Consider the following 57671-nt stretch of genomic DNA (forward strand, 5'->3'; position numbering starts at 1 on the left):
ATTCATCATCAGCTTTTGACTCGACGTTGAGGCGCACTACCGGCTCGGTGTTTGAGCTGCGCAGGTTAAAACGCCACTCCGGATATTCAATACTGATGCCGTCGGTGGTGTCCACGTTGACGGCATCCGGTTCATAGCGCTCACGGATGCGCGCAATTGCCGCCGTCGCATTCTCCAGCTTGCGGTTAATTTCCCCGGACGCCGGGAACGCCGCCTGCCGGTCCGCCACCAACGCCTTCAGCGGGCTGTTCTTCAGACACAGCAGCTCCGCCACCAGCAGCCACGGGATCATCCCACTGTCGCAGTAGGCGAAGTCGCGGAAATAATGGTGTGCACTCATTTCCCCGCCGTAAATCGCATCTTCCTGACGCATCCGCTCTTTAATAAATGCATGCCCGGTCTTCGACATCACAGGAGTGCCGCCGCTACGGGTTACCATATCCACCGTATTCCACGTCAGGCGCGGGTCGTGAATGATACGGGCGCCAGGCTGCTTCTGCAGGAACGCTTCCGCCAGCAGGCCAACAATATAATACCCTTCGATAAATTCTGCATCGTTATCAAACATAAAGCAGCGGTCGAAGTCGCCGTCAAAGGCGATACCCATGTCCGCGCCGTGCTCGCGCACCGCATCCGCGGTGTCCTGGCGACACTCCGGCAGCAGCGGGTTCGGAATACCATTCGGGAAGTTGCCATCCGCCTGGTGATGCACCTTAATAAAAGTCACCGGCACGCCTGCAGCTATAAAACGTTTTTCTACTTCATCAATCACATGACCGGCGGCGCCATTGCCGGAGTTAACCACCAGCTTCAATGGGCGGGTGAAACTGGCGAGGTTCACGTAGCCCATCAGGTGATCCACGTACTCCTGCAGGACCGATATCTGACGCAGGGTGCCGCGACGGGACGCGTCCACCGGCGCAAACTGATTCTCTTCCGCCAGACGCTGGATATCGCGCAGCCCGGTGTCCCCGCTGATGGGCTTGGCATTTTCACGAACCAACTTCATGCCATTGTAGTTCATCGGGTTATGGCTGGCCGTCACCTCTATCCCGCCGTCCACGCCCAGGTGGAAGGTGGCGAAGTAAATCTCTTCGGTACCGCTCAGACCAATGTCCAGCACGTCGGTGCCGGCGTCCATCAGCCCGCGGGCCAGCGCCAGCTTCAGCGACTCGCTGGTGAGGCGCACATCGCCGCCCACGACGATCGTTTTTGGTTTCAGGAATTCGCCATAGGCTCGTCCAATGCGGTAGGCAATATCTTCGTTTAATTCCTCGCCCAGTTCGCCGCGAATATCGTAAGCTTTAAAACAGTTTAATTTTGCCATCTATTTAATCCTTAAATACAAATTAGCAACGACCATACTGGTCTTTAATACGGATAATGTCGTCTTCGCCCAGATAGGAGCCGGACTGGATCTCCAGCACTTCCAGCGGGATACGCCCCGGATTCTCGAGGCAGTGTTCGGCGCCGATAGGAATAAAGGTCGACTGATTTTCAGTCAGCAGGAACTGCTTGCCGTTGACCGTTATCTGCCCCGTCCCAGCGAGGATCACCCAGTGCTCGGCGCGGTGATGGTGCATCTGCATGGAGAATGCTCCTCCCGGCTTGACGGTGATACGGTTAACGTTAAAGCGCGGTGTCTGTACCACCACGTCACTGCGTCCCCACGGACGGTAAATTTCACGGTGACGTTTATATTCACTACGCTGGTTGTTCTTCAGGTATTCCACGACTTTTTTCACATCCTGAGCGCGGTTTTTATTCATTACCAGAACCGCGTCTTTGGTGCTGACAATCACCAGATCCTCCACGCCGATAGCCGCCACCAGCTTTTCATCACTGTTGATGTAACAATTCTGACTGTTGTGCACCCAGGCATCGCCGTTCAGCACGTTGCCAAGCTCATCTTTGGGGCTAACATCCCACAGGGCTGACCATGAGCCGACGTCGCTCCAGTCCGCGTCCAGCCCCACCACCACCGCATCGGCGGTCTTTTCCATTACCGCATAGTCAACGGATTCGTCGGGACAGGTGCTGAACACCTCATGCGGGATGCTGATAAAGTCGCTGCCGCTATCGGCCGCATTGACCGCAGCCGTGCAGACTTCGAGAATATCCGGGCGGAATTTTGCCAGCTCGGAGAGATACTTTTTCGCCCGGAACATAAACATACCGCTGTTCCAGTAATATTCCCCGGAGGCCAGATAGGCCTGCGCACGCTCCAGGTCCGGCTTCTCCACAAAGCGGGCGACCTGATAAGGCGTATGCTCCCCTTCCCCCAGCGCATCGCCGCGCTGGATATAGCCGTAGCCGGTTTCCGGGGTGTTCGGAACGATACCGAAGGTGACCAGATGTTCAGCCTGCGCATACTGCTCCGCAACGCTGATGGCGTCGTGGAAGACCTGCTGATTATTGATGATGTGGTCCGCTGCCAGGACAAGCATCAGCGGGTCATCGCCATTCTGCGTTGCCTGCAATGCTGCGAGGGCGATAGCCGGCGCCGTGTTGCGGCCTACCGGCTCAAGGATGATATTTTTCGACAGCTTATTGAGCTGTCTTAGCTGTTCAGCAACCAGAAAGCGATGCTCTTCATTGCAGATAACCATGGGCTCATGAATATCCAGGCCGGAGAGGCGTGAGATGGTTTCCTGCAACATGGAGTTCTGCCCGTACAGTCGGAGAAACTGCTTGGGATAGAGTTCACGGGACATTGGCCACAGGCGGCTACCGGTGCCACCCGCCATAATCACAGGAAGTAACATGATAAAATCCTTAATAAATATTAAATGTGACGTGATGGAAGTAATATCTTCTTTATTTGCAAACTCAATTAAAAGTGCAAATAAAGAAATACCACATAAACAAGACAGGAATAAACCACTACAGGTTCAATCAAAAAATTAAATACGATTTGATATTTTTGAATTAAAAAACAACCTGGCTCTTGCCAGGTTGTTTGTCATCTAATTAATCAATCCACTCGGTGTGGAACACACCTTCTTTATCGGTACGCTTATAGGTATGCGCGCCGAAATAGTCACGCTGAGCCTGAATCAGGTTAGCAGGCAAGACTGCGGAACGATAGCTGTCGTAGTATGCGATGGCCGCAGAGAACGTCGGAACCGGAATACCATTCTGAACTGCGTATGCAACAACATCGCGCAGGGCTTGCTGATAATCATCGGCGATCTGCTTGAAGTATGGAGCCAGCAGCAGGTTAGCAATACCGGCATTCTGCTCATAAGCATCCGTAATCTTTTGCAGGAACTGAGCACGAATGATACAGCCAGCACGGAAGATTTTCGCGATCTCACCGTAGTTCAGATCCCAGTGGTACTCATCAGAAGCCGCGCGCAGCTGGGAGAAGCCTTGAGCGTAAGAGACGATTTTGCCCAGATACAGAGCGCGGCGAACTTTCTCAACGAACTCCGCTTTATCGCCTGCACTCTTCGCCAGGGGTCCAGTAAGAACTTTCGAAGCAGCCACACGCTGATCTTTTAGAGAAGAGATGTAGCGTGCGAATACAGATTCAGTGATAAGTGACAGAGGTTCACCGAGGTCAAGAGAGCTCTGGCTGGTCCATTTACCGGTACCTTTGTTTGCCGCCTCATCGAGGATCACGTCGACCAGGTATTTACCCTCTTCATCTTTTTTGGTGAAGATGTCTTTAGTGATGTCAATGAGATAGCTGCTAAGCTCACCTTCATTCCATTCGGTAAAGGTTTGCGCCAGCTCTTCATTAGAGAGCGCCAGACCGCCTTTCAGTAAAGCGTAGGCTTCTGCAATAAGCTGCATATCACCGTATTCAATACCGTTGTGAACCATTTTGACATAATGACCAGCGCCATCGGCGCCGATATAGGTTACGCACGGCTCACCGTCTTCAGCGACAGCTGCAATCTGCTTGAGAATTGGAGCAACCAGTTCATAAGCTTCTTTCTGACCGCCAGGCATGATCGAAGGACCTTTAAGAGCCCCTTCTTCACCGCCGGACACGCCGGTCCCGATGAAGTTAAAACCTTCAGCAGAAAGCTCACGATTACGACGAATCGTATCCTGGAAGAAGGTATTACCACCATCGATGATGATGTCACCCTTGTCCAGGTAAGGCTTCAGAGAGTCGATGGCACTATCAGTGCCTGCGCCCGCCTTCACCATTAACAGGATACGGCGTGGAGTTTCGAGCGACTCAACAAACTCTTGCACTGTATAATGTGGGACCAGCTTCTTGCCGGGATTCTCGGCAATCACTTCTTCGGTCTTTTCACGGGAGCGGTTGAAAACGGAGACGGTATAACCGCGGCTCTCGATGTTGAGCGCAAGGTTACGCCCCATCACTGCCATACCGACAACCCCGATCTGTTGCTTGGACATTACATACTCCTGTCAGGTGTTATTGCTGCGAACAATCTCACAGCATGTGCAAACTATATTACCCTATTCAGTAAATTCAAGATAGATAGCAATACAATTATCAATACAGAATTAATTGGTAACATCTACTCTGAAAGTTGAATAAAAGCCCTAGCAAAGACATCCCAGAGCACAAGATTCATTATGTTAAACACAATAATTAGCTAAAAGCATAAGTACAAGGCAAATATAATCTTGTGAATATATGAGGCATGTCAACGATTGACAAAATTCTATTAGATTAACATCATGCTAAATCATTAACAGTTTTTAAAGCGGAAGCTATTACCTGATGCATGTCATAGTATTTATACTCTGCTAACCTTCCACCAAATACAACTTTGCCTTCTTGTTTTGCTAACTCTCTGTAGCGACGGAAAACATCCATATTTTTGTCATTATTAATCGGGTAATAAGGTTCAGAACCTACTGACCATTCAGCGGGAAATTCTTTAGTGATAACTGTATGTTCGGAATCAATGCCTTCGAAATGCTTATGTTCAATTATGCGAGTGTAGGGTATGTCATACTCAGTATAATTTACGACCGCAACACCTTGATGATTTTTTTCAGACAAACGCTCGCTTTCAAACCGCAGTGAACGATACTCTAGCGGACCAAAACAATAATCAAAATATTGATCTATAGGGCCAGTGTAAATAATTTTATTAGCCATGCTTGTATACTTTTCTTTTTCTGTAAAGAAATCAACACCAAGCTTTACCTCAATACCTACAAGCATATTTTCAATCAGCTTAGTATATCCACCAATAGGGATACCTTGAAAGCGGTCGCTGAAATAATTATTATCGAATGTGAAACGTACAGGGAGTCGATTAATTATGAATGAAGGGAGTTCCAGAGCACTGCGCCCCCACTGCTTTTCAGTATAACCTTTAATAAGAGTATTATAAATATCCTCGCCAACCAAGGAAATAGCTTTTTCTTCTAAGTTAGAGGCAGTACTACTGACCAATCCTTTTTTCTGCGAATCTATTACCTGCTTTGCTTCAGAAGGGGTTTTAACTCCCCATAATTGATAGAAAGTATTCATATTGAAAGGCAGGTTATAAAGTTTACCTCTATAATTGGCAATTGGAGAATTAATAAAATTATTAAAATCTGCAAACTGGTTAACATAATCCCAAATAGTTTTATCATTCGTATGAAAAATATGAGCACCGTATTTATGTACATGTATGCCATCACAATTTTCTGTATAAGCATTCCCTGCAATATGCTCTCTTTTTTCAATTATGAGTACTTTCTTTCCTTTTTTTGTTAACTCGTGCGCACAAACTGCACCAAAAAAGCCTGCACCTACAATCAAATAATCGTACACAATTCTCTCCTAAACATATCATTAATGATTAAATTAAGCTCGTTTTTTTAACATGCGCTGTTTGATGAAAACAAAAACAGAACCAAAAAAATCCCTAGTAAGAAAAACAATAATTGTGAAACATAGCAGCTGTATAAATAGCTGAATTAGCCATGAGTAATCATCAATTAAAAACAAGAAGATCACCTGTGCAATATAAACCACATTGAGGAATGAAAACTCAATTAATTTTAACTCAGTATAAATTATTTTTCGTGTATCTTTAAGTCTAAGATACCACATAATAAAGAAACCTAATGAGGCTCCAACCCCCGCATATGCTGGTCCATATAAAGGTATAAATATGAAATTAGCTCCTATTGATATCCCGGCCCCAATAAGACTAGTTAAAAAGACGCTTTTAGTTTTATAATTAGCTGTATATATAGTTCCTAAAAAGGAGGAAAAAGTTTGATATAAAACACCATAAATTAAGAAAGGCACCATTTGCCAAGCCATAAAATATTCAGAGCTTACAAGATAGCGAAAGATATCCTTATTCAAAACCAGAAGGATTGAGGCTAATAAAAATAAAAACTGGTAATAACTTCGGAACACTGAAGAATAATATTTAGCTCTATCCTTAGATTCAAATTCTTCAAAAGCTGATATTTGCCATGCTTGCTGGAAAACTGTTACAAATACGTTTATACACATCGGTATTTTACTAGCAACAGCAAATAAACCATTGGCAGATAGTCCGACAAAGGTAAGAACCACATATCTTGTGGAATTGTTCACTAGCCACCACATAGAATAATTAGGAATAAGAGGCAAAGAAAATCTTATTACCTTATGAATAACTTCTTTCTTTACCAACTTATAAGAAATAGTTATATCTCTGGCGTAGTAGATACAATATAAAGAAGAAAAGATATAAGATCCGATCAAAGAGATGAGATAACCATTAATACCTAATTTAAAATAAACTAAAAAAAGCCCATTAAGAACTAAAAGTGCGACAACTTGTAAAACACCGCTAAATGCAAATATCTTAGTTTTACCAACAGCTCGAAGATAGGTTGAAAACAGTACTTGAACTACTGCTACTAAAACTAAAAGATAGAAATATATTATTAGCTTAACATTCCAAATACTAAACATGGCAATTACTAAGCATATTATCAATAATACAATAAGAGTACAAATGCAAATAAATAAGGAAGTTGAAAATAATGAATTTGTCTCATCTTTATTTTGATTACTAATTATATAACGTAACAGTGCCTGTTCTATAGTTAAAGTTATAAAAGGCATCATTAGAGCTTGGGTGGAAGAAATAAGGTCTACAACACCATAATCTTGTGCCGTTAAATAGAATGTATAAAGCGGGACAAGTAAGATAACTACTAATTTGCTACCTAAATTCCCTAATGCAAATATGATTGAATTGTTTAGAAGCTTACTATATCTGTTCAAATCCCACACCTCACAAAGGAAGACAACCATATGGATGTCTTCCTTTAAGGTTATAAATGAAAATAAAGAAAGATAGATCTTTCTAATCATCAATGCAAATTAACGGTTACCGACTACTAACTTAATTAAAGGATCAAATGCCTTTTTTACATCAAAACAAAATGCCTTTTCAGAATTAGAAGCTTGGGAAGCATAATTTATAACATCATCCAATGTTGCAACAGTTGAATCAAGATACTTTATGTAGTTAGAATCAGAAAGCCAATCTTCATAGCTATACTTTACCTTACCATATGAATTATCAAATACTACCGCAGGAGTTTTAGTCACATACGCAAAAATCATACCATGCAATCTATCTGTAATAATCAGCTTTGCACCACGGAATTCATCAAATTTCTTACTTAACAAATTTTCTCTATTTGATTCAAATGTAAGGACATAATCCTCAACATAATTATCTGTGATTAATATATTATTATTCTTAGCAAAATGCTCCTTTATAGAATGAGCTAATGGTTTAGGCAAGACGCACTCAACATCACTTCTAAACATAATTAAGACATCATCTCCACGATTTGTTAGAGAAGACTCATCTTGAGATAAAACAATATCAGGAATATGGTGTACAGGAATTTCAAGTTCTCTTTTTAGGATATTGTAAGATTTAGATTCACGAACGAAAACAGTCAAATTCTTAGCTTCATTATAAATGCTTTTAATTTTCCTGAAACTTTCAATATTCTCATAATAGAAGGAGACTGGAAACTGAATTATTTTACATGGACAATCTTTTAATTTTTTAAGAAGTAGCTGACGAGGTAACTCATGCTCTGGATACAAATCACTTAGCGTTCCCCCTCCCTGAATAAAGATAATATCTTGAGGCTTTAATGTTCTAGCGAGTTCGTCAACAACAAATTCAACTTTTTCTTTTTCAATCTCAACATAGGCATAATCTGGTAAATATTTTAATATGAACTTCTTTTGCGCTAATGTTATTTCTTGATCCCCTGCATTAGGATGGTTGCTAACCCCTAATACATAAGCAATGTTTTTATTTCCATCAAATTTAGGCAATTTATAAAAGCGATGGGAAAAATCATTAACTTTCCCCTTCACTTTATTAATAATTTTAGTTTGTAAATTCATAATATTCTCAAAAATAGAAATTAACAATCACAGGATTAAACTTTATGGTCTATCGATTTTGGGGTTAAACACTATACCAGATATAAACCCTTTAATGATAATACATAATCTTTTTATCTTTTTATTTTTTGCTTTGAATAAAACCTGACAGAAATCTTTTAAAACATAATTAAAATAGAAAACATAATCTTTAGCTTTACCATGTTTCCGTACGTTGTAAAAATTATTTCTGTAAAGCAATCCATACCATGGCATTCTATTTAAATTGTCTTCTGTTGCAAGTGACAATGACTTAGCCATGACCCTTTTATGATAAACAACACTATTCGCGACATAATAGCAATTATATTTGTTACTAATTCGCCATGTATATTCTGTATCATCTCCCCATATAAACATTTCCTTAACTGGCAAACCAAACTCACCAACAATATCTTTTGATATTAGTACAGAAACAAAAGTAGCTTTATCAACTCCAACTATCCCCTTTGAAGCAAACTCAGGCCAACTGAAATAACCAGTGGAGTTCTTTTTCTTAGAAATCTCGGGAACATTCATGCAATCTTCATTATCACTAAGAACATGGCTGCATAAAAAACCCGGTGTTGCCGAATGATATTGTAAAGTATCGTTTGCTTTTAATAATTCTTCTAATGCTGAAGGACTAGCAATAGCATCATCATCCATAATCCAGACATAATCAATATTCAGTTTGTAGGCATAATTAATGCCAGCTGAGAAACCACCAGCCCCACCAGTATTTTTTTGCAAAGTTATAAATTGGATTTTGTCACTTGCAATACTTCTTAGATATTCCTCTGTACCATCTGTAGAATTATTATTCACAACAACAATATTTTTTAGCTCAATCGTTTGTTTTTCTAGTGAGTCAATAGCAATTTTTAATAGTTCAACTCTATTATATGTGACTAGAACTGCTGCTACACTATGTTTAATGACATTCATAAAAGCCCCAAGGTTTCAACAAACTAAGTTTTGATAAAAATTGGCAGTTCCAATTCTAATTAATCATCATGAATTTTTTTTGCTATCTTCAAAGTCTTTCCATTTTTGTTCCACATAGTGTTTAATTTCTTCTCTAAACCGTTCGGCAGAAAATTTTAAAGCATTTGCTCTACAATTTTCTGGTAATATTGAATCCCTTGACAACTCAAATTTAGAAATAGCTTCAACTAACGATTCAACATCTTGTTTGTAAAAGAATAATCCTGTAGGATCCTCTTTTTCAATTGAAATTATTGTTTCCAGAGCTCCCCCCTTACCATAAGCGATAACAGGAGTTCCACAAGCCTGTGCCTCAACAGGCGTGATTCCAAAATCTTCTTCTGCTGCAAATACGAATGCTTTTGCCTCACTCATATATTTCTGCATTACATCATTTGGTTGGTAGCCGAGTATTTCAATATTATTAGTTGCTTTTGATTTAATTTTATTCATCTCAGGACCATCACCAATAACAACAAGCCTTTTAGTCGGCATATGGCTGAAAGCTTCAACAATAAGGTCCATTCTTTTATATGGAACCATCCGTGAAGCAGTCATATAATAGTCTTGCTTGTTAGTTTGTAAAGCAAATCGCTCGACATCAACCGCAGGGTAAATTACATCAGCTTTTCGTCCATAGACTTTCTTGATCCTCCTGGCTATAAACTGCGAATTAGCGATAAAATGATCCACTCCATTCGCTGTTCTACAATCCCAAATACGAATTTTGTGTAAGAGCCATCGTGCGAGAGTAGCCTTTAGTCCCTTACTTAAACCAGCCTCTCGTAAATATTGGTGTTGAAGATCCCATGCATATCTTATAGGGCTATGCACATAACTTATGTGGAGCTGATCAGGCCCCGTCAAAATACCTTTAGCAACAGCATGGGAGCTTGAAAGAATAATGTCATGTTTAGAAACGTCTAACTGCTCAATTGCTAAGGGCATTAATGGTAAATAGGATTGGTATTTTTTTTTCGAAAAAGGTAGGTTTTGTATGAATGTAGTAGTAATTTCTTTGTTTTTAAAATGCAATTTATTTTCTTCAGAAAGAAAGTCGACAACAGAATAAAGCTCAGAATCAGGAAATAATTCAATAAATTCGGCGACTATTTTTTCTGATCCAGCATAAGTTACAAACCAGTCAGCAACAATGCCAATACTAAGATCTTGATGCATAGAGACATAAACCTCTTAACTTTCGGGGAAACTATGATTGATTATTTGAGAAGATGCAATATTTCCAATTGTATATATCAAATGACTATCTTATATATTATAGACAGTTATTAATAATATTAAATTGTTTTTGTAGCATAGATTTAATCATCATTTAAGAAGAATAATGATAAATTTCAATCCATTTAAACATTCTTGAAATATATATTCTACTTAATTGACTCAGATGCATTTTTTATAGCTTGCGAAACATTTTTCTCACTCAAGTTGCGGTTTAAGATACCAAAATTATGTTCTCTATTCTTTTTGTTGTTACCGTCATCAATCAAGTCATACCACCATATTCCTTTTATATAGTCGACCCTACTACCTTCCAAAATGTAATTTTTAGCGTAATCAGCAACATCTTTTTCTGTGAATACAGTGTAATTTTCTGAAGTAGGAAATCCAATTTCTGTAATATAAAAATCGATGAAATCCTTCCGTCCAGATAATTTCATGAATTCTTTATTTATTAATTCCAAGTATTTTATATTACGAATTGGCTGTGCTGCTCTTTTGCTACCATAAATATAAGGATGTAAAGACATTCCATCAATGTAATCCATCAAACCTAACTTGACAATTTTTCTCCCCCATGCAAGATCTAAATAATCCATTGGGTTTATTGAACCTGCAATCACTATAATACTTGGATCGACCTGTTTTATTGCCTTTGAAACCCTAGCTACCAACTTGACATATTGTACAGCTGATTCATCGCTGTTGGCATTCTTATTTTTTCTATTTGACCACTCATTCCAAATTTCAAATATTTTTACTTTCCCTTTAAAATGCTCAACCGTCCATATTGCATATCTTGTAAATTTATCGATATCTTCATCGGTTGTGGGTTTTTTGATTCCATATAATTTATTCCCATAATCAAGAATAACTATTGGTTCAACATCATATTGCTTGGCAATTGAAAGGATATTTTCAGTATTATTGACTGGTGCAGTGAAAACATTTTTTACTCGTTCTACATCACTCCATGGATAGTCAAGTCTTACTGCATTGATATGATATTTTTCTAACAAATGCAGAAAATCAATCGCTGAACCTGTAAAACCATTGGGGTGTGCTCCAACTCCAACATAGAAAGCATTAACGCTATAAATAGGCATTGAAAGTAGAAAGATAAAAATCTTAACGTAAATTCTCATACTTTCCTCACTAATAGTAACAATCTAAATTTTTATGAAACCAATTACGTTTTCGAGTTTTTTTCAGTACTTGCAGATTTGAATATCTCATCGTTATGAGCCATGCATATACCGATTAATACCCAATAATAAGGGCGCATGAAGCTTGACTCAATATTTAATATGATCATTGAAATCAAAAGAGAAAAATAAATTACAGTGCCTTTAAATTTTTTCCTTTTATTTGAAAATAGAAGTTTATAGTGCCAAATTAACCAAATAACTAAGGCTATCCATCCAGAGGTCGCAGCCATCTCTATATATAAGTTGATAGCAGGCATTCCTATTGGCTTAAGGTACCATGGCAGTGAATTATAGAATGGATATTGACTTACCGTGTTGAGAGTATATTCAGCATATGCTCCAATCCCTACCCCCCACCAATGATCTTTAGCAATTTGATAAGCCATTTCAACCCGATACCATCTATTACCTGCTCGATCAATAAGAGCCTCCCAAAAATTACCTGACATAAAAATATTTTTGAAAGTTATCGATATTAAGTCGTCATGCCCTTTTGAATAAAAATAAAGAGATAAATAAGCAATAACTAAGAAAAATATACTCAGTAAAATTTTGAGAGTTTTCTTCCTACCGTGAAGAGATATTACACACATTGAAACCACAAAAATCAGGAGCAAGTTTGCACTCTTAGTAGTATAAATCGCAAGTAAACATAAGAATACATCAAAAATAGTAGCTTTTGGTAATATAATCAGTTTGTTCTTATAAATAAACGAATTAATAAATATAACTACGTATGGTATCAACGCAATTGCAAAGTATGATGGCTCATAATATAAAAACTGTGCCCGCTCATGAATATGGCCAAAATATAGTAGAGCAGCAACAATTATTTGGAATCTATATGAATAAAATATTCCTTTTAGCGTAGATGCATAATCTTCCTCAGCTAATTTCTTGAAAACGCATGATATAAAAACAAAGTTAAAAAGTATCCACGCTAGATATCCTAATGATTTTCCCAATGCATAGCTATAAAATGTCGATGGAGCACAAGCCAAGAAAAAAAGAAAAACGTAATGAATATTATTATCAATTGTCTTTCTTTCTATTAGTTGTATAAGACCATATATCAGCAAAGGAATTAATGACAATCTAAATCCCATCACACTGAACACATCTATGCTTGTGCATAGAGAAAATAGGAACGCTATAACGACATTTTTTTTGAATACCATATATGCTACTTATTTTCTTTTATATTCAATAAATAAATTTTATTAAATAAAGATTAATAGAAGATTAACAATAAATAATGTCAACTCACAACAATAGTTACATCATGATATCAATATATACTATTGCAAAATTTCTAAGACTGCTTTTATTTTATGCACCGTACTTTCCCAAGTATATTGCTTTACGTGCTTTAATCCTTTTAACTTAAGCTCCTCACGTATATTACTGTCGGAAATTAATGTATGCATTGCGGCACTTATATCTTGCACATTTAAAGGATCAACTAATAGAGATGCTTCACCTGCGATTTCACTTAGAGATGTTGTATTTGATGCTATCGTCGGTGTCCCACAAGCCATAGCTTCAATTACAGGCAAACCAAAGCCTTCATAAATAGATGGCATAGCAAGCATCAACGCTCCACGATAATATGCAGGAAGTTCATCATCCCTTATAAACCCTGTGAAGACTATGTCATTTTCAAGATTTAGACTTTTAATAAACTCAGTGATCTCAACTGTTGGTTTTCCTGAAAAGAGTAATTTCAAACCACCTCTATTATTTACTAACGAGAAAGCCTCTATTAATCTCTTTTCATTTTTGTGCTCTTTGCGATTACTCACGCAAAAAATATAATTATAGCCTGGCAAAAAAGATCTTCCATCGGGTTTAAAGTTACCAGATACCCCATTACCTACTACAGTTACTTTATCTCCATCAATGCCGGCCCAATCAATAATTCTTCTCTTCGAAAACTCGGAAACAGTAAAGATAGCTAAAGATTTTTTACATGCCCTCTTTAAGACAAGTCTATAATACATTTTTTTCAAAAAACTAGAGTTATTATCAAGATCAATATGATTTAAATCATGTATTGTAATCACTGATCTTTTTATAAATAAATACGGCGCATTAAATCCCGGAGTAAAGTAAACATAATTATTTAAAAATAAATACCAAGGAGTTACAAGTATATCTATCGGACTAGTCGGTTTTATATTATTATCGATGTATTTATGAAATTTTATTCTAGATGTAATCTCAGTCGAAAAGCGTCCAATCCCATGACCACCCTCCCACCGCCGATCAAATATTATTTTTTTCATCCTATCTCCTTAATTATCCGATGATTTTTTTCCATTCATTAATAATTGTATTATTTTCGAAACGGTGAAAATTGAACTTAAAGGTTATATCCTTTTTTAAATAAGATGTAATGACATCTTTCAAATCGTCAACAGTATTAAACATAAATTCAGGATTTTCTTTTAAAAGTTCAGGTATTCCGCCCACCCTTTTACCAATAACCGGTACCCGTCTGCCTAAACTCTCAATTACAACCCTACCAAATGGCTCATTCCATTTAGACGGTACAATAAGTACATCAATGTTATCTAATAGTTGATTAGCAGGTATATTACCTTCAAAAGTACAAATTAATTTGCTTTTCTTGGCTAACGAACGTAGTTCATCTACATAATCATCGTCACCACTCCCAGCAATTTTAAATATAATATTTTTTTTATAGTCTGATGGAAGGTCAGCTATGGCTTCAATAACAAGGTCAATTCCTTTAGTTTTATGTATTCTACCCAAATAACCAATTGTGATGTTACCATTTTCAAGACCATTATGCTTTCGTTCATCTAAAACTTCATCAAGACACATGTTATATATAACGAAAGGTTTTGCATTTTTAAAATATCCATTTTTTAAGTGGGCTTCTAAAACAAATTCGCTAATCCCTATAATATCATCAACATATTTCGAGTTCTGTTTCTTTAAAATTGAAAAAGGCTTGCAAGTCGAACATATTTTATTACAATTATCTTCCTTAAACATGTTAGCATTCACACACATTAAAGAATAACTCCTTAATATATGCATCACTCTCACGCCATTCTTTTTTGCCACCTTCCATACACTGGAAGAGACATCCTCAATAGTACTAGTAATTAACACGTCAGGTTTAATTTGTTTGATTTTACTTGTTAAATCTTGACTTATTAAAAAATTATTAGAATCCAAAGAATGCCACACCATTTTTTTAAGTAAATTTATATTTTTGTTCTTAAAAGACCAGTAGACATTCCTGTAAGGGATTCTATTTATCTTTACGCCATTACAGAATTTGGTGCTAGGCTTGTCACTAATAGCTAATACTTCAACCTCATAACCTGCATCGGACAATTTTTCAGCGAGAAGCCGTGTTGATATTTCGCCGCCTCCAGCAACATCAGGGTAATATGCACGACATGCTATCAATACTTTTTTCATACTAGTTCCAATTGTGATATTTCATCAGTAAGCACCATCTTTCTTTAAAACAACTCCTATGGTTTTAAACAATATTGCAATATCATTCCACATAGACCAATTTTTCACATACCATGCGTCAAGATACACTCTTGTCTCATAGTCGACGTCGCTACGCCCACTAACTTGCCACAAACCGGTCATACCAGGCTTACTTAAGAGATAATAATCGACTTCTTCATTATACCGCTCAAGCTCTGCTGTAATAATAGGACGCGGTCCTACTAAGCTCATTTCACCTTTCAATACATTAAACAACTGAGGCAGTTCGTCTAGACTAGTTCTACGCAAAAAACCACCAATTTTGGTTATGCGGGGATCATTTTTCAATTTAAACGTTGCATTCCATTCTTCTCTAGCAGCAATATCTTTATTAAGCAAATCTTCAAGTACTTCTTTCGAATTTATTACCATTGACCGAAACTTTAAACACTTAAAAGGCTTTCCACCCTTGCCTATACGTTCATGGCCATAAATAGCAGGCCCCCCATCAAATTTAACTTTTCTGCTAATATAAATTAAAACAGGAGACAAAAGAATAATAATTAAAACTGCACCTACGATATCAAAGATACGCTTTAATATCCGTGAGGACCATTTAGCGAGGTTTTGCTGTACTCTAAAAATCATAACTTCATGGCTGAATATAAAGGACATATCAGTACTATCTAATGGCATTCCCCGTAATGTTGGGATAACGGAAACATAACGAAAGCCCTTTATCATGAAATTTCTAAGCCAAGCATTTCTTATATCACTTTGTGTTGATTCAACAGCTACAATAAACTGAGTTTTTGGGTCAATTGTTGACAGCCAATTGGTATTATTGGATGTTACTGGTACTGCATCAATATACTTACCGGCTAATACACCCTCATTACAATTTATAAAGCCAACTATATTTAGGCCTAAATTTCTCTCACTACTGATTGCTTTGTATGCCTCAACTGCATTGTTACCGCTTCCGATAATCCATGTTTCTCTTTGCCATAATCTGCATGAATCTAAAACTCGTTTTGTAAACATTCTACATGTAGGCAACAATACCAGAATTAATATCCAAGTTAGAACCCAGAGAAAACGAGAAAATGTCCAATTTGTAAACGCCATTACGGCGATTTCAATCGTAGCAAAAATAACTAAGGTTCTTAATATTTCCTTTAATTCAAACCAAAAGGTTTTACGATAAAAATAATGCCTTAGTCTAACGGAGTACCAGCCTATACAACAAAAAGCCAGAAGCCAGTGTAGCGCAATCCAACCGTCAGTTTCATTTGGCAATACTACCGTTTCATAATTACTCATTATGGTGGAAAGAATGGCCATTGCTATATATATTGAAACAGTAAAACTAATTAAATCGGATAGTGCCAGAGCTATACTGACAAGAGTATTTTTACCGAGGAGTGTCATGTATTCCTCACAATTTAGTGATAAACTCAATAAGAGTCAATTTTGATTTCTTAGTTATTTAAAGAATAAAGGCTTACCCGGACAATATTGTCCGGGTAAGAGACAAAGTTATTTTTCATCCGTATATGAATAGCCATAATGACTGTAGCCATATCCATAATAACTACTCGCCTTCTTAACGACACCGTTCAAAATACAACCCTTTGCAATTACTCCACTTTGCTCAAAGCGTTTGAAGCTAACTTCAAGTTCCTTAACTGTATTTTGCTCAAAACGAGCAACTAAAAGAGTCGTACCTGCATAATGCCCTATAATTGCAGCATCAGTAACGGCTAAAATTGGCGGCGTATCGAGAACAACTATATCATAATGACGACTTGCCCATTCAATCAATTCACCAAACCGTCTATGCATCAGAAGTTCAGCAGGATTCGGAGGTACTACCCCACGAGAGATAAAGTCAAACCCGCCCTGAGTAATAGTTTTGACAGCACGGACTATATCAATTTTTCCCGATAATATGTCACATAAACCATTATCATTTGAAATATTGAACAGCTTATGCGTATAACCTTTACGCATATCGGTATCAATTAGCAGAACTTTTTTGCCAGTTTGTGCAATCACAGCAGCAAGATTAGTACTAACAAAAGTTTTACCTGCATTAGGACTCGCACCAGAAATCATTAAAACATTATTCCTAGCTTCCATCATGGCAAAATGCAGACTTGTTCTCAACCCTCGAATCGCTTCGATTGCTAAATCGGCAGGATTTTCAACCGCAAGGAACCCTTGTATTTCACTTTGCTGTTTTTTCTTCCATCCTGACTGCAAAGCTTTTTTAGCAAAGACTTCTGATACAGGTATACTTGCGTATACATTAATGCCAGCATCCTCAAGCTGCTCAGGGCTTTCGATTCCACGACGTAAATATACTCTAAGGAAAACCATCCCAACAGAAACTACAAAACCTAAAATAATTCCAACTAACAGCACAATGACTTTTATAGGTTTTACTGGTTTTGTTTCAGTTACAGCTTCATCAATAATTCTTACATTACCTATAGCACTTGATTTAGCAATACTTAATTCTTGCTGACGATTCAAGAGCTGCATATATACCGCCTGGCCAGACTCAACATCCCTACTGAGTCTCAATATTTCCTGCTGGGTTTTCGGCATAGCAGATACTCGTTGATTAAGCTTACCCTTCTCATCCTGCAGGGTCTTTCTTTTTTCCATCAAGGCTTTATATGTAGGATGTTCTTTAGTATAAAGTTGAGAAATTTCGGACTCTCGAAAAGTCAGTTCATTAAGTTGATTATCAACATTGACTATTTGTTCTAAAACTGATTTAGCCTCTAAAGATAAATCGACTGAGTCTTTTTGACGTCTGTACTGATTTAATTTATCCTCAGCAATATCAAGCTCATTGCGTACTTTAGGAAGTTGAATATTTAAAAAATCTAAACTTTTGGCATCTTGTGCAGCCTGACGAGCTATATTTTGTGAAAGATAATTATGACTGATGCTATCTATAATTCTTCTTATCAGATCCGGATCATCCCCCATCAGAGATAAAGTTAACATTCCCGTATCTTTACCAAGATCCGCTACTGAAAAGGTATTCTGTAATTCAGTTATAGCTTTGAGCTTGGATATAAATGAGATTGTAAAGGTAGTTCCAGGCTCCGCATCTAATTTGTCAATCTTTAATGAAATACCATTGTCGTTAACTAGCTTTCCAACTTTCCCTGTAAATTTGTGCTCATCAAAATTAATTTCATAGTTGAGGTTATCAATTACAGTAAGTTTTATTTCTGGCACATCATCACTACGAGTTGGAAGGTATAGCCTTGTTATGTTAATAACGCCAGGCTTTTCACCTAAAAGTCTAGCCCAACCTCTTCCAAATACAGGGAAATAATCTTGTTTAACCTGTGCCTGTAGGTTAAGATCTGAAACTGTTTTACCTAAAATCATTCTTGATTGTAATAAAGCTATTTCGGGTGCGGATTGAGGCTGTCCACTTGGAAGTATTTGGCTTAGGTTACTAAGAATGGCATTACCTTGCTTTTGCTCAACTTGTACTAATGCATCAGCTTGATAAATAGGAGTTGCAAAAAGAGCATAAACCAAAGCGAATAATGTGAACAACGCTGTGACTGAAATAATTAACTTTCTATGATCAATAAGTTCACCGAATAAACGCCCTAAATCGATCTCATCCTTATCTTTGGCGATAGATTTGTTTATAACTGGAGACATGCAATTATTCCTGATTATTATGCGCTTAATTTTTCAACCCAGCGCAAGCCGGCTTGCTCGATCAGCTGATATACTAAAGAAAATGCTTCTTCACTTTTACGATATGGGTCGGGAATTTCTCTCTGATTCAGCCATTGGCCGAACAACATGGTTTTTCCACGTGATTCCGGGGAAATACGACCTATCTCCTCAATATGTATTTTTTCCATAACTAAGATTAAATCGTACTGTCTTCCTAGTGAAGCTGTAAATTGCCGCCCCTTATGCCCTTCAAGTGAAAGGCCATGCTCTTCTGCTATTTTAACTGCATTAACATCAGCCTCATGATTGACTAATGCCCCAGTTCCAGCTGAGTCTATTTTTTTGTTTGGCATTTCACGTCGCAAAAAACGCTCTCCAATAGGAGAACGGCAAATATTTCCAGTACATACGATTAGAATTGAATCAAACATTAGTTAGGCCATCTCTTTATATATCTTAATGTTTCAGTCATATCATGCACTCCGGTAATAGTTGGTACCAACCTTGAAATGACACGATTCCATCTGACAAGTGGTGCTGTTGTTACATAAACTATATCGTAAGGTTCAAGTTGGAATTCTGTACCTAATACCATAGCTGATGCATCTTGCGCATTAAGTTGATATATATTTGCAATTTTATTTTCTTTATTATTCTTCAATTGACGAATAACAAATATCCCAGTTGCATCGCTCAAATCCTGAGAAATACCTTCTGAATTACCTAATGCCTCAGCGAGAGTCATACCACTTCGATCCATCTTGAGAGTACTTTGCTTACCCACTTCACCCATAACAAAGACTTTAAGGTCGTCGTTGCGCGGAATGAATAAAATATCTCCCGGATATAAGAGATGATTTTGAGTTAGATCGCCTTTTTGCATTAATGCATGTAGGGATATTTTTGTATCTTTGCCATTGTGAGTAAGGACAACATTTCGCCAATCCGCATCTGCAGCTAGACCACCCGCAGCATTAATTGCATCCATTATAGTTAAAGGAATATTTGTAATGGCTTGCTTACCAGAATTTGTTACTTCACCGGTAACATAAACTTTTTGTGATCTAAAAGCAGCAATGCTGACATCGACCTGTGGGCTTTCAATATATGTAGTTAAGCGACTGGCAATTTCCTGGCGCACTTGACTTAACGTCTTACCCGCTACTTGAACTTTTCCAATATAAGGATAGAAAATCGTTCCGTCAGAATTCACCCAGTTGCCCGTATCACTCGCGCTACGATATTGGCCTGCAGGAGTTGTTAACTCAGGATGATCCCAAACCGTCACCATAAGCACGTCGCCCACGCCAATGCGGTACTCATAACTTTTCAGTAAATTGTCTAACTGTGGATTCGGACGAGCCATGACGGTTTCGGGACGAAGTTGATCAACTAAGCCCGGTGTCAATGGATAGACATTCACCAGTTTATCCAGGTCGTAATCGCTATCCGGCAACTCAACTACATTCTTACGAAGGCTATTCAACCCCTGGCCAGGCATGATTGTACAGCCCGATAAAAATCCTATTGCTAATGCCAATGCCGAAAATCTAACAATTTTTTTCTTCATAATGTCACATCATCAGTAAACCAAAAGTTTTCAACTCCTGAACAACAGCTCATTTCCAAAGCTGCGTAAAGGCTATAAATTGAATGGGATTTCTATCCCCGCGCTCGCACCCACATCATCACTATCGCTATGGTTAGCACCGGTATACCAAAGAGAGGTGTTCAGCCTTACCGACTTATACACATCCCCACTCCACCCCAATTGCACACCTTTCAATGTATCCGATCGAGGAAACGCCTTATTAATTGACTGATTTTCAGGGTTAACCTTCGCATATGCTAAACGAGCGCTCCAACGCTGATTATCCTCGGTCACCAGCTCGACTTTTCCTGCAAACAGTTGACCATCGCCCCCCATTGCATCGCCGAGTGAATATCCCTGTTGGTAGTAACCATCTTTGTAGATATGGTGCGTATAGCTATAGTTGGTTCGGCTCATATTCGTCCGGGTATCATGAGCTTCCATATACCAGTTGATAGCATCTTTACCCCAACCGTGATGCCCTTCGACGCCACCAAGGAACATATTCGCTGAAGGTAAGAAACCAGACTCGTCTTCACCAATCATCTGCCCATAGACACTAACCGGCCAGCCAAGTGTGGGTTCCAGCTTCAACTTAAAGTCAAATCCAGCCAGCTGGTTGCCGGGTTCATTGGGATCGTTTGCTGCTGTATTATCTTTGCCGGTCAGACCATCCCAAAAATTACTAAATGACTCCGGCCTCCCCTCCCCACCCCACTGCATAATGCGCGATCCGCCCAGTTCAAGGGACTGGAAAGGAGAAAACGTCAGACGCCCGCCGATAATTTTGGTATGCGGAACGGCGGTATATTGATTCATTTGACTGGCGGAAATCTGATACTGCCACGGGCCAATCCAGCGCAGCCACCAGGTTTCCGGTGCGGCCTGTTCAGCACGCTGCATTAAAACGCCGGTCATTGGCCGCATCGCATCACCGCGGATCAGGCTGCCTTCATAACCCGGCCCCCACCACTGCGGCATCTGACCAAATGAGAGCCACTGGTTCCAGAACTTAACCGCACCATAGGCGCCGTTAGCATTAAAACGTGAACCGTTGCTGATGCGCTCGTCACCTTCAACGTTACCCTGCAGGTGCACATCCCACCATTCGCCGCTGTTATTAAAGGCTAATGATAAAGAGCTATCCGCAGGCTGATTCTGACCAAAACCCTGCGGCGTTCCGGGCTTATCCGTTGAGGTGTAGCCGCTCACACGAAAATCCGCTTTTAAAGAGTCGAGGCGCTGGTTGATTCGCGCCAGAACAACCTGTTCGGAAGAGTAAGAGGGTTTTGCCTTCTTAAGGGCCCGGTTAATCTCTTCTTGGCTCAGCGGCCAGGTCGACAGGCTGAGATGAATAACGCCTCGATCGGAGAGCCACGCCAGATCGTTGCGCAGTTCGTTGTCATTCATCACTAACCCGGAGGCATAGGCAAGTGAGCTGGCAGAAGTAAGCAGCCCTAATGCGAGTGCGATTCGCGCAATTTTTATCATTGTACAAGATCCATTTAAAGCCCCGTTTCCGCAAGCTGGTGCGACAAGGGGAACACTGGTAGATGCAGCGCCCTCTGACGCCAACCTTTGCTATGTTTGGTCTACAGGTTTTGGCCCAAGAAAACCAAAGCATGCCGATCGGAACGCCACGCTAAAGCTAGTTTTCTACTCGCAGTCTACCTGCAGTACACAATGTATGCGAAATTGTTATTGAAGGCTATTCCATCGCACCTCATACCCGCAGTTTATCTGTCCGCTTCAAGATGAATACGTCCTGATTTGATGACAACTCGCTAGTATATACAGGTTGCGAAGAGAATCACCTGCATGGAGTCCACTTTAGGAATTTCTGTCGCATAAAATGAGATGTGATATAGAGAAAAGACCTGGCCGCAGGTACGCTACCGCCCTTGGCTTAACAGCTACCAATGCACTGCACTTCTTTCCCTGTAAATTCAATCGTAGATTCCGATAAGTCGGCGATTAATCCATCAAAGCAAACAATTTCGCGGCCATAAGTTTACGAGATTCTACCCTCAATTGGGAGCGTAATCTCACATTATCAGTTACGTAGCCAGCGCTACGAACCAATTGTCGATAACGCTATTGTTTTCTGCTCTTCACGTAAAAACAGAACCAGTACAAAGCAACTGAATAATCTCAACTTTATGATTTTATTGCTTTTTTACCACAAAAAGAGTGTTGACTTAGTTTCAAGTTAATTATAGTTAGTCAACTACAAAAATTGATAGTAAAAAGAAGTATGCCACGCTGTTGTTATCATTAATAAATTCGATATTTAGCCAGAAAACTTATTTAGGAAACATCCTGGCTGATTATCATTGTGCTCATTATTGCGCAGAATGCCCCATCACAAATTTATTTCATGGATATGAAATATCGCCGCTATTGACACTTTCATCATAAATTTCATATTGCATACAATGTGAACACGACATGATTCTTTCTGGATCCTACAATCTTCCGCATATGTTTGAGTCAGTAAAATCGCTTATGCAGATCGGCCCGGGTAAAAGGTTTTTCCAGTGGGCCAATCTTCACCGCAATCTCACTCAGCAGAGATTGCGTCGGCGCCTTCGCCCCCGTATTCAGCAGAAGCGCCGGGATAATCACCATGCTCGCCAGACTGCCAAAGGATAACCGCGCTGTATGAGTGGCGCGAACGCGTGACTGTTGCAGCAGAAAAATTGCGCTGCCTGCGGCTCCCAGCAGTAAGCCGGCAATGACTTCAGAAGTTGAATGTGCGTGGACCATCAGTCGGGAGTAGCCAACCAGTCCGGCCAGAGCATAACCCACTATGACAGCAGTAAAACGAAGAGCTGGTGTGGCACGCGCGCACAGCAGCCATAAGAGGATTGGCCAGAAAGCTGAAGATAATGCGGTGTGCCCGCTAAAGCCAGTGAAGTCCAGCTCGCGAATCCCAATACCCCAACCCATAAATGCCAGTTTTGATGCGCAGACAATTGCGCCGGTTATGCCAAACAGCAGCGCCCAGTGCCAGGCCAGCTGCTTTGAATCTTTTCGCAGAAAAAGCACGATAAACAATACTGCCGCACTGGGTAACAGTACGGTGCTATCGCCAAAAAAAGTGACAACCTGCCAGTTCATTTATCTTTCATCCTTTGACGATCTCTCCAGTTCGCAACGCCTTTCCCGCGACATTTGTGTGGGCATATGCACTTCTTAAGTTCACATTAATATGCACACGCTACCGTTGTTTAATGCGCAAACATGATCTCAGTCAAGTTTTATTTTCATGTTACACCTTGACTAAGGGCCGCTTACTTAAGAAAAATCTTAGTAAGTAATTATCAGCAAAGAGTAAATTTTGCTTGTCTGACCATTTCATCATGCTACGTCTTATTCGACTACCAGAAGTCTCCGAACATTTGCTGCGTTCAAAAGCGATACACTATAACAATTAAATCAGCTAACTCATTGTATTTATAGGGACATTAACCAGTTCTACGCGCAGTATCTGATATTGTGAATCTGACGTTGTGAACGGCCACGAATCCTCTTTTCGTCATCAGATAATTCGAACCGTTCACTCTCACGCGCTAATAAGCACTGACGCGAAAACTACGCCAGCAGCTTCTTAATACTCTCGCGGAATTTTGCCCCTTCTTTATGGTTACGCAGCCCGTAGCTTACAAAAGCCTGCATATAGCCCATTTTTTTACCGCAGTCATAGCTGTCGCCAGTCATTAACATCGCATCAACCGACTGTTTTTTCGCCAGCTCGGCGATCGCATCGGTTAACTGAATACGTCCCCAGGCGCCCGGCTCGGTACGCTCCAGTTCAGCCCAGACATCGGCAGAAAGCACATAGCGCCCTACCGCCATCAGGTCGGAATCCAGGGTTTGCGGTTCATCAGGTTTTTCGATGAACTCCACGATACGGGCAACCTGCCCCGCCGATTCCAGAGCGTCCTTAGTCTGGATAACGGAATACTCGGAGAGATCGCCTTCCATCCGTTTGGCCAGTACCTGGCTACGACCCGTTTCATTGAAACGCGCCACCATCGCGGCAAGGTTATAGCGCAGAGGGTCGGCGCTGGCGTCGTCCAGAATGATATCCGGGAGCACCACCACAAACGGGTTATCGCCAATCAGCGGGCGGGCGCAAAGAATGGAGTGACCTAAGCCCAGCTGCTGGCCCTGACGCACGTTCATGATCGTTACGCCAGGAGGACAGATAGCCTGCACTTCCGCCAGAAGCTGACGTTTTACGCGCTGTTCAAGCAAGGCTTCCAGTTCGTAGGAGGTGTCGAAATGGTTTTCTACGGCATTCTTGGATGAATGCGTCACCAGCACGATTTCCTTGATACCCGCAGCTACAATTTCATCAACAATGTACTGCACCATTGGCTTGTCGACGATCGGCAACATCTCTTTCGGAATGGCCTTGGTGGCAGGCAACATATGCATCCCTAATCCTGCTACCGGTATAACTGCTTTCAAACTCACCATTTTCATATCCACCCGTATGGTTATAAACCTTTTGATCCTGTCAGTTTGTATGTATCACTGGCATTTATCAGTGATGATACACGCTTGATACCTGCCATTCTGTCCGTCAAATTCTGAAATTACACGCTGAATTTAAGAATACACGCAAAGTCTACATACCAATAGACAGTTTTAAGAAAATTCTTATACATATACTTTATAAAGAATTTCCATTTAATTACAATGAGTTACTCACCAACAGCACCTTATTTTATTCATAAGGTAGCGTAATGACGCTCATCGCTTCTCCATCGTTTCTCTTTTAATACCTTGTAATCTTTCATCATGAATTGACACAGAGCAAGTGACTGCAAAAAAATAAAAATCCAGCCCAAATAATCAATTATATTGATAATAAAATTATTTAACGTACAAAAGCGCCTGAATTGCAGCCAATTACCCGTCACGCTTGACTTCACGGTCAGCAATGATATTGCTGAAAAAAACGACGGGCAGTCCGCTGACTTAAACCCTCTTCGCTGCTGTTTTTACCGCTCGCCATCACATATAACGCTCATTACATCGTCCTGCAAAAATTGATCTACCGCAAGCCACGACATTAAGTAGTATAAAAATCCAAATTCAAGAAAATCGTTGATATATACATCAAATCTATTGATTGACTCTCGCGTTATCTAAGTAACGTATCCGCCTTCTGCTACAGAGCAGCATGGTCCTTCACCGCTCGGGTGACATCTGGCTTAACAATCGAGCGTACCGTCTCCGCCCGTATCGCTGAAATTTCGCGCGTTAATTAATAAGTACCATCCCATAAGCGCATTGTGGAAAGGTTATATCCTGCACAACTGACTCTTTTATTTGCTGGTTTATTGGGAAGCGGGTTCGGGGCTGAGCTAATTAACAGCAGAAAATATTGCATTTTATCTATAGCTTATCCATGATCGATTCATGGCACTCTTAGGTTGTAAAGGTTTTAACTGAATATGGAATGGATTGCCGACCCCTCGATTTGGGCCGGGCTCATTACGCTTGTCGTTATTGAGCTGGTACTCGGTATTGATAATCTGGTTTTTATTGCCATTCTCGCGGAAAAACTTCCCCCCGCGCAGCGAGACCGGGCCCGCGTCACCGGTCTGCTACTCGCAATGGTGATGCGCCTCCTGCTGCTGGCTTCGATCTCCTGGCTGGTCACGCTAACCAAACCGCTCATGACCTGGCACGATCTGAGCTTTAGCGCCCGCGATCTGATTATGCTGTTTGGCGGATTATTCCTCCTCTTCAAAGCCACCGTTGAACTTAACGAACGGCTGGAAGGGAAAGATAGCGATAACCCAACCCAGCGCAAAGGCGCCAGGTTCTGGGGGGTGGTAGCGCAAATCGTGGTTCTTGATGCCATCTTCTCTCTCGACTCGGTGATAACCGCGGTCGGCATGGTTGACCACCTGGCGGTCATGATGGCTGCGGTGATTATTGCCATTAGCCTGATGCTGATGGCCAGTAAAGCCCTCACCCGCTTTGTTAACAGCCATCCGACCATCGTTATTCTCTGTCTGAGCTTCCTGCTGATGATCGGCTTTAGCCTGATTGCCGAAGGCTTTGGTTTCCCTATTCCTAAAGGCTACCTGTACGCGGCTATCGGCTTCTCGGTCATGATTGAATCCTTCAACCAGCTGGCGATTTTTAACCGCCATCGCTTTCTCTCGGCCAACCTGACGCTACGCCAGCGAACCACTGAAGCGGTGATGAATCTGTTGAGCGGGCGCAAAGACAGTAGCGAGCTGGATAGCGAGACCGCCTCGCTGGTTGCCGATCGCGACGATAACCCACTCTTCAATCCGCAAGAGCGGCGGATGATTGAACGGGTACTGAATCTCAATCAGCGTACCGTCAGCAGCATCATGACCTCGCGTCATGACATTGAACATATTGATCTCAGCGCGCCGGAAGAGGAGATTCGCGCCTTACTCGACAAAAATCAGCATACCCGCCTCGTGGTTACCGGAGGCGATGATGACGAGGATATGCTTGGCGTCGTGCACGTGATCGATCTTCTGCAGCAATCATTACGCCATGAACCGCTCAATCTGCAGGTTCTGATTCGTCAGCCGCTGGTGTTCCCGGAAACGCTGCCGCTGCTTCCTGCGCTGGAGCAATTCCGCAGAGCCAGAACCCACTTCGCCTTTGTGGTCGATGAATTTGGCTCTGTGGAGGGGATTGTGACGCTCAGCGACGTCATGGAGACCATCGCCGGAAATCTGCCTAATGAAGCAGAAGAGATCGATGCCCGTCACGATATTCACAAAAACGGCGACGGGAGCTGGACGGTCAACGGGCATATGCCGCTGGAAGACCTGGTCCAGTCCGTTCCTCTGCCGCTGGATGAGAAACGTGAATACCATACGGTTGCCGGTCTGCTGATGGAGTACCTGCAGCATGTGCCGCAGGAAGGTGAAGAAGTGAAACTTGACGGCTACGTGCTGCGCACGCTGCAGGTGGACAGCCATCGGGTACAAAAAGTACTGATAGTGCCGCCGGCGCAGGATGAAGATGAACTGGATTATGAAGTGTGATGCTCTCTTTGATGAAGCATCAAAAGCCGGACGCAGGCGGGTTAATCGATTTTTAAGGGTCTGCTAATCTTTCTGCCGGGTAGGGGCTATCGCCTTACCCGGCCGTCAAAACCTAAACGCTCAACACATCCCTCTTTAGCCGTAGGCCCGCGCAGGCGAAGCGCCGCCGGCAATTCCAGAGGAATGCGCATTGCCGGCAATCTGCGCACGATGCGCTTCTTCTGCTTTTCCTGGCTAACTTACAGTTTGTCGAGCAGCTTCTTCACATCCTTGCCGTCCTGGGTGTTTTTATTGCGTTCAGCCCATTCGCTAAGCCGTTTCCTGGCTTCATCCTGCAGCTGCTTGCGGAGTATCTGGTCAACCTGCAGGCTGTAGCTCAGCGTCTGCCAGTTACCATAAATTCGCAAAGGGATCGCCGTCTGCTTGAGCCTGTCGATGAGTTTGCTTTCGCCCTTCCAGCCGCCCAGTACCCGGACGTTGAAGAGCATATCACAATCTTCTTTCAGCAGGTTGAGCTCACCCTGACCGGTCAGCGCCATCATGTCAGATTGGCCCTGCATATGCGTCAAGGTGACCAGCCCATTATTCAGCGCAAACTCGGTGCTGACAGAGTCCAGTCGGGTCGCATTGTCGTAATTTTCCTGCGCCTGAACGTTGGTGCTGCGCTCGACGGCCTGCTGTACCAGCTGCTGGAAGTTGAGCCCTTCAGTGCGCGTATCAGTGAGCTGCGTTACCGCCTGCCCCTGCCAGCTGCGGCGGAACTCGTCGGCATCGATCTTACCGCCGGAGAACTCGCCGGTCAGCGAGAGCTTGCCGGTGAGGTTTATCGAATAATTAAACGCTTTCAGAATCGAGCCGATCTCGACGTTGTCGAGTTGCGGCTGGAAAGAGGCATGCGGCGTTGCGCCCCGCGCGTCGAGCGAGCCGGGGAGCGAGAGTCGTCCACCGTCCAGGCTCCCCTGCATCTGGTGAATCGTCAGCAGCCCCTGCTGGTTGCTGATTTCACTTTTCACCTGGGTAAAGTGCATTCCCCGCCACTGCAGCTGGTCAGCCGTCAGGTTCAGCCGGGCGTTAAACCCGCGCAGGGCGTTGTAATCCTGCTGAGTATCGTTATCCGCAATAACCGGGCGCAGCTGCCTGTTCTGGCTTTGCCCCTGCTGGTTAACGCTATTATCGCCAGAGGCGGAGGCATGAGAAAGCAGGCTATCGAGGTTGAGCGTGCCCGCCTGAAGGTTCAACGTCCAGTCAGGCTGGTCGCCCAGCACGACGCTGCCGTTGCCGGCAATGGTGCTGCCGTTAGCCGTTAAGTTCAGCCCATCGAAGCTGAGCTTTTTCGCATCCTCGACCCAGCTGGCCTGCATGCTGGCCTGGCCGCTAATCCCTTCGGGGGGAAGCTCCGCGCCGCGAAGCTGCCAGTTCAGTTGTGAAATATCCGCCTTCAGAGAATGAGGATAATCACCGCCCTGCACCTGGGCGGAGAAGGAAAGCGCCAGATCGCGCTGATCGCGGTTCACCCGGCCAGAGAAATCGACCGTGGCGCGATGGCTGCTGTCCTGCTCCATCTGCAAACGGATATCGCGCACCGTAACCTGCTCGCCATCTTCATGCTGAAAAAAGAGCACGCTATCGGCAATCTGTAGCTTCTGGACATCATACGACCAGCCGCGATCCTCCGGCACCTGAGGCAGCGTGTTGTCGTGCGGGACGACCGGAGCCCCCTTGCTACGCACGGCTTCGGTTTTGGAGGTCAGCTGGATCACCGCGCCCTTTAACATCACCTGCTTGACCTGCAGCTGATGGGAGATCAGCGGCAGCAGCCCGACGTCAAGGCGCATATTATCCGCGCGAATAACGGGTTCTTCAGCGCCCGGCGCGGTCAGGGTCATGCGGCCTGAGAGAATACTGAGCTGCGGCCAGACGTGCCAGCGCAGCGGCCCATTGAGCTCGAGCTGATAGCCGCTACGATCCGCCACCTCTTTGACCATATAGGCGCGAAAATCGTTGGGGTTGACCAGCAATACCAGCGCGGTAAGACCGGCGACAACTACCGCCAGTAAGATCATCAGCGTGGTCAGAATTCGTCTCATGGCATCCTCAGCAAACCGCTAAAATTATCAATCCTTGTCGATTCGACTCGCTACCGCGCCCTGCTGGTCGCGATATTTCGCATCTTCGCGGCGATTATAAGGCCGCATCGCCGGCCCGGATAACGGCTCAAAGCTTAACGCCCCGATCAGCATCCCCGGACGCAGCGCCAGCGGCAGCTTACCCGAATTATAGAATTCCAGTACGATGCAGCCGGACCAGCCCGGATCGATGCGGTGCGCGGTGACGTGCACCATCAGGCCCAGACGCGCCAGCGAAGAGCGGCCATCCAGCCAGCCGACGAGATCCGGCGGCAGGGTGACCGATTCAAAGGTCACCGCCAGCGCCAGCTCGCCCGGATGCAGGAAGAACGCTTCACCATCCGGCAGAACAATCTCTTCGCTCATCACGCGATCCAGCGCCGCGCTGACTTCCGCTTTAGGCCCGCTCAGGTCAATAAAGCCCGCCGTGTGCCCGCGGAAAGTCCGAAACTTATTTCCCAGCCGAACATCGACCGTTGCGCCGTTAATGCGCTCAACGGGCGGGCGCGGATTAATGGCCAGACGCCCCTCATCCAACCAGGCTTCTATATCTCGGTCGCACAGACGCATGAACGTTCTCCTTTAAGGCATTGCGCCCCTACGCCTTCCGGGGATAAGGGCAAATTGGCTTCTCTTTGCACGTTACACAATTCGTTCGTGTTATTCAAAGAACTGACTGATTTTGGCCTTCAATATATCGATGGCGATACGGTTCTTACCGCCGCGAGGCACGATAATATCGGCATACTGTTTGGAAGGGTCGATAAACTGTAGGAACATCGGGCGCACCGTTTTCTGGTACTGCGCCATTACCGAATCCATCGAACGCCCACGCTCGTTAACGTCTCGCTTAATGCGCCGCATCAGGCAGATATCCAGCGGGGTGTCGACAAAAATGGAGAAACTGAGTTCGTTGCGCAGGCGGGCGTCGGTCAGCAGCAGAATCCCTTCGAGAATGATGACTTTCTTCGGTTCAATATGAATGGTTTCCGGCATACGGGTATGCTCAACGTAGCTATACACCGGCAACTCTATCGGCTGGCCGCTTCTCAGCATCTGCAAATGCTGAAACAGCAGACTATGATCCATGGAGCTTGGGTGGTCATAGTTGGTTTTTACACGCTCTTCCATCGACAGATGACCTTGATCCTTGTAATAGCTGTCTTCCGGAATAACGCCGATATGTTCATCGCCGACCTGTTCACGTAATTCACGATATAGCGTACTGGCGATAAGGCTTTTGCCCGAAGCCGATGCGCCGGCGATGCCTATAATGACGCACTGATGAGACGTATCAGTCATAAATTTTTGCGACCTGATTAACCTGGGAATGTAGGAAGGGTGGCGGTTGACCGCCAAACGCCGCAATTATAGGGATTTCAGCGCGTCGATACCAGTGCTAAGCGCCTCCCGGGTCTATTCCTCCTCCGGCGACCAGCCTTGCGTATACCAGATATGCAGTAAAGCGTACGAGCGCCAGGGGTGCCAGCGGCTGGCATAGCGCGCAATCCGCGCCGGCGTCATGCCGGGAAAACGCTGTTTAATCAGATAATCATCCGCCAGGAAGATATCCGGCGCCTGCCAGCCGCGCAGCGCGAAATAGTTCGCCGTCCATCGGCCTATCCCGGGCAGCGTCTGCAGCTGCTTTATTCCGGCGTCGATATTCTCCGGCGCGAAGAGGGGGAGATCGCCGCGGATAGCCGCCTGCGCCAGGTGGATCAGCGCCTCCGCGCGCCGCAGGGGCATGCCCAGCGCCTTTAGCGCCAGCGGATCGGCCTGCGCCAGCCGCTGCGCGCTCGGGAAGAGATAAAAGCCCGGCGCGTCGGTCAACGGTTCCCCGAAGGCGGCCACCACTTTCCCGGTGAGCTTTGCCGCCATGGCCACGCTCACCAGCTGGCCGAGCACCGCCCGTACCGCTTGTTCAAACGCATCCAGGGAGCCCGGCAGACGAAGCCCCGGCCTTGGCAGCGCAAGGCTTCCCAGCGTCAGGGCGATCTGCTGCGGGTCGCAGGACAAATCAAATAAGCGCGCAACCCGCGCCAGGCACGACTCCGCGACCGGCTGCAGCCCGGCGGAAAGCGTCACCCGCATGCCCTGCGCGGCGTCATCCGGCGTCACCGTGATGAGTCCGGCGTGGCCATTCAGGGCGAAGCTGCGGCAATAGCTGTCGCCGGCAAAAGTTTCAATTCCCTGCACCGTACGCGCGCCAAGAAAATGAAACATCCATTGCCAGTCGTAGGGGGAATGCCAGGGTAGCAGCGTCATCATTTCTCCTTTTTTAGCGCTTCAATCATAGCGGCTCCGCGCCGCCTGCGCCTTGCTTTTAAATTCCAGTTGTCGCAGTGCCGTCAATCCGCTAAAGTCGCCCCCCTTCTTCACCGGCATGGGGATTTTGCAGGCTATGTTTATTGGTTTTGACTACGGTACCGCTAACTGTTCAGTGGCGGTGATGCGCGACAATACGCCGCAGCTGCTGACGCTGGAAAACGGCAGTTCACTACTGCCATCAATGCTTTGCGCGCCGACCCGCGAAGCGGTCAGCGAGTGGCTCTACCGCCATCACGACGTCCCGCCCAACGGTGATGAAAACCAGGCGCTGCTGCGTCGCGCGATAAGCTTCAACCGCGAGGAAGATATCGACGTACTCGGCAACAGCGTGCAGTTTGGTCTCGCTTCGCTGCATCAGTACGTTGAAGATCCGCAAGAAGTCTACTTCGTAAAGTCGCCGAAATCGTTTCTCGGCGCCAGCGGGCTTAAGCCGCAGCAGGTAGCGCTGTTTGAAGACTTAGTGTGCGCCATGATGCTGCATATCAAACTCCAGGCGCAAACGCAGCTAACGGATACCATCGACCAGGCGGTTATCGGCCGCCCGATTAACTTCCAGGGGCTGGGCGGCGATGATGCCAACGCCCAGGCGCAGGGCATTCTCGAACGTGCGGCAAAGCGCGCGGGCTTTCGCGACGTCGTGTTTCAGTTTGAGCCGGTCGCCGCCGGTCTGGATTTCGAAGCGACGCTGAGCGAAGAAAAACGCGTGCTGGTCGTCGACATCGGCGGCGGTACCACCGACTGTTCGCTGCTGTTGATGGGGCCGCAGTGGCGAGAAAAAGCCGATCGCCAGCAAAGCCTCCTCGGCCACAGCGGCTGCCGCGTCGGCGGTAACGACCTGGATATCGCCCTGGCCTTTAAATGCCTGATGCCGCTGCTAGGGATGGGCGGCGATACCGAAAAAGGCATCGCGCTGCCGATTCTGCCGTGGTGGAATGCGGTGGCCATTAACGACGTGCCGGCGCAGACCGACTTTTACAGTGCCGCCAACGGTCGCCTGCTTAACGATTTGCTGCGCAGCGCCCGCGATAGCGAAAAAGTCGCGCTGCTGCTGAAGGTCTGGCGTCAGCGTCTGAGCTATCGCCTGGTGCGCAGCGCGGAAGAGAGCAAAATCGCCCTTTCCGCGCAGCCGAACGTCACCGCGGGGCTGCCGTTTATTAGCGACGAGCTGGCGACAGCCATCAGCCAGCAGGGTCTGGAAGCTGCGCTGGATCAGCCGCTGGCCCGGATCATGGAGCAGGTTCAGCTGGCGCTGGATAATAGTAATGAAAAACCGGACGTGATTTACCTGACCGGCGGCAGCGCTCGCTCGCCGTTGATTAAAAAAGCGCTGGCGGCGCACCTGCCGGGTATTCCGGTTGCCGGAGGCGATGATTTTGGCTCGGTTACCGCCGGGCTGGCCCGCTGGGCGCAGGTGATGTTTCGCTAAACATCCGCTGCGTTCCCGCACCACAGAACGCAGTGAATTTGTAGCCCGGCTCAGCGCAGCGCGAGCCGGGCTACATCTTCCCGATAGCCCCCTGTTGTCACCCTTCACGCCGCGAAACGTAATCCCGCCGCTTTTCGCCAGTATAAATCTGCCGGGGGCGATAAATATTCAGCGGCGCTTCGTGCATTTCGTTCCAGTGCGCCACCCAGCCAAGCGTTCTGCCTACGGCGGTAATCGCCACAAACATCGATGAAGGCAGCCCCATCGCTTTAAGGATCACCGCGGTGTAGAAATCCACGCTCGGCGACAGGCCATTTTCAACAAAGTAGGGGTCGGTCAGCGCTACCTCTTCAAGGGCCATCGCCACCTGTAGCGGCATATCGGACATCCCCAGTTCCTTCAGCACCCGGTGACAGGTTTCGCGCAAAATAGCGGCGCGCGGATCAAGATGACGGTAGCGAGAGTTACCGAATCCCAGACGACGAAACGCCTGCGGATCGCGTTTCGCTTTGCTCAGGAACGCCGGAATTTGGTCGACGGTGTTGATCTCCTCCAGCATCCGCATACTGGCTTCGTTCGCCCCGCCGTGGGCCGGTCCCCATAAAGAAGCGAGCCCGGCGGCAATGCAGGCAAAAAGATTCGCCCCGGAGGAGCCCGCCGCCCGGACGGTGGTCGTCGATGCGCACTGGCCATGGTCGGCGTGCAGCACCAGGATCTGGTTCATCGCCTGCTCAATCACCGGATTCAGCTGATACGGCTCCGCCGGGATAGCAAACAGCATATGCAGGAAATTCCCCGCGTAGGAAAGATCGTTGCGCGGATACTGCGCCGGTTGCTCAATAGAAAACTTATAGCTCATCGCCGCCAGCGTCGGCATTTTCGACAGCAGGCGGGTGGCGGCCAGCGCGCGGTGCTCGGGATTTTCAACGTCCAGCACATCGTGATAGAACGCCGCCAGCGTGCCCACCAGAGCGCACATTAAGGCCATCGGATGCGAGTCGCGCCGAAAGCTGCTGCACATGCGGCCAATCTGCTCGTGTACCAGGCTATGGCGGGTAATCGTGTTTTTGAACGCCTGATAGCTGGCTTCGTCAGGCGCATCGCCCCGCAGCAGAATCCAGGCTACCTCAAGGAAGTCGCACTGGCGAGCCAGCTGATCGACCGGATAGCCGCGGTGCAGCAAAACGCTGTTTTCGGTATCAATCCAGGAGATGGCCGACGTACAGCCTGCGGTGTTAGCAAAACCGGGGTCGAAACTGCATATACCTGCGGACGCCAGCGGACGAATATCCATGCCGGGATAGCCCTGCGTCCCTGAGACCGTACTCAACGGAATGGACTGTTGTTCATCCAAAGACAGCGTTAGCGATTTCGTCGTCATCCTGTCAGGTCTCCTTGCACAACGAGTGAATGATTTACCTGGTCATTTCTCCAGGCGGAATAACCAACATAACCACAGTCGTCCGCGGATTCTTTGATGTAAATAACCAAAACATTGATAAAGGACCACTATTACGGGTGGGGAAGAAACAGAAAATCGCCCTTTCAACCGCATAAAATACGCTTACCCCGAAATTACCCTCGTCTAAATTCTACTATCACGCCTTAGAATACTGATTTTATTTCATTGCAGGTCAATATATAACCATTTTATTTTTTTGCCCGCATAAATCCGCTACTCGCACGCGGTGCCACGGTCTGCCGGTGTCAGTTTTTTATCACACGCTCGTCGGCGGTCTTTTATGAGGGTCTGTGCGACCGGTCATCCCATCAGCCGCGGTGGATTCATCGCCAAAGGCGCCTCGCTCGCCGCAGATATTGTCCGTTGTCGTTATTTCAGCGTAAATTAAACTTGAATATAACCCGCTGCTTTTATATGCGCTGATTAAATAATCTAATGCCAATTTTATATAGCTATCGCGTCAATTTATGGCATAACATCATAAACCCGTATGCTGTGCCTGAACTTTCAGGTTGCTTATTATGCACCTCCCCCCTACGTTAACGTTGATTGAGAATCTTCTTACGGCAGGTCTGGCCAGTTACCCGGCGTGCAGATAACGCTGGAATAATATCTTCGGCACCAGCAGAATGCTGCGTTGCCCGGCCCTGGACGTTTATTTCCCGAATGCGGAGGGGTACCTGTGCCTGCGGTAGCGTTCCTCTGCGTTTATACCGTCTGATTGATTAATCCATGCCACAAGGGGGCGTGATTGAATCGTTTGTGCGCTTTTTATGATCTTATTCGCAGGAGCCGCAGCGCGCATTTCTGGGCATGGTGCGGCGTCATTATCGCTCTGCAGATAGGGACGCCAGCCCGCGCGGAGGTCCGCCAGCTGGGTATTGATATTCCGGTCTACTGGTACGCCGACGCCAGCGACACGCTGACCCTCAACGCCTTTCTTTCGCTCCCTGAAGAGGCGCTAAAAACGGCGCCGCTTATCCCGTCGTTCGGCTACTCGACAAAGGCCTACTGGCTACGTACTTCGCTCCCGGCGGCCTTATTTGCTGGCGAACAGCGCTGGCTGCAGCTCGGTCCGTCGTTTGTCGATCGTTTGACCGTGTTTTATCGCCCCTACGGCAGCGACAGTCCGTGGCGACAGAAAGAGTTTGGCGACCATGCGTCTGCCAGGGATAACGATCTCGACTACCGCGAAAGCGTGCTGATTCTACCGCCCCCGCCCACGGCGGCTGGCTACGAGATGGTATTCCGTCTCCAGAGCAGCAGCACCCTGATTCTGCTGGCGACGCTCTCCTCCCCGCAGGAGTTCGTGCGTTCGGCCACCCTGGATACCGCTTTCTGGAGCTTCTATTTTGGCCTGGCGGTGATTGCCAGCGGCATCGCCCTGTGGCTTGCCGTCGCGCTGCGTCGGCGCCTGCTGTGGGGGATCTGCCTGTTCTCGCTAAACTATCCGCTCGTCGCGGCCCTGCATGGCTACCCGGAGTGGTTATTTGGCAGCGCCCTGCTGCCGGTTCAGGATTACATGATCAGTTGCCTGTCGCTGGTGAGCTACGCCACCGCGCTGTGGCTACATAGCGAAGTTTTCGATCTCAAGAAAAATATGCCGCGGCTGCATCAACTGTTGCTGGCGGCGATCGGTTTAAACATCGTTCTGCAAATCAGTATTCCGCTGGGCTTTTACGGCCTGGCGATGCAGATTGAAGCCGGGATATTTTTTATCGCCGCCCCTATTCTGTTGATCACGTCATGGATGCTGTGGCGGCGCAAAGCGGTTGATATCAACACCCTGCTGCTGGGGCTGCTGCCGCCGGTATACGTCGTCTCCGCCGGGCTGGCGCTGCTCTCTATCCACGGCGTCATTCCGTTTCATAACATGGTTTATTCCACCTGGCAGTACGCGCTGATTATCCACATCGTCACCGTCCTGATCATTGCCGTACTGCGGGTGCGGGCGGAAAACCGGACTCTGGTGCGCAAGCAGCAGCTGGCGCGAGAGCTACAGATTGAACGCGAGGCCAGCTTCCACCAGCGCCAGTTTATGGGAATGGTAGCGCATGAGTTCAGAACGCCGCTGGCGATCCTCCAGGCCGCGCTGGAAAACCTGCGCCTGTGCCCCTCAACGGTGACGCAGAGCTCGCGCCTCGACCGCATGCAGCGGGCGACAACCCGTCTGGTACAGCTTACCGATAATTGCCTGGCCGACGCCCGCCTCTCCTCCCGAGACCTGCACGCCGACAAGCAGGAAGCCGAACTGCTGCCGGTCATCCATATGGCCGCGACGGTCGTGGATCTTTCGCTTAATCATTATTTGAATGTCACCCTTGAGGGGCAAACTGTGGGTCCGGACTCCCCTTCGCCGGTGCTGTTTATTGATAGCGGGCTGCTGTGTATCGCTATCGCCAACCTGCTCGATAACGCGGTTAAATATGCCGCAGCCGGGGAGATAAGAGTCGAGATTTATCCGCAGGAAAAACACGTGGAATTACGCATTGGCGATCGCGGTCCCGGCATCCCGCCGGAACAGGTCGAGCATATCTACGAGCGCTATCGGCGCGGCGAAACGCACACCGCAACGCCGGCCGGGACCGGTCTTGGGCTGTATGTCGCCCGACAAATCATCCAGGCTCACGGCGGGGACCTGTGGCTGGCAGAAAATAGCTCAGCCGGATGCGAATTTGCGCTCACGCTCCCGCTGACGGGACAGCAGAAGGATAAACCATGACATTACGCGTAGCTATCATCGAAGATAGCGCAGATCTACTCGACGAGCTGCTGGCTTTTCTGCGCCATCGCGGCTTCGATGCCTGGGGCGTGGGCAGCGCCGAAGCCTTCTGGCGGCAGCTGCATCGCGCTCCGGTTGATATCGTGCTTATCGATATTGGCCTGCCGGGCGAAGACGGATTGAGCGTGCTGGATTATCTGCACGAGATTGGCCAGTTCGGCCTGGTCGTCATTACCGCCAGAGGACATGAGCAGGATCGGCTCCAGGCCTTAAACGCCGGCGCCGATCTCTATCTCATCAAGCCGGTCAACTTTTCCGACCTCGCGGAGAGCATCCAGGCGCTGGGCTCCCGGCTTCGCCAGCAACAACCGGCGGAACGCGTCAATCCGCCGCTATCAGCAGAGCGGCCAGCGCCGTCTCACTGGGTACTCCAGAGCGAGCACCTTGTGGCGCCGTCTGGGCTGGCCCTGCCGCTCACGCAGCAAGAGTACCGGCTGCTGGAAGTGTTAATGCGTAACCGCAATGAGGTCTGCAGCAAGGTTGACCTGCATACCTCTCTGTTTACCGATGAAGGCGAACCGGAACTGCATCGAATCGACGTCGTGATCAGCCGCCTGCGCCACAAGGCCCGCCTTCACGGTATCACCCTGCCGATTCGCGCGATTTTTGGCAAAGGGCTGGCGTTTCTGTCCTGACCTTTCCCCAGCCGGCAGCGGCAGCGCTGCCGGTCAGTATTCCGCCATCCGCGCGGCGTCATTGCGAATATGTTTTCAGTTTCGCTCCTCTTGTTAATTTTTTTCAGTTTTTGAGAGGAATGAGAGAAATGAGACTGACAGCACATTAAGAATTTTCTTACATTGACATGGCGTCGTGAGCACACCGGCCCAAAGCCTCCCTGAGCAAACCGACTATTGCTGATCCAGCAATAGCTGAATTCAGGACGCTTGCCGTGCGCTTTTCGGCCGCGTATCGCGAGCACGGTTTAAAGAAGAGTATAAAAATATTCCCGTGCCGGCGAGGTACATTTTTAACACCTAAAATTAAGTTAAAGGATATCTATCATGGCCATGCAAACATGGTTAGCCTTATTGCTGTGCATATTTTGCCTTTGCGTGTCTGTTTACAGCCTTGTTTCCTATATCAGAGACAGGAGAAAACAAAAAATTCCGTTTTCAGCTAAGAATTCTTCGCGCAGAAAATAACTAAAGCCCCGCGAATAATAACCAAATCTGTCCAGCAGCAGCCACCGCATACGCCCGGAGGATTGTTCACAACATGGCGTTATGTTGATTTATCAGGGAAATAACGCCATGAAAAAAATAAACATCGCCATCAACACCAGGAATACCTTTCTCCGAGAGTCGTTGGTTGCCATAGTCAATGAGCTCATCAGCCGCAGCGGTAATCTTAAAGCCGCTTTTTCTTATAAGCATAATGATTTTTTAGATAAGGATATCATCATCGCTGAAGTTCTTCCCGGCGAGATCTATCTGTGCAATACCAGTATAAAGAACCGTAAAAAAAACAGTTCGGTGATTATATTGCACAGCTATGACAAACTTCCGGAAAAGGAGCTGATCGTCAACTGCCTTAAGGGCGTTATCTTTGTCTCAATCAAAGCCGTTAATATCGATAAGATGTTTGAAATTATTGCCCACGAGCTGAAAAGAAGTGAACTGCTTCCTCTGGCGCAGAGGATCGACTCGCCGCTAATTTGCACAAACTGCCCGCATAAAATGTTGTCCAAATCGCAGGTAGCCGTCGCCACAGGCATTATTCATGGCTTTGATATCGGTAAAATTTCTGCTCTCAACAAAGTCACCCCCAAAACCATCACCTGGCACAAAAGCAAAATTATGGAAAAATACAGCCTTAATAACAATTATGACTTTTTCCAGTTTATTAACTTATTAAAAGAGCGCTGGTAAACGCGCGCACGCGCCATCGACGATGGCATTATGTACCGTAAAATTAAGAATTTGCTGGCTTGCGAGGAACGGGATTCCGAAAAAGATCGGTAAAATGAAAAACATCTACTCAGGCGTTACGGGCAGCGGGTAACATGACCCGGTTCCCTGGTATGAAAATACCGGAGCGTATTTTTATACAATAAAAAATGCCTCTACCAGGGAATCTGTTACTTCGTCACATTGCCCCTGGCGTGCCTGTCAGGGGCCTCTTTTTCTGCGCAAAAAGCGACCCCGTCAGAGAGGCCGCCCGACGATCAGGCTTGCGCCTGCTGAGGCGCGACTTCAGCCTCGGGTACCTCATTCTGCGACAGACCTTCATTTTTTGACAGCATCGCCGTCGCAATCCCGTTACCCAGCACGTTAATCGCTGAACGCCCCATATCGAGGAAATGGTCAATCCCCATCAGCAGTAAAATACCCGCCACCGGAATATTGAAGCTCGGGATGGTCGCCGCCAGCACCACCAGCGCCGAACGCGGTACCCCGGCAATCCCTTTCGAAGCCAGCATCAGCGTCAGCATCATTACGGTAATCTCGCTAAAGCTCAGCTGAATATTGTAAGCCTGGGCGATAAACATGGCGGCAAAAGAGCAGTACACCATTGAACCGACCAGATTAAAGGAGTAGCCAATTGGCAGCACAAACGACGCGATATTACGCGAGCAGCCAAATTCCACCAGACGCTCCAGGGTTTTCGGATAGGCCGCCTCGGAGCTGCTGGTCGTGAACGCCACCAGCACCGGATCTTTGAGCATGTTCAGCAGGCGAAAAACCTCTTTTTTGAGCACCATATACCCCACCGCCAGCAGCACCGCGCTGGTCAGCAGAATCGCGACATAGTATCCGCCGATAAACGAGGCGTAATTAAGCAGGATCCCCAGCCCCTGCGAGGCGATAACCGAAGAGATCGCGGCGAAAATCGCCAGCGGCGCGACGTACATCACATACCCGGTCACCTTCAGCATAATATGGGAAACCACGTTCAGCGCCGCCACCAGCGGGGCGTTGAATTTCTCCCCCAGCGATGCCCCGGCAATACCGAAGAACATCGAGAACACCACGATTTGCAGAATCTCGTTGTTGGACATCGCCTCGGTAATGCTGGTGGGGATGGTATGGGTCAGAAAGCCTTTCAGGCTCATCCCGCTCACCGCCAGCCCGGTATCCACGGACTCTTTCGGGATCGCCAGGTTCAAACCGGCGCCGGGATGCTCGAGGGTAACAATCACCAGCCCGACCAGAATGGAGAGAATGGACGAGGTAATAAACCACACCATGGCTTTACCGCCGACCCGCCCAATGGTCGCCGTTTCGCCCAGCCGCATAATGCCCACCGTCAGGGTACTGAACACCAACGGCGCAATGACCATCTTAATCAGGCGCAGAAACACGTCGGTAAGCAGCGTAATGTTTTCCGACCATGCGGTAATGGTCGTTTGCCCGGCGTAAGCGTGGATGGCCGCGCCGGAGAGGATCCCCAACAGCATGAAGATGACGATGAACAGCGTGAGTTTGTTTGCACTTGCCACAAAAATTAACCCCTGATTTATTTAACGTGTTGTTTTTTAATGTATATATGTTTTATTTATTGGAATACATTAAACATTCACCACATAAATTGAATAAAAGCAGGCGGGGTTACAACTCTTTTTTAGTTTTTATAGTAAAAGTTAATGTGCTCGTTGATATGCATCAAACCGTGTCGCGCCGCCGGTAAGATGAAAAAGGCGCCGGCGTCAGAGGACAACCGGCGCAAAGAGGCATTAGTGTTTTACGGTATCCTCCAGGAAGAAACGTCCCAGCGGATTCTGATAAAAACCGTCGATATTTTTGCGGCTGACGTTGCGGTACGGGCTGTAATACAGATCGACCCAGTTCACGTCGGCCTTAGCCATTTTTTGCAGGTCGATATACATCTGCTCGCGCTTTTTACTGTCCATTTCAACGCGCGCTGCGGCCACCAGCGCTTTAACCTGGTCGTTATGATAGCGGGTCATATAGTTCATATTGGCATCGTGACCCAGCACGAAGGTGGTTTTCTGATCGGGGTCGAGAATATCGTTGGTCCAGTACATCACCGATATATCGTACTCCCCGGCCACCAGCATATCCCAGCTCTGGCTCGGGTCGACTTTTTGCAAATTCACCGTCACCCCGGCTTTTGCCAGCTGCTGTTGTAGCAAAATGGCAATTTGCTCATCGACTTCATCCCCGGCATTGACCACATAGTTCAGCTTCAGGTCGGCAGCGCCCGCCGCTTTCAGCATCGCTTTGGCCTTTTGCGGATCGTATGGCCGGCGAAGATTATCCTGATAGTGGTAAAGCGCTCCGGCGGGAATATAGGAATTGGCCACCTGACCGTAGCCAAAGGTCACGGTTTTCACAATCGCGTCTTTATCAATCGCGAAGTCCAGCGCCTGACGGACTTCCACCTTGCCCAGCGCGCCGTGAGAATGATTGATCAGCAGATGGTCCTCGCGAGTAGAAGGATCCAGCTCCACCTTCAGATTGGCATCCTTTTGTAACGATGCAATGCGCGAGAAAGGCACGGTCAGCGCGGCGTCAAGTTCGCCGGCCTGCACTTTCAGCATGCGGGTATTGTCGTCCGGAATGGTTAACCACTCCACGCCATCCAGGCTGACGTTTTTCGCCTGCCAGAAGTTCGGGTTCTTCACCAGCACGATCTTTTCTCCGCGCAGCCACTCTTTCACGCTAAACGCGCCGGAGCCCACGGGCTTTTCGGCAAACGCCTCTTCGCCTTCCGCCTTCATCGCCTGCTGGGAAATCACCGAAGCGTTCGGCAGCGCCAGCTGCGATAAAAACGGCGCTGAAGGCGATTTCAGCGTCACCACCAGCGTGCGCGGGTCCGTGGCTTCCGCTTTGGCAATAATGCTATAGGAATCCCGCCACAGCGAGCCTTCATCATCGCGGATACGGATCAGGCTAAACGCCGCATCGCTGGCGGTCAGCGGCGTACCGTCCGAGAACCGGGTTTCGCGAATTTTGAAGGTATAGACTTTGCCATCCGGGGAAATCGTCCAGCTCTCGGCCACGCCCGGCTCCAGCTTCGTCCCGCTTTTATCCACCCGCACCAGCGGGTCAAAGACGTTGGAAAAGACCCAGTTATCCGCATTTTGCGCCGATTTTATCGGGTCAAACGTGGTGCTGTCCTCCCGGCGGCCAATGGTCAATACGCCGGCCGCCTGAGCTATTTCACTCACCACGCTGAGCGCCAGAAAAACGCTCGCCGCCAGTAACTTAATCTGCCTGTGCTTCATCAAAAGATCCCCCAGTTAACGGAAAAACGGTCTCATCGCCCGCGAGGTTGAGCACGCAGGCATAAGCGCGATCGGCAATCTGCCGGGTTGGTGGTGGTGCGCCGGTGCGGCACTGCACCTGCGCATAAGGGCAGCGCGGATGAAATGCACAGCCTTGTGGAACGGCTACGGGACTGGGCGGCTCGCCCCCCAGCAAATTTTTCGGCAGCGGTTTATCCGGGTCGATTTCCGGGATCGCCGAGACCAGCGCGGCGGTATAGGGATGCAGCGGTCGAGTGAAGACCGCTTCTGCCGGCCCCTCTTCCACAATTCTCCCGAGATACATCACCGCAACGCGATCGCAGAGCCGCCGCACAATCGCCAGATCGTGGGCGATAAACAGAATCGCCAGCCCCATCTTTTCCCGCAGATCCATCAGCAGATTGACGATCTGTCCCTGAATAGAGACGTCCAGCGCCGCGACGCACTCATCGGCCACGATCAGCCGCGGCTCCATGGCCAGCGCTCTGGCAATACCGACGCGCTGGCACTGGCCGCCGCTTAGCTGAGACGGTTTCGCGCTGGCCTGCTGCGGACGCAGGCCGACCAGGGTGAGCAGTTCCGCAACCCGCAGCGCTTCCTGCTCGCGCGGGACTTTCTGATGCACGCGCAGCACCTCGGAGATGCTTTCTCCTACGGTCTGCCGGGGATTCAACGAGGCATAGGGATCCTGGAAAATCATCGCGCTTTGCTGGCGCAGACGGGCAATATCGCTGGTTAAGCCATGGGTAATGCGCTGTCCGGCGAACCGCACCTCGCCATCGGCAACCCGTTCAAGCTGTAACAGCGCTCGGCCAAGCGTGCTCTTACCGCTGCCGGATTCGCCGACAAGGCCCAGCGTCTCGCCAGGAAAGATCTGCATCGTGACCCGGTTTACCGCGTGTACGACCCGCTTCGGCCGCCAAAGGCCGCCGGAAACCGGGAAGGTGACGCAAAGATTATCGGCCTCAAGCAGCGGCCAGCGAGCGTTAACCATTATCCCTCCTGCCGTGCTGGCAAAATGTGATGGCAGGCCACCGCGTGGCTATGGCAATCCTGCCCGTAACGCAGCAATGGCTGGCTCTGACACGCCTCATCAGCGCGGCGGCAGCGCGGGTGAAAGCGACACCCTGATGGGAAGTGGTCGGCGCTGGGCGGCTGGCCGTCGATGATCGTCAACCTCCCCTGCCCGCCTTCGCTGGCCGGCTGACAATCAATGAGCCCGCGGGTATAGGGATGCAGGGGCCCGCCAAGCACTTCGCGTTTGCCGCCCACTTCACACAGCCTGCCGCCGTACATCACCGCAATCCGGTCGCAGGTTTGCGCCACCACTCCGAGATCGTGGGTGATCATAATGACCGCCAGCCCCAGCTCGGCGCGCAGATCGCTGAGCAGGCGCAGAATCTGCATCTGCACGGTGACATCCAGCGCGGTGGTCGGTTCGTCGGCAATCAGCAGCCGGGGTTCCGGCGCGAGGGCAACGGCGATCATCGCCCGCTGGCGCATGCCGCCGGAAAATTCGTGCGGATAGCTATTGAGCCGATTCTGCGGGTCCGGGATACCGACCTGGCGCAGCAAGGCCAGCGCATCCTCCCGCGCCTGACGGCGGTTTGCCGCAAAGTGAAGGCGGCGACTTTCTGCAATCTGTTCTCCAATGGTCATCACCGGATTGAGATGGCTGGTCGGGTTCTGGAAAATCATACCGATTTCCCGGCCGCGCACCGCCGACATTTGCCCTTCGCTGAGGGACAAGATATCCCGGCCGTCCAGCAGAACCTCACCGCCGGTAATCCGCAGTCCGGCCCCCGGCAGCAGGCGCATCAGCGCCCGGCAGGTCACGGTTTTTCCCGACCCGCTTTCGCCAACCAGCCCAAGCATCTCCCCGGCTTCAAGCGTTAACGAGACGTTATCCACCAGCGCGACATCCTCGCCGCGCATGACCGTCAGCTGATTTACCTTCAGCAAGCTCATACGCGTTCCCCTAGCTTATCGCCCAGCCCATCGGCCAGCAGGCTGAAGCCCATCGCCAGCAGCACGATGGCAAGCCCCGGAAAGGTGGTTATCCACCATGCGGTAGTGATAAAGCTCTGCCCTTCGGCCACCATAATCCCCCATTCGGCGGTAGGAGGCTGCACGCCGAGCCCGAGATAGCTCACCGAGGCCCCGTTCAGCAGCACCAGAACGCAGTCGGACATCGAAAAAATGATGGCTCCGGTTAGCGCATTGGGCAGCAGATGGCGGAACAAAATCCGCAGATGGCCGTAGCCCAGACTGCGGGCCGCCAGAATAAAATCGCGCTGTTTCAGCGTCAGTACCTGAGCGCGTACCAGCCGGGCGTAGGAGACCCAGCCCACCATCGCCATCGCCATATAAAAGCTGCTCAGCCCCGGCCCGAGGATGGCGATAATCGCCAGCATCAGCACCAGAAACGGAAAGGCCAGCACGATATCAATAACCCGCATCACCAGCGCATCGGCCACGCCGCCGATATAGCCCGCCAGCGCCCCCAGGGTGGTGCCGAGCATAAAGGGGAACAGGACCCCCAGCAGGCAGATTTGCAGATCGACCCGCGCCCCCCACAGCACGCGGGAAAAAACGTCGCGGCCAAAGTTGTCGGTACCGAAGAGATGCGCGCCGCCCGGCGGCAGCAGGCTGGAAGAGGCGTCCTGGGCAATCGGATCGAACGGCGCTATCCACGGCGCCAGACAGGCGACCAGTAGCCATAGTCCGACTATCGCCAGCCCGGCGAAGAGCGCCTGCTGACGCGGGATCGCCCGCTGACGCAGGCGGGAAAAGGTCGCTATCGCCTTCATAGTTTTATCCTTGGGTCGAGGGCCACGGTCAGAATATCCGCCAGCAGGCTGACCGCCACGGTGGCAAGGGCAAAGACCATTACCACGCCCTGCACCACCATGTAGTCGCGGCTAAAAATCGCCTTAACCAGCAGCTGTCCGAGGCCGGGGATAGCAAACACGCTTTCAATCACCACCGTACTGCCTATAAGCCAGCCAATATTCACCGCCAGCAGATTGATGGTCGGCACCAGCGAGTTCGGCAGCACGTGCCGCCAGAAGATACGTCTTTCCTGCTGCCCGCGCGCCCGGGCCGCCACCACATAGTCGCTATTCATCTCCATCAGCAGGCTGGCGCGCAGGTTGCGAATCAATACCGCCGACAGCGCCAGCGCCACGGTCAGGCACGGCAGAACCATATGGTGCAGTTGGTCTAAAAAATCGCTGCCGTAGCCGGAGACCGGAAACCAGCCGAGCACGATACTGAACAGCAGAATCAGCATGATGCCGAGCCAGAATGCCGGGAATCCGAGCCCGGCGGTCGTAAACAGACGAATCAACCGATCGGCGAGACGCCCGCGCTGGCGTGCGGCTATCGCCGCCAGCGGCACCGTCAACGCTACCGCCAGCAGAACGCTGCCGAGCACCAGCCACAGCGTCGGTTCCAGCCGCGAGGCAATCAGCTTCAGGGTATCCACCCGGTATACAATCGACTTCCCCAGCTCGCCCTGCAGCAGGTTGCGCAGAAAATAGCCGTACTGAACCCACAGCGGTTCATCGAGGGCAAACTGCGCGCGGATGCGGGCCAGCGCCGCCGGCGTGCTGCGCACCCCCAGCAGAATACGCGCCGGATCGCCGGGGATCGCGCGCACCATCATGAAGGTGATCAGGCTGATACCCAGCAGAACCGGCAGCAGCTGTAGCGGGCGAAAAAGCAGAAAGCGGTAACGATGCATTAACAGCCTCCCGCGTCGCGCTGGCGCGCCAGAAAATCGAGCAGCACCGGGTAGTAAGCCTGCGGCTCTTCGTAAAACGGCATGTGGCTGCTGTTGGCAAAAATGGCTATTTCAGCGTTCGCCAGCCCCTGCTTCATTTTCAAGGCGCAGGCGGGCGTCAGTTCATCGTGCTGGCCGCTGGTGATCAAACAGGGCACACGGATTGACGCCAGCTCAGCGCTGCGGTTCCAGTTTTTTAAATTACCGGTATAGAGGAATTCGTTCGGCCCCTGCATGGTGATATACGGGCCCATATTCCAGTCCCCAAGCGAGCGGATAACCGGCTCTGGCCAGACGTCAAGGCGGCACACGTGACGGTAATTCAGCAGCGTAATCGCCGCCTGATAGGCCGGATGGTCTAGCCAGCCGAGCGCTTCGTAGCGCTGCATCATCGCGACGGTTTCTGGCCCCAGCGCCCCGCGCAGACGGTTCAGCTCCTGCACCAGATGCGGCATATCGGCGACGGTGTTTTCCAGAATCAGCGAGCGAATTGCGCCAGGATGGTGCAATGCCACTTCAATCGCCAGCCATCCGCCCCACGAGTGACCAAGCAGATGCACCTGACCAAGGCCCAAAGTCCGGCGGACGGTCTCCACTTCACGCACATAGCGCGCCATCGTCCACAGGCTGGCGTCATCCGGCCGGTCGGACTTTCCGGTCCCCAACTGGTCAAAGGCGATCACCCGATAGCCGTGCTGTTTCAGACAAGCGTGGGCTTCACGCAGATAGTCGCAGGGCAGCCCCGGTCCGCCGTTGAGGCAGAGAATGGTCTCATCGCCGTCGCCAAACTGATAGGCCACGACGTTATAGCCTTCCACCGCAATGTTATGGCACCGGTCGGGCGCTATTTCGCTCCACATGGTCTATTCCTCATCGTCGATGGTAAGAGGGTTGGGGTCTGTCTTAACGCTAACGGCAACCCCGGACGCTGAACAGTTAGCAAAAATACTAGTTTTGCGCCGCGCCGGAACGGCACCGGAATTGCATATCTTTGGGCCAGCTACTGACGGATTTGCACAAATCGTGCCCGTCGCAGGTCTCGTTTTAGGTGAAGGGGGTTATATGCGACTGGAGTTTGACCACCCCGGCAGCGCGCGGGCGGCCAGCCTGGATGACGCATTCAGCGGGCTTTTTCAGCACACCCGGAGGTTGGGATTTGAGGCGGTGATTTACGATTACACGCCGGTTCCGCGTTCTCTGGAAGGAGAACTGATTACGCCCTCGCTGCTGAAAACGTTCAACGTGCCGGAAGATATGCGCCAGCTATGGTGCGAGCGCGGATATTACCAGGTGGATCCGGTACAGCACTGCGCGCTCGAGAGCTGCGCGCCTTTTGTCTGGTCCTATCAACGGCCGGACAGCAGCATGCTGCGCGGGAGGCTGGACAATCATCCCACCGCGGTCACCGACTATATGCGCGAACACAATATGCCCTGCGGCGCGACGGTTCCCCTGCATCTCCCCAACGGAGGGTTCGTGACCCTCACCGGCATCCATACCGGCCAGCGTCAGGAGCGGGAAATCAGCGCCACCCTGGCGCAGCTGATGCTGCTTGCCTGGCAGTTTCAGGAGTCCGCCTTCCCGCTGTTCGACAGCACTATGCTCACCTGCCGTCACGTCAAGCTGAGCAACCGCGAGCGCGAATGCCTGGCGTGGTCCGCCGAGGGGCTTACCGCCAAAGAGATCGCCCGCAAGCTGCATCGCTCGGTGGCGACGGTGACGCTGCATCTCAATACCGCGGCCAAAAAGCTGGGCGCCAGCAACCGCGTGCAGGCGGTGGTCCGCGCCCTGCACTACCGTCTGCTCGACAGCTAAGAACTAGCATTTTTGCTAGTGTTCAGCCGCGGTTGCCAGCCTTTACCCTGAAAGCCGGTCCACTTAGCAGGGTAAAGATGATTCATGTATACCATCCGCGAAGGTTACGCCCCGTTTCGGCACTATCAAACCTGGTTTCGCGTTTGCGGCGATATCGATAGCGGACTCACGCCGCTGGTCGTCGCCCACGGCGGGCCGGGGTGCACGCATGATTACGTCGATGCGTTCCGCGATATCGCCCTCAGCGGGCGAGCGGTGATCCACTACGATCAGTTAGGCAACGGGCGTTCAACCCATTTACCGCAGCAGCCCGCCGACTTCTGGCAACCGGCGCTGTTTCTTGACGAACTGGCTAACCTGCTGCTGCATCTCAATATTGCCGATAATTACGCCCTGCTCGGCCAATCTTGGGGAGGTATGCTCGGCGCGGAGCACGCCGTGACGCAGCCAAAGGGGTTAAAGGCGCTGATTATCGCCAACTCCCCGGCATCGATGGCGCTGTGGCTGCAGGGTGCGGCAAAGCTGCGGGCGCAGCTGCCCGCCGACGTCCAGCAGACGTTGCTGGACCATGAGGCGGCAGGAACGCTGGACAGCGCGGAATATAAGGCGGCAAGCGCAGTATTTTATCAACGCCACGTCTGTCGGCTCGATCCCTGGCCGGCGGAAGTGCGGCGCACCTTCGATGCCATGGATGCCGACCCGACGGTTTATCACGCCATGAATGGCCCCACCGAATTCCACGTTATCGGCAGCATGAAAGCATGGACGATTATCGACCGCCTCGCGCGCATTACGGTTCCGGTTCTGCTGATTTCCGGGCGCTACGATGAAGCCACGCCGGAAGTGGTACAACCCTTTATGGACCATATCTCCGGCGCCGAGTGGGTCATTTTCGAAGCTTCGAGCCATATGCCGCACGTCGAAGAGCGCGAGCTGTGCATGAAGACGGTAAACGACTTTTTAGGCCGAGCGATATCATAAAAGCCGCTTACAGCGCCAGTCCGCCTCCGCCGCTGAAGGGCCGCTCGCCGGCGATTTTCATCACTTCAGCCCCTAAAGTGACAAACGGCGCCCGACGGCTGGCATAAATCAGGCCGCCCGATGTCGGCCGCACCGCTTTGACCATATCGGTTAGCGGATCGATGATTTCCGCGACGACATCGTCGGCGCTGACCCACTCGCCGGGCTGTTTTAGCTGCACCAGGATGCCGGTCGCCGGCGCGGTGACAATCTCCCCGGCGGCAAACGGCAGCATCACCGTTTCCTGCTGCGGAACCTCGGGCCTGGCGCCCGCCAGCACGCCGCGGTACTGCAGGTAACGGTAAATACGTTCGGCGTCGTCGCAGGCGGTGGCGTGATTCACCTCCTGCTGGCCGCGCAGCTCGACGGTCACCGCCATGCAGCCGGGCTGCTGCTGGCGCCACGACGGATTCCTCGCGCAAAGACGCTGCCACGGCAGGCCGCAGGCTTCATCAAACGAGTTGCCCCCGCTCTCCTGCGACAGCAGCACGGCGCCAATACCGAGGAAAGCCGCCAGAACTTTCGCCTCGCGTTGCCAGGCCGGGTCGGCGTAAAGGTGCAAAATCGCCTGGTCATCGCAGTGCAGATCGAGCACCAGATCGGCATCGCAGGCGAGGCTCAGCAGATGGTGGCGCAGGGCCTGCGCCTCGCTCACGGCGGGAAGCGCCGCCAGCGCCTCCCGCATCGCCGCGCGCACCCGCTGCAGATACTCGGGGCGCGTACCGGGCAAATCCGCCGGTAAACCGGCCTGCGCCAGCGCCGCCAGATCGGGAAAATCGCGGTTAAAATTGCGCCCGCTCGCCAGATCGAAACGGCCAATACCGCTGCTGAGCAGCACCTGGGCCAGCCCCGGCGGGTTGGCTACCGGCACAAGAATGATTTCGCCGCGCAGTTCGCCGCGCCGTTCCGCCTGGCTGAGTAATCTTTTAAGATAGTGCAGAACCAGCATGCCCGGGATTTCATCGGCGTGCAGCCCCGCCTGCAGATAGACCTTCTCTCCCGTGCCGGGCGCGCCGAAATGAAAATGGCTTAATTGCCGCTGCCCACCGAGTGCATGTTCAGGTAATGTATAGTGTTTAATTTTCATTGGACGTCCTGGTTGTGGAAAAGAAAGCCCGGCTTGACCGTATCGATCATAAGATCCTTGAAATTCTGCGCCGGGATGGCCGCATTTCTTATCAGAAGCTCTCGGAGCAGGTAAACCTCACCGCCCGTCCATGCCTGGAGCGGGTGCGCGGCCTCGAGCGCGACGGCATTATTCGCGGCTACAGCGCCATTGTAGAACTGCCCGAGCCGGAGCACGCGTTTGTGGTACAGGCGCAAATCGCGCTGGCCGACCACGGGCGCTCGCAGCCGGTGTTTGAACAGGAGATGCGCCAGACGCCCGAAGTGCTGGACTGCTGGCTGGTCAGCGGCAGCTTCGACTTTCTGGTACGCATCGGCTGCCGCAGCATGGCGCACTACTGCCAGCTGGCGGATAGCTGGCTGACCAGTAAAAAGTTTCACGTCGATAAAATCGTCACCCTGACCGAACTGCAGGCCATTAAGCGCTCCTGACTAGCCGCGCCGGATAAACGCCAGCCAGCGCCGCTCGGCGCGGGAAAAGGCGAAAATCAGCATAAAGGTGCAGAGCAGATACAGCGCCGCGGCCATCAGAAACGGAATAAACGGCGAATAGGTCATGGCGTAGAACGCGCGGGCCACGCCGGTAATATCCAGCAGGGTGACGGTGCTGGCCAGCGACGTGGCGTGCAGTAAAAAGACCATTTCATTATTCAGCGCCGGGATCCCGCGTCTGAGCGTCGCGGGCAGCACCAGACGACGAATAATCTGCCATTTCCCCATCCCATAGGCTTCCCCGGCGACCCACTCCTGGCGCGGAAAGGTCACCATCATCCCCGCCAGCAGCTCCGCGACGTACGCGGCCGTGTTGAGGACCAGCGCCAGCGTGGCGCAGAAGGTCGCATCGCGGAACAGCAGCCAGAACGGCTGGTCGTTCATCCAGCCCGTCTGCACGATATCGAACTGCGACAGGCCGTAGTAAATCAGCATCAGCTGGAGATAGAGCGGCGTGCTGCGGAAAAAATACGTAAAACCACGGATGGGCAGCGCCAGCGCGCGCGGGCCGTACACCTGCCCCACCGCCATCGCTATCGCCAGCGCCATCCCGGGAACGATGGAGAGCAAAAACAGCTCCGCCGTGACCGCCAGCCCGCTGGCGGCGCCGTTGCCGTCGCTCCACAAAAAGCTCGGGATCGCATCGAGAAAGGTTTGCAGATTCATAAGGCCGTCCCCGCCGTGGAAGAGCGCAGCGCGTAACGCTTCGCCAGGCGGCTGAACAGCCAGCTGGAGAGCGCGGTAATCACCATGTAAATCAGCGAGACCAGAAAATAGAAGAGGAACGGCTTTTGCGTGGCGCGCCCGGCCTGTTCGGCCAGCCATACCATATCCTCGAGGCCCAGGATCGACACCAGCGCCGATGCTTTCATCAGCCCCAGCCAGTTGTTGTTGATGCCCGGGATCGCGAAGCTCAGCATCTGCGGCAGCATCACCCGGCGGAACACCGTCCACGGCCGCATCCCGTAGGCCTGCGCGGCTTCGGTTTGCCCGCGATCGACGGTCAGAAAGGCGCCGCGAAAGGTCTCGGTGTAATAGGCGCCGAAAACAAAGCCGATCGCCAGCACGCCGGAGATAAAGGTATTGAAGCGCACCGGCCCGAGCCCCACCAGACCCAGCAGCAGGTTCACCAGCATCTCGCCGCCGAAAAACAGCAGCAGCATAATCACCAGCTCTGGGATACCGCGTACCAGCGTGGTGTAGGCGGTGGAAAACAGGCGCAGCCACGGCGGGCCGAAGAGCTTAATTAGCGAGTTAATCAGCCCCAGCAGCAGAGCGACCAGTAATGAAGAGAGCATCACGCACAGCGAAAGCGCCGCGCCGCGTAACAACAGGGGTAAATAGTCTGCGACCATATTCAGCCTTCCGCGGAGGTCGTAAAGGGGCGCAGGCCATCACCCGCGCCCGCATCTTCACGACTTATTTGCCATAAATATCAAAGCTAAAGTATTTTTTCTGGATCGCGTCGTAGGTGCCGTCGGCGCGGATTGCCTTAATGGCGCCGTTCAGCGCATCGCGCAGCGCCGGGTTGTCTTTATTCACCGCAATCCCCACGTCGGAGGAGATGCCGCCGTCCTGGATAACCGGACCGGCAAAGGCGAATTTCTGCCCGCGCGGGGTATCAATAAAGCCGGTCGCCGCCTGGATATTATCCTGCAACGCGGCGTCGATTCGCCCGGAGAGCAGGTCGAGGTAGACGTTATCCTGGTTAGCGTAACCGACAATTTTCACGCCATGATTGGCCCAGTTGGCCTTCGCAAACGCTTCATGGGTGGAGCCGGTCTGGACGCCGACGGTTTTGCCTTTCAGGCTGGCGACTTCAGGCAGCAGCGGGCTGCCTTTGCGCGCCACCAGCTGCGCCGCGCTGCGGTAGTAGCGGTCGGTGAAATCCACTTCCTTTTTACGCTCATCGGTAATATTGAGCGAAGCGATAATGGCATCGAACTTATGCGCGTTGAGGGCGGCAATCATGCTTTCGAACGGCTGCTTCACGAAAACGCATTTGGCTTTTAGCTGGGTGCACAGCGCATTGGCGATATCAATATCAAAGCCGGTAATTTCACCGCTGGGCGCCAGCACGTCAAACGGCGGATAGCCGCCATCGACGCCAAAGCTGATGGTGTCAAACTGCTGGGCGGCCAGCGGCGCGCTGAGCGCCATGCAGGCCAGTAGTGCGGCAAGGCGTATTTTCATTTCGATCTCCCCGGTGTTGGCGCGGTGATTAAAAACGCAGTGAGAGGCAGGTCAGGCCGCCATCCATTTTCTTAAATTCGCTGGTGTCGAGCTGCACGATAGGCATTCCCAGCTTGCTGATTTCGCCCAGGGTATAGGGGTAGCCCTGCGGCGTAATTAAGGTATCGTTGATCCACAGCGTATTTCCGGCGTAGGCCTCCTCTTCCGGGATCACGATGCTGTTGAAGCCGCTAAACGCCGGATGGTTAACGTAACCTTCCGTCAGCAGCAGCGTATTGCGGCCCACATAGTTGACGATCGATTTCAGATGCAGACCGGCGCTCACTTCAATCGCCGCGACCTGATAGCCGTGCGGCTCAACGGCGGCGGCAAACTCGCGGATCCCCTGCTCATCGGTGCGCGCCGTCAGGCCGATAAAAAACTGCTTATCCACTAACAGCACGTCGCCGCCGTCCATATGCCCGCGCTCGCTCATCCGCGCCAGCGGACGGAACCCCGCCAGCACCGGCGCAATGGTATCGACCTCGCCCTGACGGCTCGGCGCGCCCGGATGGGTAATCACCGCCAGTTCAGGCATCACCACCGCGGTATCTTCAACAAAGTGCGCATCAGGATAATCCGCCGCCGCGGGCAGTACGGTGACCTTCAGGCCAAGCTGCAGCAGGGTTTCTACATAGGCGAGAAACTGGCGGGTGGTGGCGGCGATATCCGGCGCGCCCAGCCGGGCGGTAGTTTGTCCTGCGCCGCAGGTGGCGGCCGGGAGACGGGCGATAGCTTGGGTAAAATGCATAAAGAACCCTCTGGTAGTGGTCGCATTGCTTAAGGCAAAATCGTGAGTGAATTTGATTATCAAACAGATGCCGCCGCCAATCAGGCTGAATCACTTTCCGGGGCCGCTTATTCACGCTGTATATCAGTTCAGATTCGACGTATTCCGCTGTGACCCTTAAGAAACAGCGGATGACGGGCAATAACTAACCTGATTCATCGCCCGGCTAAGCAAAATCATTAAGCGAATTTTACGCCTAACTATTCACCGTAACCGGCTCTGCGAAAAGCGTTTTTTACAGACATATCTGGACAGTCTTTTCATAATTCCTCCATTTTTAAGCAGCGTTCGCTGGCTAAACTAGTATCATTCCGTGAAACGTTTCAGGATGAGATAGCAAATTAATGAAAGGTAGCAATAAAAGCCGTTGGGCTGCGGTGCTGGTGGTCGCGATCGTCGCGGGCGCGGCGTACTGGTTCTGGCAGGGTCGCGAAGCGGCAAACAGCGGCGCGCCGACGGCATCAGGCGCGCGTCAGCAGGGGCCCGGAGGCGGACGCCCCGGTCGTTTTGGCGCCGCCCTCGCGCCGGTACAGGCGGCCACCGCCACCAGCGAAGCGGTACCCCGCTACCTTTCCGGCCTCGGCACCGTGACGGCGGCGAATACCGTCACCGTCCGCAGCCGCGTCGACGGCCAGCTGCTGGCCATCCACTTTACCGAAGGCCAGCAGGTCAAAGCGGGCGATCTGCTCGCGGAAATCGACCCCAGCCAGTTTAAAGTCGCCCTCGCCCAGGCAGAAGGCCAACTGGCGAAAGATCGGGCCACCCTCGCCAACGCCCGTCGCGATCTGGCGCGCTACCAGCAGCTGGTCAAAACCAATCTGGTTTCCCGGCAGGAGCTGGACACCCAGCAGTCGCTGGTCAGCGAAACCCAGGGTACGATCAAAGCGGACGAAGCCGCCGTCGCCAGCGCCCAGCTGCAGCTGGACTGGAGCCGCATCACCGCGCCAATCGACGGCCGGGTCGGCTTAAAACAGGTGGATATCGGCAACCAGATCGCCAGCGGGGACACCACCGGGATTGTGGTGCTGACGCAAACCCACCCGATCGACGTGGTCTTTACGCTGCCGGAAAACCAAATCGCCACCGTAGTACAGGCGCAGAAGGCGGGAAAAAAGCTGGCTGTCGAAGCCTGGGACCGCACCAATAAACAGAAAATCAGCGAAGGCTCACTGCTGAGCCTCGATAACCAGATTGACGCCACCACCGGCACCATCAAGCTGAAAGCGCGCTTTACTAACCTGGACGATGCCCTGTTCCCGAATCAGTTCGTCAACGCCCGTATGCTGGTCGATACCGAGCAGAACGCGGTGGTGATCCCAACCGCCGCGCTGCAAATGGGTAACGAAGGCCATTTCGTCTGGGTACTGAACGATGAGAACAAGGTCAGCAAGCACACCGTCACGCCGGGTATTCAGGACAGCCTGAAAGTGGTGATCAACGCCGGGCTTTCCGCCGGCGATCGCGTCGTAACCGACGGTATCGACCGTCTGACCGAAGGCGCGAAGGTTGAGGTGGTGGAAGCCCACGATGCGGCTACCGCCGCCGAGCCGGAAAAAGCCACCAGCCGCGAGTACGGTAAAAAAGGAGCGCGCTCCTGATGCAAGTGTTACCGCCGAGCAGCACGGGTGGCCCTTCCCGTCTGTTTATCATGCGCCCGGTCGCCACGACGCTGTTAATGGTGGCCATTATGCTGGCCGGGATTATCGGCTATCGTTTCCTGCCGGTTTCGGCGCTGCCGGAAGTGGACTACCCGACGATTCAGGTGGTAACCCTCTATCCCGGCGCCAGCCCGGACGTGATGACCTCGTCGGTGACCGCCCCGCTGGAGCGCCAGTTTGGCCAGATGTCCGGCCTCAAGCAGATGTCTTCCCAGAGCTCCGGCGGCGCGTCGGTGGTGACGCTCCAGTTCCAGCTCACGCTGCCGCTGGACGTCGCGGAACAGGAAGTACAGGCAGCCATCAACGCCGCCACCAACCTGCTGCCTTCTGACCTGCCTAACCCTCCGGTCTACAGCAAAGTTAACCCCGCCGATCCGCCGATTATGACCCTTGCGGTCACCTCTTCCGCCGTGCCGATGACCCAGGTCGAGGATATGGTGGAGACCCGCGTGGCGCAGAAAATCTCCCAGGTTTCCGGCGTCGGGCTGGTCACCCTCGCGGGCGGCCAGCGCCCGGCGGTACGCGTCAAGCTCAACGCCCAGGCCATCGCCGCCCTCGGGCTGACCAGCGAAACGGTGCGCACCGCGATAACCAGCGCCAACGTCAACTCGGCGAAGGGGAGCCTTGACGGCCCGTCGCGGGCGGTGACCCTCTCCGCCAACGATCAGATGCAGTCGGCGGAAGATTACCGCCGGCTGATTATCGCTTATCAGAACGGCGCGCCGATTCGCCTCGGCGACGTCGCCACCGTGGAACAGGGCGCGGAAAACAGCTGGCTTGGGGCATGGGCCAACAATCAGCGGGCGATCGTCATGAACGTCCAGCGCCAGCCGGGGGCGAATATTATCTCGACCGCCGACAGCATCCGCCAGATGCTGCCGCAGCTCACCGAAAGCCTGCCGAAATCGGTTAAAGTGCAGGTACTTTCCGACCGCACCACCAATATCCGCGCCTCGGTTAGCGACACCCAGTTCGAGCTGATGCTGGCCATCGCCCTGGTGGTGATGATTATCTACGTCTTTCTGCGCAACGTCCCGGCGACGATTATTCCCGGCATCGCCGTACCGCTATCGCTGGTCGGCACCTTTGCGGTGATGGTATTTCTCGATTTTTCGATTAACAACCTGACGCTGATGGCCCTGACCATCGCCACCGGCTTTGTGGTCGATGACGCCATCGTGGTGATTGAAAACATCTCGCGCTATATCGAGAAAGGCGAAAAGCCGCTGGCCGCCGCCCTGAAAGGGGCCGGAGAGATTGGCTTTACCATTATCTCGCTGACCTTCTCGCTGATTGCGGTGCTGATCCCGCTGCTGTTTATGGGCGATATCGTGGGCCGTCTGTTCCGCGAGTTCGCCATTACCTTGGCGGTGGCGATCCTGATTTCCGCGGTGGTGTCGCTGACCCTGACGCCGATGATGTGCGCCCGCATGCTGAGCCACGAGTCGCTGCGCAAGCAGAACCGCTTCTCGCGCGCCAGCGAGCGTTTCTTTGAGCGGGTGATCGCCGTCTATGGCCGCTGGCTGAGCCGGGTGCTGAATCATCCGTGGCTGACCCTGAGCGTGGCCCTCGGTACCCTGGTGCTGTCGATTATGCTGTGGGTGTTTATTCCGAAGGGCTTTTTCCCGATTCAGGACAACGGCATTATTCAGGGGACGCTGCAGGCGCCGCAGTCGGCGTCGTTCGCCAACATGGCCGAGCGCCAGCAGCAGGTGTCGGCGGCGATACTCAACGATCCGGCGGTGGAAAGCCTGACCTC

The 57671-nt window shown here is 50.0% G+C and carries 47 protein-coding genes (2 of these 47 running past the window's edge); 11 read left to right on the top strand and 36 right to left on the bottom strand.

Annotated elements, in window-relative coordinates; all coding sequences use genetic code 11:
• The 19 genes from rfbK to galF all read right to left on the bottom strand — a co-directional run.
• Positions 1 to 1327, bottom strand: partial view of an O9 family phosphomannomutase RfbK gene (gene rfbK, locus SIK97_RS13675; RefSeq protein ID WP_057173232.1) — the 5' portion only. 44 nt of this gene lie to the left of the window's left edge; only the first 1327 of its 1371 coding nucleotides appear in the window; its start codon is at positions 1325 to 1327; the stop codon falls past the left edge of the window.
• Positions 1328 to 1349: 22 nt separating this feature from the next.
• Complete coding sequence (locus SIK97_RS13680) at positions 1350 to 2765, bottom strand: mannose-1-phosphate guanylyltransferase/mannose-6-phosphate isomerase (RefSeq protein WP_057173233.1); 1416 nt, start codon at positions 2763 to 2765, stop codon at positions 1350 to 1352.
• Positions 2766 to 2970: 205 nt separating this feature from the next.
• Entirely contained in the window at positions 2971 to 4377 is a 1407-nt protein-coding gene (gene gndA / locus SIK97_RS13685; protein ID WP_057173234.1) for an NADP-dependent phosphogluconate dehydrogenase, read from the bottom strand.
• A gap of 286 nt (positions 4378 to 4663) precedes the next feature.
• A complete protein-coding gene (glf, locus tag SIK97_RS13690) occupies positions 4664 to 5758 on the bottom strand; it encodes a UDP-galactopyranose mutase (RefSeq protein ID WP_196774982.1) in 1095 nt (364 codons plus the stop codon).
• A gap of 33 nt (positions 5759 to 5791) precedes the next feature.
• A complete protein-coding gene (locus SIK97_RS13695) occupies positions 5792 to 7246 on the bottom strand; it encodes a lipopolysaccharide biosynthesis protein (protein ID WP_185962827.1) in 1455 nt (484 codons plus the stop codon).
• Positions 7247 to 7315: 69 nt separating this feature from the next.
• Complete coding sequence (locus SIK97_RS13700; protein WP_057174226.1) at positions 7316 to 8368, bottom strand: polysaccharide pyruvyl transferase family protein; 1053 nt, start codon at positions 8366 to 8368, stop codon at positions 7316 to 7318.
• A gap of 42 nt (positions 8369 to 8410) precedes the next feature.
• A complete protein-coding gene (locus SIK97_RS13705; RefSeq protein ID WP_057174227.1) occupies positions 8411 to 9334 on the bottom strand; it encodes a glycosyltransferase family 2 protein in 924 nt (307 codons plus the stop codon).
• A 66-nt stretch (positions 9335 to 9400) separates the two neighbouring features.
• Positions 9401 to 10552, bottom strand: coding sequence for a glycosyltransferase family 4 protein (locus SIK97_RS13710; RefSeq protein WP_057174228.1), 1152 nt, complete (start codon positions 10550 to 10552; stop codon positions 9401 to 9403).
• 209 nt (positions 10553 to 10761) lie between these two features.
• Positions 10762 to 11757 (bottom strand): cellulase family glycosylhydrolase, encoded by a 996-nt coding sequence (locus SIK97_RS13715; RefSeq protein WP_080528237.1) that lies wholly within the window; start codon positions 11755 to 11757, stop codon positions 10762 to 10764.
• Between the two features lie 44 nt (positions 11758 to 11801).
• Positions 11802 to 12926, bottom strand: a complete 1125-nt coding sequence (locus SIK97_RS13720) for an O-antigen ligase family protein (protein ID WP_227518206.1) — start codon at positions 12924 to 12926, stop codon at positions 11802 to 11804.
• A gap of 192 nt (positions 12927 to 13118) precedes the next feature.
• Entirely contained in the window at positions 13119 to 14105 is a 987-nt protein-coding gene (locus SIK97_RS13725; RefSeq protein ID WP_241183309.1) for a glycosyltransferase family 4 protein, read from the bottom strand.
• Positions 14106 to 14118: 13 nt separating this feature from the next.
• A complete protein-coding gene (locus tag SIK97_RS13730; RefSeq protein WP_080528240.1) occupies positions 14119 to 15276 on the bottom strand; it encodes a glycosyltransferase in 1158 nt (385 codons plus the stop codon).
• A 24-nt stretch (positions 15277 to 15300) separates the two neighbouring features.
• A complete protein-coding gene (gene wbaP, locus SIK97_RS13735) occupies positions 15301 to 16728 on the bottom strand; it encodes an undecaprenyl-phosphate galactose phosphotransferase WbaP (protein ID WP_057173284.1) in 1428 nt (475 codons plus the stop codon).
• Positions 16729 to 16836: 108 nt separating this feature from the next.
• Positions 16837 to 18996: a polysaccharide biosynthesis tyrosine autokinase gene (locus tag SIK97_RS13740; protein ID WP_057173283.1), complete on the bottom strand. Its 2160-nt coding sequence runs from the start codon at positions 18994 to 18996 to the stop codon at positions 16837 to 16839.
• A gap of 17 nt (positions 18997 to 19013) precedes the next feature.
• Complete coding sequence (locus SIK97_RS13745) at positions 19014 to 19448, bottom strand: protein-tyrosine-phosphatase (RefSeq protein ID WP_057173282.1); 435 nt, start codon at positions 19446 to 19448, stop codon at positions 19014 to 19016.
• Positions 19448 to 20587: a polysaccharide export protein gene (locus tag SIK97_RS13750; RefSeq protein ID WP_057173281.1), complete on the bottom strand. Its 1140-nt coding sequence runs from the start codon at positions 20585 to 20587 to the stop codon at positions 19448 to 19450. The genes SIK97_RS13745 and SIK97_RS13750 overlap by 1 nt, the downstream gene beginning before the upstream one ends.
• A gap of 72 nt (positions 20588 to 20659) precedes the next feature.
• Positions 20660 to 22099, bottom strand: coding sequence for a capsule assembly Wzi family protein (locus SIK97_RS13755; RefSeq protein WP_057173280.1), 1440 nt, complete (start codon positions 22097 to 22099; stop codon positions 20660 to 20662).
• Between the two features lie 999 nt (positions 22100 to 23098).
• Positions 23099 to 23728, bottom strand: coding sequence for a phosphatase PAP2 family protein (locus SIK97_RS13760; RefSeq protein WP_057173279.1), 630 nt, complete (start codon positions 23726 to 23728; stop codon positions 23099 to 23101).
• Between the two features lie 474 nt (positions 23729 to 24202).
• Positions 24203 to 25099 carry a UTP--glucose-1-phosphate uridylyltransferase GalF gene (gene galF, locus SIK97_RS13765; protein ID WP_016946203.1) on the bottom strand — a complete coding sequence of 299 codons (897 nt, stop codon included), beginning with the start codon at positions 25097 to 25099 and terminating at the stop codon, positions 24203 to 24205.
• A gap of 977 nt (positions 25100 to 26076) precedes the next feature.
• Between galF and SIK97_RS13770 the strand changes: the two genes are divergently transcribed.
• Positions 26077 to 27663: a TerC family protein gene (locus tag SIK97_RS13770; RefSeq protein WP_014230075.1), complete on the top strand. Its 1587-nt coding sequence runs from the start codon at positions 26077 to 26079 to the stop codon at positions 27661 to 27663.
• Positions 27664 to 27902: 239 nt separating this feature from the next.
• Here the strand turns inward: SIK97_RS13770 and asmA are convergent, their stop codons facing one another.
• The 4 genes from asmA to alkA form a co-directional block, all read right to left on the bottom strand.
• Positions 27903 to 29750: an outer membrane assembly protein AsmA gene (gene asmA / locus SIK97_RS13775; protein WP_057173278.1), complete on the bottom strand. Its 1848-nt coding sequence runs from the start codon at positions 29748 to 29750 to the stop codon at positions 27903 to 27905.
• A gap of 27 nt (positions 29751 to 29777) precedes the next feature.
• Positions 29778 to 30359 (bottom strand): dCTP deaminase, encoded by a 582-nt coding sequence (gene dcd, locus SIK97_RS13780; RefSeq protein WP_004852489.1) that lies wholly within the window; start codon positions 30357 to 30359, stop codon positions 29778 to 29780.
• A gap of 90 nt (positions 30360 to 30449) precedes the next feature.
• Positions 30450 to 31091, bottom strand: a complete 642-nt coding sequence (gene udk, locus SIK97_RS13785) for a uridine kinase (RefSeq protein ID WP_004122537.1) — start codon at positions 31089 to 31091, stop codon at positions 30450 to 30452.
• A gap of 114 nt (positions 31092 to 31205) precedes the next feature.
• Positions 31206 to 32054 carry a DNA-3-methyladenine glycosylase 2 gene (alkA, locus tag SIK97_RS13790; RefSeq protein WP_057173277.1) on the bottom strand — a complete coding sequence of 283 codons (849 nt, stop codon included), beginning with the start codon at positions 32052 to 32054 and terminating at the stop codon, positions 31206 to 31208.
• Between the two features lie 136 nt (positions 32055 to 32190).
• Between alkA and yegD the strand changes: the two genes are divergently transcribed.
• A complete protein-coding gene (yegD, locus tag SIK97_RS13795) occupies positions 32191 to 33543 on the top strand; it encodes a molecular chaperone (protein ID WP_057173276.1) in 1353 nt (450 codons plus the stop codon).
• Between the two features lie 97 nt (positions 33544 to 33640).
• Here yegD and SIK97_RS13800 read toward each other — a convergent pair whose 3' ends face one another.
• The gene (locus SIK97_RS13800; protein WP_025107768.1) at positions 33641 to 34924 is read right to left on the bottom strand and encodes a citrate synthase; all 1284 of its coding nucleotides are present in this window, start codon (positions 34922 to 34924) and stop codon (positions 33641 to 33643) included.
• A gap of 841 nt (positions 34925 to 35765) precedes the next feature.
• On the opposite strand from SIK97_RS13800, the gene SIK97_RS13805 reads away from it, so the two are divergent.
• The 4 genes from SIK97_RS13805 (at position 35766) to SIK97_RS13820 (ending at position 39655) form a co-directional block, all read left to right on the top strand.
• On the top strand, positions 35766 to 37727 hold the full coding sequence (locus SIK97_RS13805; RefSeq protein ID WP_227518207.1) for a sensor histidine kinase: 1962 nt from the start codon (positions 35766 to 35768) through the stop codon (positions 37725 to 37727).
• On the top strand, positions 37724 to 38422 hold the full coding sequence (locus SIK97_RS13810) for a response regulator transcription factor (RefSeq protein ID WP_057173274.1): 699 nt from the start codon (positions 37724 to 37726) through the stop codon (positions 38420 to 38422). The genes SIK97_RS13805 and SIK97_RS13810 overlap by 4 nt, the downstream gene beginning before the upstream one ends.
• A 366-nt stretch (positions 38423 to 38788) precedes the next feature.
• The gene (locus SIK97_RS13815; protein WP_139134470.1) at positions 38789 to 38929 is read left to right on the top strand and encodes a small membrane protein; all 141 of its coding nucleotides are present in this window, start codon (positions 38789 to 38791) and stop codon (positions 38927 to 38929) included.
• 108 nt (positions 38930 to 39037) lie between these two features.
• Positions 39038 to 39655, top strand: coding sequence for a helix-turn-helix transcriptional regulator (locus SIK97_RS13820; protein ID WP_048261035.1), 618 nt, complete (start codon positions 39038 to 39040; stop codon positions 39653 to 39655).
• Between the two features lie 296 nt (positions 39656 to 39951).
• Here SIK97_RS13820 and SIK97_RS13825 read toward each other — a convergent pair whose 3' ends face one another.
• The 7 genes from SIK97_RS13825 to SIK97_RS13855 form a co-directional block, all read right to left on the bottom strand.
• Entirely contained in the window at positions 39952 to 41226 is a 1275-nt protein-coding gene (locus SIK97_RS13825) for a dicarboxylate/amino acid:cation symporter (RefSeq protein ID WP_004852509.1), read from the bottom strand.
• Between the two features lie 234 nt (positions 41227 to 41460).
• On the bottom strand, positions 41461 to 42975 hold the full coding sequence (locus SIK97_RS13830; RefSeq protein WP_025107772.1) for an ABC transporter substrate-binding protein: 1515 nt from the start codon (positions 42973 to 42975) through the stop codon (positions 41461 to 41463).
• Positions 42956 to 43990, bottom strand: a complete 1035-nt coding sequence (locus SIK97_RS13835; RefSeq protein ID WP_049080011.1) for an ABC transporter ATP-binding protein — start codon at positions 43988 to 43990, stop codon at positions 42956 to 42958. The genes SIK97_RS13830 and SIK97_RS13835 overlap by 20 nt, the downstream gene beginning before the upstream one ends.
• Positions 43990 to 44964 carry an ABC transporter ATP-binding protein gene (locus tag SIK97_RS13840; protein ID WP_014230085.1) on the bottom strand — a complete coding sequence of 325 codons (975 nt, stop codon included), beginning with the start codon at positions 44962 to 44964 and terminating at the stop codon, positions 43990 to 43992. The genes SIK97_RS13835 and SIK97_RS13840 overlap by 1 nt, the downstream gene beginning before the upstream one ends.
• Entirely contained in the window at positions 44961 to 45806 is an 846-nt protein-coding gene (locus SIK97_RS13845) for an ABC transporter permease (RefSeq protein ID WP_047723290.1), read from the bottom strand. Before SIK97_RS13845 ends, SIK97_RS13840 begins: the two co-directional genes overlap by 4 nt.
• Positions 45803 to 46741 (bottom strand): ABC transporter permease, encoded by a 939-nt coding sequence (locus SIK97_RS13850; RefSeq protein ID WP_004852520.1) that lies wholly within the window; start codon positions 46739 to 46741, stop codon positions 45803 to 45805. Before SIK97_RS13850 ends, SIK97_RS13845 begins: the two co-directional genes overlap by 4 nt.
• Entirely contained in the window at positions 46741 to 47640 is a 900-nt protein-coding gene (locus tag SIK97_RS13855) for a proline iminopeptidase-family hydrolase (RefSeq protein WP_014838968.1), read from the bottom strand. The genes SIK97_RS13850 and SIK97_RS13855 overlap by 1 nt, the downstream gene beginning before the upstream one ends.
• A gap of 202 nt (positions 47641 to 47842) precedes the next feature.
• Here SIK97_RS13855 and SIK97_RS13860 point away from each other — a divergent pair, with 202 nt between their 5' ends.
• Together SIK97_RS13860 and SIK97_RS13865 are read left to right on the top strand one after the other, a co-directional pair.
• Complete coding sequence (locus SIK97_RS13860) at positions 47843 to 48595, top strand: helix-turn-helix transcriptional regulator (RefSeq protein ID WP_032719850.1); 753 nt, start codon at positions 47843 to 47845, stop codon at positions 48593 to 48595.
• Positions 48596 to 48679: 84 nt separating this feature from the next.
• Positions 48680 to 49576, top strand: coding sequence for a proline iminopeptidase-family hydrolase (locus SIK97_RS13865; protein WP_057173273.1), 897 nt, complete (start codon positions 48680 to 48682; stop codon positions 49574 to 49576).
• Between the two features lie 7 nt (positions 49577 to 49583).
• Here the strand turns inward: SIK97_RS13865 and SIK97_RS13870 are convergent, their stop codons facing one another.
• Positions 49584 to 50702: a succinylglutamate desuccinylase/aspartoacylase family protein gene (locus SIK97_RS13870; protein ID WP_014230090.1), complete on the bottom strand. Its 1119-nt coding sequence runs from the start codon at positions 50700 to 50702 to the stop codon at positions 49584 to 49586.
• A 14-nt stretch (positions 50703 to 50716) separates the two neighbouring features.
• On the opposite strand from SIK97_RS13870, the gene SIK97_RS13875 reads away from it, so the two are divergent.
• The gene (locus SIK97_RS13875; protein ID WP_025107779.1) at positions 50717 to 51172 is read left to right on the top strand and encodes an Lrp/AsnC family transcriptional regulator; all 456 of its coding nucleotides are present in this window, start codon (positions 50717 to 50719) and stop codon (positions 51170 to 51172) included.
• Here SIK97_RS13875 and SIK97_RS13880 read toward each other — a convergent pair whose 3' ends face one another.
• The 4 genes from SIK97_RS13880 to SIK97_RS13895 all read right to left on the bottom strand — a co-directional run bounded on the left by SIK97_RS13880 (position 51173) and on the right by SIK97_RS13895 (position 54215).
• Positions 51173 to 51898, bottom strand: coding sequence for an ABC transporter permease (locus SIK97_RS13880; protein ID WP_014230092.1), 726 nt, complete (start codon positions 51896 to 51898; stop codon positions 51173 to 51175).
• Complete coding sequence (locus tag SIK97_RS13885) at positions 51895 to 52587, bottom strand: ABC transporter permease (RefSeq protein ID WP_016946939.1); 693 nt, start codon at positions 52585 to 52587, stop codon at positions 51895 to 51897. The genes SIK97_RS13880 and SIK97_RS13885 overlap by 4 nt, the downstream gene beginning before the upstream one ends.
• Positions 52588 to 52651: 64 nt before the next feature.
• Positions 52652 to 53425: an ABC transporter substrate-binding protein gene (locus SIK97_RS13890; RefSeq protein WP_032719853.1), complete on the bottom strand. Its 774-nt coding sequence runs from the start codon at positions 53423 to 53425 to the stop codon at positions 52652 to 52654.
• A gap of 28 nt (positions 53426 to 53453) precedes the next feature.
• Positions 53454 to 54215: a dimethylarginine dimethylaminohydrolase family protein gene (locus tag SIK97_RS13895; RefSeq protein WP_014838974.1), complete on the bottom strand. Its 762-nt coding sequence runs from the start codon at positions 54213 to 54215 to the stop codon at positions 53454 to 53456.
• Between the two features lie 383 nt (positions 54216 to 54598).
• On the opposite strand from SIK97_RS13895, the gene SIK97_RS13900 reads away from it, so the two are divergent.
• Complete coding sequence (locus tag SIK97_RS13900; RefSeq protein ID WP_014230096.1) at positions 54599 to 55852, top strand: MdtA/MuxA family multidrug efflux RND transporter periplasmic adaptor subunit; 1254 nt, start codon at positions 54599 to 54601, stop codon at positions 55850 to 55852.
• Positions 55852 to 57671, top strand: partial view of an MdtB/MuxB family multidrug efflux RND transporter permease subunit gene (locus SIK97_RS13905; RefSeq protein WP_057173272.1) — the 5' portion only. 1303 nt of this gene lie beyond the right edge of the window; 1820 of the gene's 3123 nt are visible here — the first part of the coding sequence; it begins with the start codon at positions 55852 to 55854; its stop codon lies beyond the right edge, outside the window. The genes SIK97_RS13900 and SIK97_RS13905 overlap by 1 nt, the downstream gene beginning before the upstream one ends.

The sequence above is a fragment of the Klebsiella sp. JN_Kp126 genome (assembly GCF_033843325.1).
GTDB lineage: Bacteria > Pseudomonadota > Gammaproteobacteria > Enterobacterales > Enterobacteriaceae > Klebsiella > Klebsiella michiganensis.

Excerpts from the sequence above, each read along its gene's own strand:
- SIK97_RS13680 (WP_057173233.1), bottom strand. The coding sequence starts at position 2,765 with ATGTTACTTCCTGTGATTATGGCGGGTGGCACCGGTAGCCGCCTGTGG.
- gndA (WP_057173234.1), bottom strand. The coding sequence starts at position 4,377 with ATGTCCAAGCAACAGATCGGGGTTGTCGGTATGGCAGTGATGGGGCGT.
- SIK97_RS13695 (WP_185962827.1), bottom strand. The coding sequence starts at position 7,246 with ATGGTTGTCTTCCTTTGTGAGGTGTGGGATTTGAACAGATATAGTAAG.
- SIK97_RS13700 (WP_057174226.1), bottom strand. The coding sequence starts at position 8,368 with ATGAATTTACAAACTAAAATTATTAATAAAGTGAAGGGGAAAGTTAAT.
- SIK97_RS13705 (WP_057174227.1), bottom strand. The coding sequence starts at position 9,334 with ATGAATGTCATTAAACATAGTGTAGCAGCAGTTCTAGTCACATATAAT.
- SIK97_RS13710 (WP_057174228.1), bottom strand. The coding sequence starts at position 10,552 with ATGCATCAAGATCTTAGTATTGGCATTGTTGCTGACTGGTTTGTAACT.
- SIK97_RS13715 (WP_080528237.1), bottom strand. The coding sequence starts at position 11,757 with ATGAGAATTTACGTTAAGATTTTTATCTTTCTACTTTCAATGCCTATT.
- SIK97_RS13720 (WP_227518206.1), bottom strand. The coding sequence starts at position 12,926 with ATGGGATTTAGATTGTCATTAATTCCTTTGCTGATATATGGTCTTATA.
- SIK97_RS13725 (WP_241183309.1), bottom strand. The coding sequence starts at position 14,105 with ATGAAAAAAATAATATTTGATCGGCGGTGGGAGGGTGGTCATGGGATT.
- SIK97_RS13730 (WP_080528240.1), bottom strand. The coding sequence starts at position 15,276 with ATGAAAAAAGTATTGATAGCATGTCGTGCATATTACCCTGATGTTGCT.
- wbaP (WP_057173284.1), bottom strand. The coding sequence starts at position 16,728 with ATGACACTCCTCGGTAAAAATACTCTTGTCAGTATAGCTCTGGCACTA.
- SIK97_RS13740 (WP_057173283.1), bottom strand. The coding sequence starts at position 18,996 with ATGTCTCCAGTTATAAACAAATCTATCGCCAAAGATAAGGATGAGATC.
- SIK97_RS13745 (WP_057173282.1), bottom strand. The coding sequence starts at position 19,448 with ATGTTTGATTCAATTCTAATCGTATGTACTGGAAATATTTGCCGTTCT.
- SIK97_RS13750 (WP_057173281.1), bottom strand. The coding sequence starts at position 20,587 with ATGAAGAAAAAAATTGTTAGATTTTCGGCATTGGCATTAGCAATAGGA.
- SIK97_RS13755 (WP_057173280.1), bottom strand. The coding sequence starts at position 22,099 with ATGATAAAAATTGCGCGAATCGCACTCGCATTAGGGCTGCTTACTTCT.
- SIK97_RS13760 (WP_057173279.1), bottom strand. The coding sequence starts at position 23,728 with ATGAACTGGCAGGTTGTCACTTTTTTTGGCGATAGCACCGTACTGTTA.
- galF (WP_016946203.1), bottom strand. The coding sequence starts at position 25,099 with ATGAAAATGGTGAGTTTGAAAGCAGTTATACCGGTAGCAGGATTAGGG.
- SIK97_RS13770 (WP_014230075.1), top strand. The coding sequence starts at position 26,077 with ATGGAATGGATTGCCGACCCCTCGATTTGGGCCGGGCTCATTACGCTT.
- asmA (WP_057173278.1), bottom strand. The coding sequence starts at position 29,750 with ATGAGACGAATTCTGACCACGCTGATGATCTTACTGGCGGTAGTTGTC.
- dcd (WP_004852489.1), bottom strand. The coding sequence starts at position 30,359 with ATGCGTCTGTGCGACCGAGATATAGAAGCCTGGTTGGATGAGGGGCGT.
- udk (WP_004122537.1), bottom strand. The coding sequence starts at position 31,091 with ATGACTGATACGTCTCATCAGTGCGTCATTATAGGCATCGCCGGCGCA.
- alkA (WP_057173277.1), bottom strand. The coding sequence starts at position 32,054 with ATGACGCTGCTACCCTGGCATTCCCCCTACGACTGGCAATGGATGTTT.
- yegD (WP_057173276.1), top strand. The coding sequence starts at position 32,191 with ATGTTTATTGGTTTTGACTACGGTACCGCTAACTGTTCAGTGGCGGTG.
- SIK97_RS13800 (WP_025107768.1), bottom strand. The coding sequence starts at position 34,924 with ATGACGACGAAATCGCTAACGCTGTCTTTGGATGAACAACAGTCCATT.
- SIK97_RS13810 (WP_057173274.1), top strand. The coding sequence starts at position 37,724 with ATGACATTACGCGTAGCTATCATCGAAGATAGCGCAGATCTACTCGAC.
- SIK97_RS13815 (WP_139134470.1), top strand. The coding sequence starts at position 38,789 with ATGGCCATGCAAACATGGTTAGCCTTATTGCTGTGCATATTTTGCCTT.
- SIK97_RS13820 (WP_048261035.1), top strand. The coding sequence starts at position 39,038 with ATGAAAAAAATAAACATCGCCATCAACACCAGGAATACCTTTCTCCGA.
- SIK97_RS13830 (WP_025107772.1), bottom strand. The coding sequence starts at position 42,975 with ATGAAGCACAGGCAGATTAAGTTACTGGCGGCGAGCGTTTTTCTGGCG.
- SIK97_RS13835 (WP_049080011.1), bottom strand. The coding sequence starts at position 43,990 with ATGGTTAACGCTCGCTGGCCGCTGCTTGAGGCCGATAATCTTTGCGTC.
- SIK97_RS13840 (WP_014230085.1), bottom strand. The coding sequence starts at position 44,964 with ATGAGCTTGCTGAAGGTAAATCAGCTGACGGTCATGCGCGGCGAGGAT.
- SIK97_RS13845 (WP_047723290.1), bottom strand. The coding sequence starts at position 45,806 with ATGAAGGCGATAGCGACCTTTTCCCGCCTGCGTCAGCGGGCGATCCCG.
- SIK97_RS13850 (WP_004852520.1), bottom strand. The coding sequence starts at position 46,741 with ATGCATCGTTACCGCTTTCTGCTTTTTCGCCCGCTACAGCTGCTGCCG.
- SIK97_RS13855 (WP_014838968.1), bottom strand. The coding sequence starts at position 47,640 with ATGTGGAGCGAAATAGCGCCCGACCGGTGCCATAACATTGCGGTGGAA.
- SIK97_RS13860 (WP_032719850.1), top strand. The coding sequence starts at position 47,843 with ATGCGACTGGAGTTTGACCACCCCGGCAGCGCGCGGGCGGCCAGCCTG.
- SIK97_RS13865 (WP_057173273.1), top strand. The coding sequence starts at position 48,680 with ATGTATACCATCCGCGAAGGTTACGCCCCGTTTCGGCACTATCAAACC.
- SIK97_RS13870 (WP_014230090.1), bottom strand. The coding sequence starts at position 50,702 with ATGAAAATTAAACACTATACATTACCTGAACATGCACTCGGTGGGCAG.
- SIK97_RS13880 (WP_014230092.1), bottom strand. The coding sequence starts at position 51,898 with ATGAATCTGCAAACCTTTCTCGATGCGATCCCGAGCTTTTTGTGGAGC.
- SIK97_RS13885 (WP_016946939.1), bottom strand. The coding sequence starts at position 52,587 with ATGGTCGCAGACTATTTACCCCTGTTGTTACGCGGCGCGGCGCTTTCG.
- SIK97_RS13890 (WP_032719853.1), bottom strand. The coding sequence starts at position 53,425 with ATGAAAATACGCCTTGCCGCACTACTGGCCTGCATGGCGCTCAGCGCG.
- SIK97_RS13895 (WP_014838974.1), bottom strand. The coding sequence starts at position 54,215 with ATGCATTTTACCCAAGCTATCGCCCGTCTCCCGGCCGCCACCTGCGGC.
- SIK97_RS13900 (WP_014230096.1), top strand. The coding sequence starts at position 54,599 with ATGAAAGGTAGCAATAAAAGCCGTTGGGCTGCGGTGCTGGTGGTCGCG.